A 57,671-nucleotide genomic window follows, 5' to 3' on the forward strand; every position below is an offset into this window, starting at 1 on the left:
ATCAAGCGCGTTTTACACACCGTAATTTTATCAGGCATCGTATTTTCTTCCTTTGCTCAATCCGATTCCATCCGTCCGTTTCACATCGGACTGGTTTACCCCATCAGCTCCAATGGACTAAAAGCTGCTGATTATACCAATCGTTTTTCGCTGCATGCCATCGCTGGTCTGTCTAAATCCGAAACCTCAGTGGCTATTTCAGGTGCGGCTAATATTGTGAAGCAAGATGCAAACGGCGCAATCATTTCAGGAGCGGTGAACCTGATCGGGAATGATGCTCGTGGTGCACAAATTGCCGGCTTTGCCAACATCATTAAAAACGAAGCGAAAGGAGCTCAGGTTGCAGGGTTTGCCAATATAACTGGTAGTGCCGAATCCGTTCAGATCGCTGGTTTCAGTAACATCGTGAAGGACGACGCAAAAGGTTTGCAGGTGTCCGGATTCCTGAATAAAGGGAAAAATGTGTCTAATCAGGTTGCCGGTTTTATGAATATTGCAAAAAACGTGAAGGGTGTTCAGCTTGCCGGTTTGATCAACATTGCCGACAGCAGTAATTATCCGATAGCCCTGCTTAACTTTGTCAAGAATGGTGAAAAATCGGTCAGTCTTAGTTTGGATGAAACGCTGACAGGGATGGCTACATTTCGGTCCGGAGGCCGCGTATTATATGGAATTCTGGGCATTGGGTACAATATGGAGAACGACGGAAAATCACTTTACGCAGTGGAATCGGGCTTGGGTGCACACTTTCGGATATCAAACGGTTTCAGGATTAATACCGAAATCGTAAGTCAGCAGTTGTCCGATTTCAAGAAGGGGCATTATTCAAAACACAACATTCGTCTGTTGCCGGCGTTTAGAGTAGGTCGCCTGGAGCTTTTTGCCGGTCCTACTATTAACTATGTAAACTACACCCAGGACAAAGGTTATTCATTTATCAAAAACTACATGTGGAGTAAAAACGGGAGTAAGGATTTTCAGGGAATATATGCAGGTGTTGTTGGTGGTTTGAAAGTCATTCTTTAATGAGCTCAGGTCCGGTTACATGGGATGAGAAAAGGCAGAGCTCCCTTTCACTCCCTCAATTTAACCTGCGGTTCAGATTGCTCAGGTTTATTTGCAATAAGATTTCTGATCTGTTCTTCCTTGTTTTCGTATATGCATATCCGTACCGAAAAGAAGTAATTCTTAAAAACCTTAAAATTGCTTTTCCCGGGTTGTCAGCAGTGCGGTATAACGAACTTTTAAATGCCTATTATCGCCACATGGCCGATCTTTTGACTGAACCATTTCTTATCGGATTTTGTAAGAAACGGGACCTGAACAGGTTGGTTCGCTATGAAAACGCGGCGCTTGTAAAGGGAATTCTCGATAGCGGCAAAGATGTTGTGCTGATGGCTTCCCATTACGGAAACTGGGAGTATATGCTTTCCATGCCTATGGTGCTGAATGGCAAGGTGCTCACGGCATTCTCAACCGTGTCTAATTCCTGGCTCAATAACCGGTTGAAAAAGATGCGTGGAAAATATGGGATGGGGATGATTCCAAAACAGGATTGGTACCGTGCCAGCTTAAAATGCGATTCTTCGGAGCCAACGGTTTTTATCGCCGTTGCGGATCAGCGTCCTGTGGGCGTGAGCAAGGAAACTGTTCATTTTTTTGACCAAAAAACCTATATACAATGTGGTGCGGCGCGCCTTGCAAAACAAAGAAATGCCGTGATGGTGTACCTGGATGTGAAAAAGCAAGGCAGAAATGTGTATAGTTACCGGTTCGTTCAGCAGTCCGCTTTGCCGGGAACCACGGACGTGAACAGCATGATGATGGAGTATTACTCGCATCTGGAAAAGACCATAGCGCGTCAGCCGGAGCTGTGGCTCTGGTCACACAATCGCTGGAAGTTCAACCAGACGACTTTTCAACCTGCTGTAATCTAAAAGTGTTGTATAATTGGGCAAATGGTAGTGTTGTTACACAGCATTATTATCCGGGCTTATTTTTAACATGCTGACAGGTAGATTATTGCTTATTTCTGGTAACCCTTGGTATCATAATTTAGGAGGGAGCGGTCAAACCAATTCTTTTTAATATGAGAAAATTAGCATTGATGGGTTCGTTTATGGCAGTAATTGCAATGGGGTGTAAGGATGATGATACTGGTATAACTGACCCGCTTCCGCTGCCTGAATTAAAGGTTAGCACGACGCTGTCAGGAGCTAATGAGGTTCCGGCCAACACTTCCACAGCGACAGGTTCAGTGGAGGGTTTGCTTGATCAGGAAACAAGAATTCTAAGTTTGAACATCATGTACAGTGATTCCGCTGCGTCGGATTCTACCGCCGCAGATTCACTGTTTGTACCAACCGCGTGGCATATCCATAAAGGCGCAGCAGACACAACCGGAGCTGTTGTGATTGACTTCGGTACCAATTTTGCCTCTCCATTCGCATTCAAAGACACACTTTCAGAACAGCAGGTTGCAGATTTGAAGGCTGGTTTATACTATGTAAATATTCATACTGCTAAATTTCCCGCAGGAGAAATCCGCGGGCAGCTGAAAGCGGAAGAATAAAAGATTTATTGCTCAACGTTAGAAGGTTACAATTGCAGGCTCTCAGGAGCCTGCTTTTTTATAGGTACGATCCTGAAACTGTTTATTAAATACTGTTGACCAGATGCTTAGTACAGAAAATTGCTTTGAATGTATTTCTTGACAACTTGTCCAGAACTTTTTATATTTGTTTAAATTAACATTTGCACAGATATGAAAACGATGACGGTAGGTGAGTTTAAGGCTAAATTTTCTGATGTGATTGCGCAGGTAAAAGCAGGGCAGGAGATCGCCGTGACTTTTGGTAAGAAGAAAGAAATTATAGGTTACTTTACACCGGAGAATTCCGAATCGAAAGAGCCAAAAAAAGAACGTCCGTTAGGCCCGTTGAAACATTTGGGCTACTACATGGCCAATGATTTTTGTGAAACTACGGAAGATGAATTCCCAGTCAACGATTCTTCTTTATGAAATATTTGTTGGACACACATGTGCTACTCTGGTATCTGTTTGAAGAGGAGAGATTGTCAACTGATGTGTCAAATTTGCTGAAAGATGCGGAGGTAGAGGTTTACATAAGTGCCGTCACCTTTTGGGAAATATCTGTTAAACACGGTATTGGAAAATTGAATCTGAAATCAGTTACGCCAACGCAGCTTCCGGAACGATGTGTATCTTATGGTTTTAAAACACTACCACTGTCACCTTTCGAAGCAGCTTCATATTTCCAGTTAACATCAACACACCATAAAGATCCGTTCGATAGAATGCTTATCTGGCAGGCCATTCATAACAATTTCACCTTGATCAGTAATGATGGAAATATGCCTCCCTACGTTTCAGATGGCCTGAAACTCTTATGGTAGCGATGGGAAATTAGTTTTATAAAACAAAAAAGCTGTCCCTTGTGAGAACAGCTCTTTCGATCAATACTTTATACTAAGTTTTAAAACTGCTCCTTCGCTTTTGCAAGAGCACTTTCCAAGCCTGTCGCATCGGAGCCTCCCGCTGTGGCGAAAAATGGCTGTCCGCCGCCGCCGCCACGAATTTCCTTTGCCAGTTCTTTTACGATTTTACCCGCGTTAAGCTCTGTTTCCAGAACAATATTTTCGGCAATGAAAACCGACAACTGAGGTTTGCCTGCAATGTCCGCACCCAACACAACGATCAGATTTTCAACCTGATCTTTCAATTCGTAAGACAGTTGCTTCAAGGAATCGGCTGCCGGAACATTCACCTTCTCAACGATCAGGTTAAATGTTTTGTGCTTCTCCATTCCTGCTATCAGGCCGGCTTTTATGTCCTGCAACTTTTCATTTTCCAAGGCAGATATTTTCTTTTGAAGCGCATTACGCTCCTCCACCAGATTCTCAACTGCCTTGATCAGATCCGTCGGACTTTTCAGAAGTTCTTTCAGCTTGGTAAGGGTTTCTTCCTGCTGACGCATCAGTTCCAATGCTTTTTCGCCCGTAACGGCTTCTACACGGCGTACTCCGGCAGATACTGAACCTTCAGAGGTAAATTTGAATAGTCCGATTTCCCCGGTAGAAGGAACGTGTGTACCTCCACAGAGCTCGAACGAGAATTTAGGATCGAAAATAATCAGTCTTACAAAATCACCGTATTTTTCACCAAAAGTTGCCGTTGCTCCCAAATCCAGTGCTTGCTGAATAGGTACATTACGGCGTTCGTCCAGTGTTATGTTTTCACGGATTTTGGCATTGACAATATCTTCTATTTTTTTCAGCTCTTCATCGGTCACTTTCGAGAAATGTGAAAAGTCAAAACGCAGCACTTCGTCGTTCAGGTAAGATCCTTTCTGACCGATGTGCGTTCCCAATACTTCTCTCATCGATGAAAGCATTAAATGCGTTGCCGTATGGTTAGCTTTAATTTTCGCGCGGCGTTGTGTATCAATTTTAGCTACAACGTGGTCCGCCTGCTGCAATGCTTCATCCAGATTTTTATCCGTGGATATGTGAACAAAAAGGTCATTCTCCTTTTTGGTATCCGAAATTGCGATGGTCCTGCCATTCAATTCCAGCACACCGGTATCACCAACCTGTCCACCCATTTCTGCATAGAAAGGTGTGCGATCAAGAACAATGTGATATTCTTCACCTGCCTTGGTTTTCACCTTGCGGTATTTCACAACATTGCTGTGCGTTTCCTCAAAGTCATATCCAAGAAACTCAACGCCTTCCGATTCGCGTAATTCGATCCAGTCGGTAGCTTCTTTGGCAGCATCCTGGCGCGAGCGTTTTTTCTGCTCCTGCAACGCGGCCTGAAAACCAGTCTCATCAATCTGGAATCCTTTTTCGCGGGCGATCAGTGCAGTTAAGTCAACAGGGAAACCGAAAGTGTCGCTCAGTTCAAAAACTTCGTCTCCGGCAATGGTATTTACACCTTTGTCCTTTTGAGAATTAATGATCACGTCCAGGCGTTTCAGTCCGGATTCAAGTGTTCTTAAAAAGCTTTTTTCTTCTTCCAGAATAACTCTGGTTACAAACTCTTCCTGCGCTTTCAATTCCGTGAAAACGTCTTTAAACTGGTCGGCCAGAACGGGAACCAGTTTATGGAAAAACGGCTCCTGTAATCCCAAATAGGAATATCCGTAACGAACTGCACGGCGCAAAATCCTACGGATTACGTATCCAGCTTTTACATTAGAAGGTAATTGTCCGTCGGTAATGGCGAAGGAAACAGCACGAATGTGATCGGCAATTACGCGCATAGCGATATCAGCGAAAGGTTCGTCGTTGCCGCCATATACTTTACCCGAAAGCGTTTCCAACACACCAATTGTGTTTTGAAAAACATCTGTGTCATAATTTGACATTTTGCTTTGAACGGCCATACAAAGACGTTCAAAACCCATTCCGGTATCTACGTGTGTTGCAGGAAGCGGAATCAGCGAGCTGTCTGCTTTCCGCTCAAACTGCATAAATACCAAATTCCATATTTCAACCACCTGTGGATGGTCGTTATTCACCAAAGATTTTCCGGATACCAATGCAAGATCAGCTTCCGGTCTCAGGTCGATGTGAATTTCAGAGCAAGGTCCGCAGGGGCCGGTATCACCCATTTCCCAGAAGTTGTCTTTTTTATTTCCAAGAATGATGCGGTCTTCGCCGACGATCGGCTTCCACAGATCCCATGCTTCCTGATCGAACGGCACGCCATCTTTGGAATCACCTTCGAAAACTGAAACGTACATTCTTTCCTTTGGAAGCTTGTATACTTCCGTTAGCAATTCCCACGCCCAGGTAATGGCTTCTTTTTTGAAATAATCACCAAAAGACCAGTTTCCAAGCATCTCGAACATGGTGTGGTGATAGGTATCAAAACCTACATCTTCCAGATCGTTGTGCTTTCCAGATACACGAAGACATTTCTGAGTATCGGCAATCCTTATTGAAGGCGGTGTGCCATTACCAAGGAAAAAGTCCTTAAACTGCGCCATTCCCGAATTGTTAAACATCAGGGTAGGGTCGTTTTTAGCTACCAGCGGGGCAGAAGGAACTATTAAATGTCCTTTGCTACGGAAAAAATCAAGAAAAGCCTGTCGTATTTGATGCGAGGTCATAAAATTGTTTGCGTGTTGGTGTGCAAATCCTGATTTTTCGGTCAGATCTACACCTAATTTTTTCGCAAATGTAGTGAAAAAATACAGCAGACTTTTCAAGTTGGTACACCTGAAAAGTCTGCCGGATTAAAGTTCATGGCCAAAAGATTAAAATGAATCGGGTAATTCGCTTTTTATGAGCGAATTACAACGGTCATTATGAAGCTAAAAATCAAGCTTCCGCACCTTCGAAATGATTGATTTCCAGGTTCCTTACTACATCGTTACAATTGGCACAGGCTTCCATTCCCTTTTGGGCAAACCATCGGCACCTGCCGCGGATGGGGCAATGAACAGGGGCGTTGGACAGAGCGCTGTTCATCCGTTCAATGATTGCACCGACAAGTCCGCATTGATGTGTTCCGTCATTCCATTGGTGACAGCCCTTCTCAATACATTTGCCAGCAAAACGAAATCTTTCTTCCGCCGGTCTGCCTTTTCGGGCAGCTTCTACAAAAGTCTGGTCAATAGTGATGGATGTTTTGAGATAATCGATCTGACCTTCGCCATTCTGTATACCAAACAATTGTGCACCCGGCTTGCTTACATAACTTGGACAGAGGAGAGAGTCTGCCCCCACGTTTTCAGTTTTAGAACGGTCCATAACAATTCACTTTTAGTGACCGAACTATATGTTGAAAATATCCTTGTGAATGCGGGCATAAATACCATCAATGATCGGTCCGGGAATCCGGATTTTTTCCAGTTTGATTTTTCTGCTCATTGCAAGATCACCCCGGTTGTCGAGCGAAGCCAGTTCTTTCATTACCACCTGGGCAATGCCGGAAGATATGCGGGCATGTTGTTCTTTTGTGAGCTCAACTCCTTCCAGAGCAGCGAGAAATTGTGTTGAGGTTGTTTCGGCTTTCATAACTTTTTGGGATTGAATGGTTAATTAATAACCCAAAGTTATGTTGCTGTCAATCATTATTTTAGAGTACAATTACGTCAATTTATGTTTGGGGATTTGCTTAGGAACCACGTAGTTTTCCTGTTATCGCCATTGCATCAGTGCGGCATTGAGCACGTCTTCCACACGGCGCCTGGGTTTATGGAAGTAGGGCATGCCATGTCCCGGAAGCATGATGTCGGAATCCAGTCTTGCTAATTTCCGTAACGAGTTGATATAATGTTTTTTATTAAAATCGATGGAACCACTCCATCCGAAATCTCCTGACAACAAAGTGCCGATAAGATCACCACATACAATAACACGTTTTTCGTCCCACACAAAGGCATAAGCTGTACAACCCATGCTGTGTCCCGGAACAGAAATTACCTCGATTTGTAAGCCATCTATATCAAGTGTTTCTCCTTCACCAACGATCCTGTCGACCTCAAAAGGAACGAACTCCTTGTGATATAAAAAACCGCAGCAGCGTTCGTCACCTTTACTGACTGCATCGGCTGTTTCGGCCAAAGCAATCAGTTGTACACCCATTTTTTTCAGGATTGATCCGGCTCCGGCATGGTCGAAGTGGGGGTGTGTGAGAATACAATGGTGTATGTCGTCGGGATTTAAGCCCCAGTACTTCAAATTGCTGAAAATCTGATCAATCGTATTGCCACATCCGCAATCGAAAAGGATAATACCCATTTCCGTTTTCAGGGCATAGCAGTTCCCGTCGTTCCAAAAAGCACCAGGTTCGTCAAACGTAATGCCGTGCAGGTCGCCGCCCACGAGATAAAGGTTTTTCAGTAGTTGCATTGTCAGCGGTTATTCGGTTACTCTGGATACCGGATCTTGTATGTAAAGGACTAGTTCTTCAGCGCTTTTTTGCAGATTTTCTTCACGTGTTTAACCATTGATTTAGGACGCCAAGGCATTCATTATAATCCGGACGTTCCGTTTTTTACATCTGTTTGCTCCTAAAACAGCTCAAAATACATTGAGTATAAAATACAGTTCAGCTACTTTTTTTAATGTTCAGCCAACAATTTAAGAATGGTAAACTGAACGAAAATCACGGAGCTCACGAAGAGATTGCCGGAGACATTTGACACCGAAAGTTATAACGTGCTATACATGAAACCGTATTCGGATTATTCAGCCGAAGAGTTAGCGATGGAAAATCTTTTTATAAGATGGGTCCGGTTTCCGGATGATCCTTCCATACGCACTTTTTGGGAAAACTGGATCATCAAATACCCTTACATGAAAGCCAACGTCGATAAGGCACGGGAGCTCGTCCTTACCGCCTCGGACTGGAAGCCGGATAGCCTTTCCAATCAGGAGGTGAATTCGATCTGGGGAAGAATCCGCAGCTCGCTGGATATGATCGGGGAGAGGGAGGCTGACAACCCGACCCCAGGTTATCTTAAAACCAGCAGCCTTGCCAACCGTGTCGCGATTATACTTATTTCAGTCACACTTCTTATTTTTCTTGGTTATTTCTTAATTAGGTAAGTGCCAATCTTGCGTGCTGTACCCGTATTTATATTCATCATTCCCGCATACAACGCGGCTACCCTCCCAATCTGAAAACATTGTAAGAGCCATACAATGGCGCTTTTTAGTTTTAATTTTCAAAGAATAAAAATAATTATTAGGGGTAATTTCAGCATAGTGCGTCAAGGATTTCAGGGGCATACTCTCAGGTCTAAAAACAGATTTGGCGCGAAAAACTAAACTCATCGAAATGGAATTCAAGGTTGTTTTACCTGAGGAGAATCTCTTGCTCAGAGAGTTACCTGAAGATGTTGTCGTAGCCAGGGATCCATTGTGGGATTCGCTCAGGGGAGGTGATTATAGTGCTTTCGAGACTGTCTTCAAAAAACATTATACTTTTCTATTCAATTACGGTTTAAAGCTCAACCGGGATGAGGAAGAAGTGAAAGATTGTATCCAAACACTTTTTTTGACGATCTGGGAGAGGAGGGCATTTCTGGGTGCTTCCGATTCTATACGAAATTACTTGTTGGCTTCGCTCCGCCGCCTGATTCTGAAACGAATGAAGATGGCATTTTCTCATGTCGAACTCGATGACGATAATTCAGAGTTCTTTATTGAGCTTTCTGCTGAATCGCACATGATCTATGACCAGACCCTAGCCGAAAATGTTGCCATGGTGCAAGCGGCGGTTTCCTGTCTGCCCGACCGTCAGAAAGAGGCTCTGTATCTGAAATTTTACAGTGAGCAGTCTTTTGGAGATATTGCCAAAATCATGAATATTTCTACCAGAGCAGTTTATAAGCTGATTTACAAAGCACTCGATTCGCTGAATGCTGAATTATCGCCACGATTAGGCGCCAAACCCTCTTTTAGCTCCTTGCTGATAACCCTCATGTCGTCAGGACTTCCCCTTCTTGAAACGATTTTTTTTGCCTGAAAAATGCAAACGTTTGCATTTTATGTTGAAGATATTCTTCGTTGTAATTCATTGTTATTCAGGTATTTAATTCTGCTTTATTGAAAATATAAAAATTTTGTGAAAAAAAATGATTTAGCGAGGGTCACTCCGGCGTCTGTGCAGCTTTATTGTAGTAGAGCTTAAATCTGATCCTATTGAAAGACATCTACAAACAATTTTCTTGTAACGATTTTATCCTCGACGATGATTTCAGAGCATGGTTGAATGGAAATGACCATGAACTTGATCGCGCGTGGGAGACATGGCTCCATGCCAATCCGGCTGCAAGAGAAGAGGTTAAAAAAGCCCGTGTGTTGTTACGTGCTCTGCATATCCGCGAGCGTGATGCCAGCCAGCATGAGGTGAATGCGCAGTGGCGGCAATTGGATAGTCTTATTTCCGGTAAAATTGCTGCGAAGCAGGAGAAAAAATCTAATAACCGGAGCGGATTATTTTCCTTTTGGTACATACTTGGTGCCGCATCCATCATCCTTATAGGCGTATTCGCCGCGCCATTCTTTCTTAAATCAAAATCCAGACCTGCACTCGCTTCAATTGCCGAAAAAACAATCAACGGGCAGCAGCGCGACCTTATTCTTCATGACGGAACGATTGTGAAGCTGAACGCCGGATCGAGCCTTACTTATCCTCAGATTTTTTCGGATACGATCCGCGAAGTAGTCCTGGTGGGAGAAGCTTTTTTTCAGGTTGCCAAAAACGCGGATGCTCCATTCATCATACATACCGGGGAGGTGACAACCAAGGTATTGGGGACAGAATTTAACGTGAGTGCTTACCCGGAAAATGAATCGGTGCAGATTGCTGTGGTAAGTGGAAAAGTGAAGGTTAAAGCGAACGTGAACGCGGGCTCTGACCACAGCAGTGTATGTATCACAAAGAGCGAAATGGTAACCTTTGAAAAATCAGTTAAGGAGCTGGTTGTGAGTAAGTACGACGATCGCGAACAACTGGGATGGAAAGACGGGATTCTATATTTCGAGAAGTCTGATTTCTCAGCAGCGCTGAAAAAGCTGGAACGCTGGTATGGCGTCACAATTCAGGTGGCAGATGCAAAAGTCATGTCCGGCGAAAGCAGCTGGAGATTCAGCGGAAAGTTTCAAAATAAACCCCTTGATTATATTCTGACTACAATGAGCTACCCTAACAGGTTCTCTTACACAATAAAAAACAAAACAGTAATCCTAAACCCCTGAAACAACCCTATGAGAATGAATACGAGCTAAAAAAAACCGGTAATCCAGATGGAGTTACCGGTTTGAAATGGCGACTTAACCGTGTACCAGAGTTGGCGCTCAATAAGATAACGGTTTAAGTCGGTGTAATGAATTATAGAATTCAAACCATCAAAAATATGGAATATAAACTACTACAACAAATTGCAGCGATGTCCAGGTTTGCAGTTGTCGGAATGGTTTTACAATGCATTTTTGTAGGCTTATTGTCCGCATCGGAGGGCAACGCGCAGCAGCAAAGCATTGAAAAGATCATGATTTCGATTGATCTCAAAAACGTCTCGGTCGAAGACGCTTTTGTAGCTATTAATGATAAAACAGATTTTAACTTTCAATATGACCAGAAGCTGGTTCAGAATAAAAAAGTAAATCTCAGTTTTGCATCTGGCAGTATCGGTAAAATACTGCGCCACATCTCAAAGGAAGCCAATATCAGCTTCAACAGGGTTAACGAAACCATCTATGTATCCGGTGCTAAAAAGAACGCCGTTACAGAAGTGCTCAGTAAAACCAAACCCACGTCTGCGCTGCCATCTGCGGCCAAAGGAATAGTGATTTCGACGGAACAGTATCATGCCAACAGACTAACCCAGGTTTTGAACAACAGCCTGAATGCAATGGCTGTGACGATATCCGGTGTGGTGAAGGGAGATAACGGAGAAGTGTTGCCGGGAGTGAACGTGGTAGAAAAGGGAACCGTAAATGGCCTCTCCACGGATGCAGATGGTAAGTTTAAAATCACAGTTGCCAACAACAACTCCGTACTGGTTTTTAGTTACATCGGTTACATTGGTCAGGAACACCAGGTAGGTGCCAGAAGAACCATGGATGTGAAGCTGGTTTCGGAGAATAAGTCGTTGGAAGAGGTAGTTGTGGTTGGTTATGGCGTGCAGCGCAAAGAAAGCGTGGTGGGGGCCATTACCCAGGTTGACAACAAGGCGCTGATGCGTTCGGGGACTTCCAATATCACCAACGCGATTGCCGGAAAATTATCGGGTGTGCTTACAATGCAAGCCAGCGGTGAGCCGGGAAACGACCATTCCGAAATTATAATCCGCGGACTTTCCAGCTGGAACGGATCGCAGCCGTTAATTATGGTGGATGGAGTTGAACGCGATTTTAAAGATATGGATCCCAATGAAATCGCGACCATATCGGTATTGAAAGATGCTTCGGCTACGGCTGTGTTTGGAGCAAAAGGAGCCAACGGTGTAGTGATCGTAACCACAAAAAGGGGAACAATAGGGAAACCTAAACTGGACTTTACTGCTCAGTATGGTTTGGCAAAGGCAACCCGCATTCCCGATCACATCAGTTCGTATACCACCATGACGATGTATAATCAGGCTTTAATGAACGGACAACAGTTCACAGACCTGATTCCGCAGAATGCGCTCAATGAATATCGGAATCCCACTACGGCACTTAATGCGTTGCGTTATCCCGATGTGAACTGGTTCGATACCATGACCAAACCTTTCGCCACCAACGCCAATGCCAACTTTAATGTGAGCGGCGGAACGAACTTTATTAAATATTTCGCTTCGGTAGGGTATACCTATCAGGGAGATTTTTTCAAAGCGTACAAAGAGGGTTATGATGATACCCGCTACTGGTATAACCGGTTTAATTACCGTACCAACATCGATTTCAACCTGAGCAAAAGTACAACCTTGTCTCTTAATGTGGGGGGGGAAACCGGTGTTAAAAACCAGCCGAGCAGTACGCCCTGGCGTAACCTGTATTCCACCGGTCCATCCCGCTACCCTGCCTATTTCCCGGCCTGGGTGTTAGAGCAGGTGCCTGATCCTGATTATCCAAATGATAAGGGAGATCGTCTGGCAATGAACTTTGGTGAATTTACAGGTAACCCTTATACTTCCATGAACCAAGGTTCATTTAACCGTTATATTGATTCTCAGTTATTTACAGACCTGATCCTGGACCAGAAACTGGATGGGATTACACAGGGGCTTTCTGCACGTGGTAAGGTTTCTTTGAGTACTTTTTATAGAAATCGCTCGCTTACTGCTTCTTATAACTTTCCCGAATATCAACTGAACTACGACAAGATCGGGTCCGAAGAAAATCCATGGTTCCGAAACGGACAGGGAAATGAAATGTTTCAGCAGGGGCCACTGGATATCAATGTAGGATCGCTGGAAGATGATCCTCCGTATTACATGGATCTGTATTACGAAGCTTCGCTTAACTATCTCCGCAGTTTTGGCAAACACAACGTATCGGGTCTGGCTTTGGTGAACCGCCAGCAAAAAGATAAAAAGACCGATTTTCCTTATTACAACCAGGGATTGGTAGGAAGAGGAACTTACGACTATGCAGGTAAATACATTGTAGAGGTAAACGTTGGCTTAACAGGGTCTGAACGCTTTGCACCAGGTAACCGCTACGGTTTTTTTCCATCGGGTGCGGTGGGTTATATGATATCGGAGGAAGAATTTTTCAAGAATGCTTTACCGTGGGTCAGCAAACTTAAACTACGCTACTCAGATGGAAAAGTGGGTAGCGACATCGCTGCTAACCGCTGGCTATATCTGAGCGATTATTTCAAAGATAACGCCGGCTACATTCATGAAGATCTGGGAGCCAACAGGGTGTCGCAATGGGAAGAAGCCAGAAAACGTGATTTCGGCGTTGAGCTGGGTTTATGGAATGACAGCTTCACTTTTGGTGTCGATCTGTTCGATGAAAAAAGAGAGAAAATGCTGCTTGTTCCCCGAAGCGTAACGATGATGGTGGGCAACTCCTTTAAAGAACTTAACCTTGGTCGTCTCAAAAAACACGGTATCGAACTTGAAGCAGAGTATCGTAAAACAATAAGCAGCGGACTAAACTTTTTCGTCAAAGGTATTTTTGGATTCAACGAGAACAGGATAATCTTTAAAGATGACCTGCCATATGCCAATGACTACCAGAAAGACGCCGGCAAGCCGCTTGGCGCTCAGCTCAGCGGGGTTGAACTAACAGGAAGTGGCTACTACACTTCTGTGGATGATATTCATAACAATACAGCCGCAATTGATCTTTACAAGCTTAACGTAGGTGATTACAAATACCTGGATTACAACGGAGACGGAAAGATCACCAATCTTGATAAGTATCCGATTCCCGGCTCTGATTTCGCTCCGGTAACCTATTCGTTCTCCGCCGGATTCACATGGAAAAAGTTTGATTTTAATTTCATGTTTCAGGGCAACGTAGGCAAATACGTGGAGTTCAACCAGCCTTACGAAGTTGAGTTTATCAAAGGAGACTGGCGCGTGCATGCATCACAACTGGACTACTGGACACCAACCAATCCGGGAGCAAACCATGCCACACTGCACTATTCGGGCGGAGGAAGCACCGACAACCTTTTCTGGGGTGGAGGAGAAGCTGACCGTGGATTCGACATCATGGTGAAGGATCGGTTCTGGAGAAATGCGAACTACCTCAGATTGAGAGAGGTGTATGCTTCCTATACTTTCAATTCCAAGGTGTTGAAGCGGGTACTAGGTACTTCTAATCTGGTGTTTTTTGTAACAGGAAATAATCTTTTCACCATAACCAAACTTATAGAAGGTGATCCGGAAAGGAAAGATTTTAACCAGGGATTCTATCCTCAGATGACTACTTTAAAATTTGCGATCAGAGCAGCATTCTAAGATAAACTGTATCAACATGAAAAAATTTACCACCATACTATTGGCGCCCGTTCTGCTGATCGTGCTTCTTGCCGGATGTGTTGAGGATTATCTGGACCAGGCACCGGAGTCGGGACTTGGTACCGAGGATGTGTTCTCCAAGTACGAAAACTTCAAAAAGTTTTTTGATTCCATTTATGAGGGAAATAAGTTGGACGATAAGACCTGGCGCGGGTATAACATCAAAAACGCATACTCGCTATACTTCGACTTTTGGGACCAGAAATACACAATGGAGTCGCTCACGGATATGAGTGACATGGGACGCGTAATGGACGCTCAGATTATTAAAAGTGGCTCTGTTTCTGCTATCATTAACAAAATGACCTACGATCAGGCGCGGCGTCCGATACTGGGATCCATGTTTAAGATCATCCGGGTTTGCAACATATCCTTGCAGAACATCAATCTGCTTAAAGATGTGAATGCGGTTGATATCAACGATTTTAAAGGACAATCGCACTTTATTCGCGCTTTTGCCCACTTTGAATTATTTCGCTTGTGGGGACCTATGCCTTATCTCAATAAGGTTATCGGCCCTGACGACGAGTGGGATATTCCGCGGCTCTCAAAACATGAAACGCTTGTAAGAATTGCAGCTGATATGGACACGGCGGCTTCCTACTTCAAACAAGCCGACCTCATGCGACGGGATCCGCCTCCGGGTGTAGCGGGTCACCTCAATAATCCGGAGCAAAAACGCCCTAATGGCGTAGCTGCTATTGCGATGAAAGCCCGTGCGCTGCTCTATGCTGCAAGTCCTTTAAACAATGAGTTGGGAAATAAAGATTGGGAAAATGCCGCGGTGGCCAACTGGGAAGCGATTAAACTGGCTGAACAACATGGTTACGAACTGTTGCCTTTGTCGGATTACAAAAGGAATTACATAGGTAACCAGTACTCTAATGAGCAGCTCTGGGCTTGGTCTGCCGGAACGAAAGCATACAATGCGGGCGATCTTCAGGGACAGGTAAATGGTGTATTTGGTGGAGGCAAAACAGGGTGGTCGGGTGAATGTCCTACCCAGAATACCGTGGATAAATTTGAAACCAAATGGGGTGAACCACTCAATACGGAAGCCGATCGTGCTGCTGCAACTGCTGCCGGACATTACAATGAGCAGAACCCATATGCTAACCGTGATCCCCGTTTTGAGATCGATATCATTTACAACCAGGCACAGATCCCGGGATACGGAGCGGCAAAAATTTACTATGAAACCAACAATGGTGCAGCGGTTTACGCAGAATTGCTTGATCAGACGTATGCGGGAATTACCAGAACAGGCTATTACGAAAGAAAAACCTGGGGTGAGCAAAGTGTGAAAAACAAAACCACGCCACAGTATACCGATCCACTTATTCGACTGGGAGAGCTGTATCTGAACTATGCGGAGGCGGCAAATGAAGCTTATGGTCCCAATGGTATGGCTCCTGGTGCCACCATGACCGCCCTTCAGGCCGTAAACAAGATCAGAAACCGTGCCGGCATGCCTGATGTACTTCCGGCATATACAGGTTCCAAGGACAAACTTCGCGATCGGATCAAGAATGAGCGGACTATTGAACTTTGCTTTGAAGGCGGCCACTATTTCCACGACATACGCCGCTGGAAAGATGCCCCCAAAGTGATGGGAGGAACACTCTACAGGGTTGATATCGAAAAGGTACCGGTAAGTACTACATATCCTACCGGCTTCAAATACACCCGAATGCCCATGTCTGCCGACCGCCAGGTACGCTGGAAAGATGCTATGTACTATTTCCCGTTCAATACGGAGGATATGTACAAGATGAAAAATTTTGTTTCCAACGAAGTTTGGTAGCCTAACCCATTAAACTGATAATCATGAGATTAGATAGATATTACAAAAAGCATAGTCTGCTCGGCTTGCTTTTACTGATTCTGTTTGTAGCAGGTTCGGCAATTGCTCAGGACAAAAGCGCAAAAAAAGCGCAGGCAGTGAAAGTGAATCTGAAAGTGACCGATGAGCAGGGTAACCCTATTCCAAAAGCCACAGTGGTGGTGGGGGAAGGGTTGATTCATACAGAAACCAACGACAACGGAAGCATTGATTTTAACGCCCTGCCCGAAGATTTTATCACGGTGACGTCTTACGGGTACAGCAAAAAGGTTTCGCTGATCGGTGATTTGATCGAAGACAACATTGTTTTGAAAAAGGCAAAGTTGTACATGACACCCGATGATGAAATTCCGATGCCCTACATGAATCTTTTGAAAAGAAAGACAACAGGGAGCTATAATGTTTTCAGAACCAGTGACCTTGAAAAATATCCTACCAACGACCTTAGAAACGCTTTCGCAGGCATAGCAACTGGTATTGAGGTTACGGAAAGGGATGGATCTACCGGTCTGAATGCGGAGGAAGAGCTCGGATTTTTCAGAGTAACCGAAAAGGTGGGCATCACTTCTAGAGGATTTAGTCCCATTTTTATGATCGATGACATACCTACTGAAATCACAGAAATGAACCTCGATCCGCAGGAAATTGAAAGTGTAACGGTGATCAAGGATATTGTAGGTAAAGCGATGCTTGGGCCAAGAGGTGCAAACGGGATTATTTACATCAAGACAAAACGTGGCAGGGCACATGAACGTGTAATGAATGTAAACGTGGAAGAAGGTGTGAGTATCGTTGACAGGTTTCCTGGCTGGGCATCCGGTGCCGATTATGCAAGACTTAACAACACCGCCAGAACCAACAGCGGAATGAATCCCCTGTACAGCGACGCGGCCATAAACGGTTACGCACAAAACGATCCATACAATATGTACACGCCAAGTGTGGACTTTCGTGGTATGATGCTTAAAAATTCCAAATCGTTCAGACGGGCTAATTTGTCTTCGGGTGGCGGTAATGAAACCATTCAGTACAATGCATATTTGGGATACAACGGCGAAGGAGATATTTATAAAATTGGATCGACTTCCGACTATCATCGGATCAATGTGAGATCCAATATTGATGTAAAGATCAATGAGCTGATCAAGGTGAAGGTTGACTTTTTTGGGGGACTAACGATCCGTCGCTCGCCCAACTATGGTTACAACTCCGATTTTACCAATGAAGACGGCAATACCAATACCGCACTTGATCTTGTGGAGTTTAATACGGCCATCAACGATATTACTAACACGCCACCCATTGCTTTTCCTGTCTATGCTGCTTTCGGAGACAATGCTGTTGCTCCATGGTATGGTGTAAGTTCCAATTTCAAGACCAATCCCATCGGGAACCTGATGCATAACGGTTATTATTCGGAAAAGGGCCGGACAGGAGCGTCCAATGTTACTTTTGAATACGATATGAAGGAAATACTGCCAGGTCTGAAATCAAGAACTTATGCAGGTTTCAACGTATTCAACAGCTTGCGCATCGGAAAGGCGGAAGACTATATTGCCTACATTGCTACACCGGGAACAACTTCTTCCGGACAGGATACGATCAGGCTTTCAAAGGTACACGACGGGGTCGATATGTCGGGACTGGCCAAACTGCACGATTATTATTCTCAGCGTTTCGTGATTTACGAAAATCTTAGTTATGAGAAAGCCTGGAAAAAAAGTGACCTTCAGATGGGACTGACCTATTTTCTTTCCAGAATTTCCAGGAATGGAATAGAAGAACCTCAGCGCCAGCAAAATGCTATACTGACTGGCATTTATTCTTTTAAAGATAAATATGTTTTTCAGGGTGTATTAAATTATGCGGGTACTTATAGCTTCGCCAAGGACAAAAGGTATGCAATGTTTCCTTCTGCCGGCCTTGGGTGGGTAGTTTCGGAGGAGAATTTCATGAAAGGTGTAAAGGCTGTAAACTATCTTAAACTGCGTGTGGAAGGTGGTGTGTTAGGTTATGAAAGTTTTTTGCCTCCATTTTATGACCTGGATCGCTGGGGTGTGAACTCAACCGGTGTCGCCTTTGGTCCGTTTACAACCAACCAGTGGTTTGGCAGCAATACAGACAACTCCGTATATCGTACAACGCCCGCACGCATCGGAAATCCTGACCTCACCTGGGAAAAACGTAAGGAGCTGAGTATTGGTCTTGACGCCTTACTGTTTAACAGAAAACTATCTGTGGAGGTTAACTATTTCAATAATCTGCGCGATGGGATGGTTTCTCAGTTAGCCAATACAGTTCCGTTGATTGCCGGTATTTCCGGATCCAGACCATGGTTCAACTACAACAGGATGAAGTTTTTTGGTGTAGAAACCGGTATTCAGTATTCTGATAAAATCGGTGCTCTGAGGTTCTCAGTTGGTGGTAATGCTTCGGTTCAGGATAGTAAGATTCTGAAATACGATGAACCTGCTTTCCGGTTTGATTATCAGACACGCCTGGGAACTCCTACCGACGGATACTGGGGCCAGACCTATATCGGAAAATTTGCAACCGACGAGGAAACCAAACTTGTGCCGCAGATTTACGATGAGGTGCTGAAACAGGGCGATCTTAAATATCAGGACAAGAACGGCGACGGTATTGTGGATGACAATGACCAGAGTCAGATCGGACATTCTTCGCCACGCCTGATCTACGCGCTGAACCTTCGTCTTGGTTTCAAAAACTTTGAGTTCACGGCTGTTGGTAACGGAAGGGCTTTTTATGACATAGGAATGACAAACAAGTATTTCTGGAACGGCTGGAATGATAACAATTACTCCAACTTCGTGAAAGAAAATGTAGGCGGAGATTACCCCCGACTGACCTATCAGAAAGTTAACAACAACTTTGTCGGGTCTAATTTCTGGCTTCGTGACGGAGGCTATTTCAAAGTTCAGAACATTGAGATCGCATACAACGTCCCCGTGAATGCTGCCCGTGTGATTGGTGCAAGGGGTTTGCGTCTTTATGTACGCGGAGCTAATCTGCTCACCGTTTCCAAGATCAAGGATGTTGATCCTGAATCAATTAATTCAGGAGTGACTGTCAATCCTTTGTTCAGAACGTTTACCGGCGGAGTTAAGCTAACATTTTAATCAGGAACTGTTATGGATTTGAAAAATATAAAAATAAAAGGCATTCTCTGCTTTTGTCTGCTGAGCTTCGCACTGGTATCCTGCGTGGATTATCTGGAACCATATCCAAATGGAAACAGGACTACCGAGGATATCTGGAAATATCAGGATATGGTGCAGGGGTTGGTTGGGCAGTGTTATGACAACATGCCCCGGAATTACAACGACAATGAAGGCGTTTACATGGACGGAGCCTCCGACGATGTTGTGATTACCTCCACCACCAATGCCATGGTCAGGCTGGCTACGGGAGCTTTGCCAACCAGTCAGGATCCTTTCCGTACCTATTGGGACCGCGCCTATAGATCCATTTATCTGGTCAATCTTTTTTTGAAAGACCGTAAAGGATACAACACCAGGTTTCTGGTTAACGCGCATCTTGACAGTCTGGTTAAGAATCGTTTGCAGGGAGAAGCCTTTGCGTTGAGAGCCTGGTTTCAGTGGGATTTGCTGCAAAAATTTGGTGGCAAAGGTATGGATGGCCAGCTATTGGGTTTCCCGATCGTGCTAGAACCGGTCGACATTAAAGAGGAAACAAACCGTACACGCAATACCTATGATCAATGTGTTCAGCAGATCATTGCGGATTGCGACTCGGCCTACAAATACCTGCCCATTGCGCACCGCGATTTTCTTGTACCGAATGTGAACGACCGCGCATACGCCGGAGGACGTTATTGGGGACGCTTCGACGGGATTACTACCCGTGCGCTTAAAGCACTGGTATATCTCACTTGGGCAAGTCCGAGATTTAATCCTTCCAACAATGTGGCGCGTTGGGATTCTGCTGCTAAAAATGCCAAACTGGTAATGGATTTCAAGCAAAAAACCGATGCGGTTTCCAATGGTTTCGGCGTAACGAAGGCAATGGACTGGTTCAATCCAAACTTTGGAGGCATTGTATTCTCGGCCAGATATAACAACGGAAACGATGCCATGGAAAGGATGTTCTATCCGGGCGGGTTTCAGGGTAATGGCCAGGTGGGGGCAACGCAGGAATTGGTAGATGCCTTTCCGATGAAAAACGGGTATCCCATTACTGATTCGCGAAGCCTTTATGATCCGGCAAAACCTTATGAAAACCGTGATCCGAGATTTTACGCGACGATTTTTCATAATAATGCCAAAGCCATGCGGCTGAACAGTTCGAGCACAACACCCATGTATACCTTCGAAAACTGGACCGGAGCCAAGGATTCACCAGGCCCGCCGGCCAACAGCAGAACCAATTACCATATCAAAAAAATGGTTTTTATGGGACTGAACTGGGGAGATAATGCGATCAACCGGCAACCGCATACGAAAGTATTCATCCGCTGGGAAAACATGGTGTTTGCATTTGCCGAAGCCGCCAATCAGGTAGAAGGACCAAACGGAGCAAAATATGGCTTGTCGGCGAAAGAAGCAATGGCTTACATCCGCGCCAAAAACAATACAGACGGAGGGAAAGGATTTACGACCGACCCTTATCTGACTGAAATTGCAGCGGCTGGAAAAGTGGCTTTTTATGATTTTATTAAAAACGAACGCAGGCTGGAGTTCTGCTTCGAAGGTCAGAGATTTTACGACATTCGCCGGTGGACCACCACGCTTGCAGAGCTCAACAAAGCGGTGCACCGCCCTGTCATTACCAGAAATACAGACGGATCTTTTAGCTATAAAATGGACGAAATCGTAGAGTCGCGTTCATATCCTTCCGCATTTCTTCCCATACCTTTCGACGAGATGCTTCGCATGAGCAACCTCGTGCAGAATGAGGGCTGGGACGCCTGGAAGTGATTTTGGAACAGGTAATTGTCAGATAATCAAATAATTAATAATGGATGTCAGCAAAACGCTGGCATCCGATAGCCAAAAAATGGTATGAAAAAAATTATAATGGCAGCTTTATTCCTTTCCGTGGCGATGAGCTCTTGCTATAAGGATTATATTGAGGATTTCGATTACAGCTCGATCTACTTTATGTACCAAACCAATGTCCGTACTTTCGTGGTTGGCGAGGGAATGAAAATTGAGGTTGGAGCAGCACTCGGAGGCTTACGGGAAAACAGACAGGATCGTGTTGTGAATTTTAACATGGACAATACGCTCATCAACGCCAATATTCTTGCTGCGATGAAAGCAGGTGCCAACTACATAAAGGAAGCAATTGCTCCTGTTGATACTTTGAAACTGATGCCGACGTCTTACTACACAATTTCCGACAACAGCAAAATGATCATCAAATCCGGTCAGCACATGGGTTCGGTGGTGATCAAAGCCGATTCTGCACGATTTTTGCAGGACGTGGCAACGATCAGGCCGGGTTACGCAATTCCGTTTAATATTACCACCGCCGACGCTGATTCCATACACAAGGCTAAAAGGTATACCGTAGTTGCCCTAAAATATGAGAACATGTTGTTTGGAAATTACTGGCATGGTGGGGTAACCACGGTAAAAGATGCGACAGGCAAAGTAGTAAATACAGTAAAATATTATACGACCATACCATCACCAGAAGTTAAAATTCTGAACCTGAAAACGGTGGCGCCAAATGCCCTGGTGACCAACAAGATCAGCGATCAGACAGGTTCGATGAAGATCACCCTTGAAGGATCGAAAGTGATTGTAAGTAAAGCGCCGGGCTCGTCAGTGGAAGTGCTGCCGGACGGGGAGAGCGTGTTCAATCGCTCTAAACTTTTACAGGACCGCCGCATCATTCTTAAATACAAATATGCCAATGCCGATGGTACCACTTCATTTGCACAGGATACACTCACTTTCCGCAACCGGATCCGCGACGGTGTAAACGAATGGCAGGATGAAAATCCCGATAATTATAAATGACAGCCCATTACTGATATTGGCGTAACTCCCCTCACCAAAAGCTCCGAATTTTCCCAAACGGGATTATTTGGGGCTTTTAATATAAAGACTTATATATCAGTATTTTATCATTTTTTTTTCCACTCAACAACTTGTAAATACCTGATTTTTCTGGTCGGGGTTTTGGTTTAAAATATTCGTCAGATAAGAAATAATGTTGCCTTTTAAAGATAGTGCGCTAACTTAGAAACTGATGTGCACGAGAATCCTCAGCTATTCCTTTACTCACCTACATAACTTTAAAAATGAAAAACATCCTAACCCTTGCTTTTTTCCTAATTGTTTCGTGCGCGTCATTTGCGCAGCAGATATCGGAATCTGTGTCAACGGCAATGCAATCCATTAAAAAGGATCATCCAAGGCTTTTGCTGCTTAAAGGTGAAGAAAGCCAGATCGTGAAACAGACAAAAAAGTATAAGGAATGGAACAACATCCATCAGTCTATCTTGACTGAATGTGATAAACTTTTGCAGGAAATTCCGGTGGATCGTATACAAACAGGAAGGAGATTACTCGGCAAATCGCGCGAATGTTTGCGACGGGTGTTTCAGCTTAGTTATGCCTATCGGACTACGAAGGAAGATAAATATCTGAAACGTGCGGAAAAAGAATTGCTGGCTGTTTCAGGATTTACAGATTGGAATCCTTCACATTTTCTTGACGTTGCCGAAATGACCATGGCCGTCGCGATTGGTTACGACTGGCTCCACGATGATCTTTCAGAAGAATCCCGAAAAATAATTCGTGAAGCCATTCTTAAAAAAGGAATTGAGCCATCTTACGATAAAAAATACAATGGATTTTTAAGGTCGACCAATAACTGGAACCAGGTTTGCAACGCGGGAATGGTGTTTGGCGTGCTTGCTATTGCCGAGCATGAGCCCGAATTGGCAGCAAAGACGATCAGCCGCGCAGTTGAAAGTCTACCGATATCAGTCACTCCTGCCTACAAGCCGGATGGTGCCTATCCGGAAGGATATGGTTACTGGGAATACGGGACCAGTTTTAACGTCTTATACATCAGTGCGGTTCAAAAAGCGCTTGGCACCGATTTCGGACTTTCTCAGTCACCGGGTTTTTTGAAAACGGCAGGTTTTTTACAGCATTTGGTAGGCCCGAACGGTTTGGCTCACAATTGGGGTGACAGTGGATTGAAAGACGGTATTAGTCCTGCAATGTTCTGGTTTGCGGACAAAAATAACGACCCAAGCTTGCTGTGGAGTCAAAAGAAACTCATGTCTCAAAGCAACGTGAAATACGTAAATAACAGAATTTTACCAGCGTTGCTGATTTGGGGAATGAATGCGGATTTGGACCAGATCAAGGCACCTGAGACGAAAATGTGGGTGGGGCAGGGTGACTCGCCGGTGGGCCTCATGCGCACCTCATGGACGGACCCGAACGCCATTTTTGTTGGTGTAAAAGCGGGTTCGCCTTCGGTGAGCCATGCACACATGGATATAGGCTCGTTTGTAATTGATGCACAGGGGGAGCGGTGGGCAGCCGACTTTGGTATGCAGGATTATAATTCGCTGGAATCAAAAGGGGTGGACCTCTGGAATCGTTCCCAGAACTCGCAGCGTTGGCAGGTATTCAGGCTCAATAATTTTGCACACAACACGCTCACTTTCGATGGTCAGCTGCAAAATGTAAAAGGATATGCGAAGATAGATGCCCGGTCTGCCGATCCGTCCAATCCTGCCGTTGTTACAGATATTTCGCAGTTATATGAAAGTCAGATCGCATCAGCAAAACGAGGCGTTTCTATCCGGAAAGGGAAAAACGTCGTTGTGCGGGACGAAGTAAAAACGCTGGATAAATCTGTTAATATGCGTTGGAATCTGCTCACGCCTGCCGAAGTGAAAATCGTGGATGGCAAAACAGTTGAACTGACAAAAAACGGAAAGAAAATGTTTTTGATTTTTGAAACAAAATCGAAAATTGAGATTAAAACCTGGCCTACAACACCAAGTCATGACTATGACGCTCCGAATCCGGATACACAGTTCGTAGGTTTTGAAGTGACAATTCCGGCTAATTCCAGCGCAGCTTTTAACGCATATTTTACGCCGGATGGCAAAACCGAAGCCGTAAATGAACTCGCGTCCTGGCAGGTGAAATAGGCTGTATGTAAGGAAAAATCCGTTTACAATTCCAATTATTAAAGCACTTGCCGAATGCGATTCTTTGTAAGTTTTATGCTGATGTCCCTGTATCCGATCATGGGTATTGGTCAATTTGTTCATCCCGGAATGCTTCATTCAAAGCAGGATTTAGCTTTTGTAAAAGCGAGAATTAGTTCAGGTGCAGAACCGTGGAAGTCGTCGTGGGTAAATCTTAAAACATCGCCCACTGCACAGCTCACCTGGACTGCCAAACCGGTAAAAGTGATTGAGGTAGGGTTTTACAGCAAACCTGATATTGGCGGAACCGATTTCAGGAATGATGGTTTGGCGGCCTATTCCTGTGCACTCAGATACGCACTGGGCGGAGACAAAGCCTACGCCGAAAAAGCGATTGAAATTATAAATGCCTGGTCGTATACACTGGATTCGGTGACTAATGGTAATAAAAAGTTGCTTGTAGGTATGGTTGGTATTAAATTTCTGAATGCAGCCGAAATCTTGAAACATCAATACACAGGATGGAAAAAACAGGATCAGGAAGCATTTAAGAAAATGGTAATGAATGTATGGTTTCCGTTATTGAAGGATTTTATGCCGGGCTATAATGGAAACTGGGATGCGGCCATTGCGCAAACGGTCATTGGTATTGGCGTGTTCATGGATCGGAGAGATATTTTTGACCTTGCCTGTAATCAGATTTTGAAGGGTGAGTCCAACGGAGCTATCAATCACTATTTTAATGAATGGGGACAATGCCAGGAAAGCGGGCGCGATCAGGGACATACGCAAATGGGACTGGGTTTTCTAAGCATAGTTTGTGAAATAGCCTGGAAACAGAAAAAGGATCTGTATTCGGCATATGAAAACAGATTGGCGTTGGGATATGAATACACAGCCAGATACATGCTTGGAGAAGACGTAAAGTATGTAAGGTATAAGACTTTTCAGGGAAAGACCGTTTTCGGTGATTCCATTTCGGCAATAGGTCGGGGCAAATTTTCGCCTATCTATGAAAGGGCCTATCATCATTACCACAATCGTTTGAAACTACCCATGCCATTTACAAAAAGAGCGCTCGACAAAACCCGTCCGGAAGAAGAAAGCACCGGCTACCTGCCCTGGGCAACACTGATGACGACTGCGTTTTAAACCTGATTCCTTGATGAAAACATATGTAATTTACACGCTGTTCATCCTTTTAATATGATGTTCATCATTTCGCATGGACATTCCCGACATTGATGTCCGTACAACTTTTACCTTTTAAATAATACCATTGCCACCATGAAAACGATACTTATCCTGCTGTTGCTCTGTTGTTTTCAGGCGTCCGGACAAATCATTCGCAAACCTGGTGAAAACTACTCCATTCCTGTAATGCCCGGAACCGGCCAGCCTGACTCGGATCTTGAAACGATTCGCAACAGGGTTATTGCAGATTTGCTGGCTCCCGCAGTTGATCCGGAAGAGATAACCCGACTGATCAGGACACAGCAGAAGGACGGAACCTGGCCTGAGATCAATTACAAGGATGTGTCACGAACAGGATTTCAGCACAGCCGGCATTTGAATAACATGCTTGTTCTGGGAAGAGCTTTCAAAAAGGAAGGTACTTCATTTCAGGGAGATCCAGCTGTCAGGAATGCCGTATCTACGGCGCTGGATTATTGGATAACCAACGATTTTATATGTGAAAACTGGTGGTGGAATGAGATGGGAACACCTCATCTGATGGTAAACATTTTGCTTGTCATGGATTCGGATCTTAGTAGCAGACAAAAAACCGAGGGTGTTCGTATCGCAGGCAGGGCCAACCTGGAAGCGTCGGGAGCGCGGCCCGGGGGTGATCTGATCCAAATTGCAGGCATGCTGGGCAAACAGGCCCTTTTTCAGCGTAATCCGGAGGTTTTGTCCAAAGTTGTACTGGTAATGGCTTCGGAAATTAAAATATCGGGGGGCAGGGGATTAAAGCCGGATCTCAGTTTTCATCATCGCACAGATAACGTCATTTCAACCCTGGCATATGGTACCGGTTATGCGGCGTCGTTCGCTTACTGGGCTGTAAAAATTGCAGGTACAAAATACACACTGCCCGAACCTGCATTACACCTGCTGGTCGATTATTATCTGGACGGAATTTGCCAGTCGCTGGTTCACGGAAAGTATCCTGATCCCGGTGCAGAAAACCGCGGCATTACAAGAAAAGAGGCTTTGAAGGAAGTAAGTGCTGATCTGCCAGAAAATTTATTAGCAGCCACATCGTACCGCAAAGCCGAGCTGGAAAATATTGTGAGAATCAGGAAAGGTGAAACTGCTTCCAATCTCACAAGAGACTACTATTTCTGGCATTCGCACTACTACACGCACCAACGTCCGGATTATTATACTTCTGTGCGCATGCACAGCAACCGCGCCAGCAATATGGAGCAGCCACACAATGAGGAAGGCTTAAAAAACCATCACTATGGGGACGGGAGTAATTTTATTTCACGAACCGGGCAAGAATACGAGCAGATTTTTCCTGTGTGGGACTGGCAAAAAATACCCGGGACAACCGTAGTGCAAAAGCCGGAGGTTGCGCATTGGAAACACCTTGCCCGGCAAGGCAGGAAAGACTTTACCGGTGGCGTTACCGACCAGCGATATGGTGCAGCTGCATTTGACTTCGAGAGCGTGCACGATCCTTTAAGTGCTAAAAAGGCGTGGTTCTTTTTTGATAAAGAAGTTGTAAGTCTGGGTGCAGGAATTCGCTCCACAGCGGATTATCCCGTTGCTACAACATTGAACCAATGTCTGTTAAAGAGTAAAGTGGTGGTGAAATCAGAGGGCAGAAAACAGGAACTTGAAGCTGGTAAACACGATCTTGGTCAGGTGAACTGGGTAATTCATGATGAAGTAGGATATGTATTCCTGAACCCCACGGAGCTTAAACTGAGTAATCAGATTCAAGCAGGGAATTGGCGAATGATCAATCATCAGGCCTGGGCCACAGAAGAGATCGTCGAAAAGCAGGTATTTACACTTTGGTTGGATCATGGGGTAAAACCCCAAAATGAAACATATCAGTACGTGGTTGTGCCGGGAATAAATGAGACGGATTTGGAAATGTATGCCCAGAGCAAGCCTGTAAATGTCATTTCTAATACCACTGACCTGCAGGCTGTGGAACATGCCGGACTTGGGATTGCGCAGGCGGTGCTGTACAAGCCGGGAAAGGTTCAGTTCAGTAACGGGCTGATCGTTTCCGCTGATAATCCATGTCTTATTATGCTAAGCAGAAGTGGCGATAAAATCAAAAGCATTACGGTATCGGACCCTACGGGAAAATTGAAGAAGTTGAAAATTGAAGTCAATTCAAAACTTGCTGGAACAGGAGCCCATTGGCAGACAACTTATGACAGTTCCCTGCAAATCAGTACGATCAGTTTCAGTTTACCAGAAGAAGGCATGGCGGGCAAGAGCATCACCGCAGATGTGGTAAATGACTAAGTCAGAAATCATTCTCGGTATTTTAACAGGCAAGTCGCCCGTTTCGGTCGAAAATCCCACTATTTTCGTAATCATGCAGAATAACACAGTACGGCGTGTAGCCAGTAGTCTGTTGCTTGTTCAGCTGTTAGGAACAATTTTTGTATACTTAGAGGTTACATTCCAAACATTTTATGTTGAAGTGTTAAAGCCATAACATTACATTTGCAACCAAATACATTTAGACCTGAATATTAAGCTGGTCCAAACTGACTGTGAAAACAAAAGACGAGATACTTAGAGAAAAGATATTGCTTGGCGCCGACAAGCTCTTTCAGAAATATGGTTTGTCGAAGACTACCATGGAAGACATTGCCCGTGAAGCCGGAAAGGGGAAAAGTACGCTTTATTATTACTTCAAAAGCAAAGAGGAAATATTTGACGCGATCGTACAGCAGGAAAAAGGAAGGCTTTTCAACCAAATACAGGAAGAGATATCAAAGGTGCCAACGGCAGTTGAGAAGCTAAGAACTTTTGTTACAATTCGTTTTCTGAGGTTAAAGGATATTTCCAACCTTTACAACGTCATGATAGAGGAAGTAAGGGACGTGCTCAATCAACAGCCTGGCGATTTTGCCTGCCCATATCGCAAGCAGTACGATCAGAAAGAAGCCAATATTGTGAAGAGTATATTGCAGTATGGCATTGTAACCGGTGAATTCAGGGTATTTTCTGAAAGTGATCTGGATATGATGGTTTTCGTTTTTATGAGTGCTCAGCACGGTTTGGAACTGGATCTGATCATATACGACAAACTTGACGAATTACTCACCCGACTGAATTTCCTGCATGAAATTATGCTTAGCGGGATAAAAAAATAATTTCTGATTGCACTACAAAAAGCAGGCGGTCTTCATTGGCTGCCTGCTTTTTCCATTGGAAAGTAAATTAAGATCTTTTATTTGGGTAAAATTTTTTAATCCTGTTCGATCTGGATTACCGTGTGATGTAGATCATCGCGCTTACGCGTATTCACAGGGTTTCGAGCAGATGTGTTTCTTTGGTTCGGGGAAAAACTTAGGCAAAAAGTCTCAAATAGAAGATAGTTTTATCCTTTATTGATCTTCGTTGCTGCTTTTCTGGCGGATCAACAATTTTTGCCCGTTTTAAGAATAAACTCCATCTCAATTCAGTTAAAATAGAGCAGGAGAAAAATATATAATTTTGCAGTTTATCAATTCCAATTACCCCGATCAGTGATTTTTTTGTAATGTGCAGTTTTTCAACGTTTTGGTTAAAATTTCTTAAAAAAGTATCATTCTTTGCTGTTGTAAGTCTTTTTCAGAATGACACACCTGTTTATTCTCAAAATTTGCACGACGTCAGTAAGATCATCGATTTCTCAAACAGTTTGAACGCTGCCCGCCTGAAAGTCCCGGGCGATACAAGCTGGCATAAGGTTGAACTAGGTGCGAATTTTAACCAGGGATCGTTTAGTGGAAACTGGACCGGCGGAGGAGTGAGTTCTGTTGGGATAGGTACTTTTTTTAATGCGCTTTTCGAGAATAAGGTTGGAAAAAATGCCTGGCGAACAGATTTTCAGTCTCAGTTTGGTTTTTTGAAAAACAGTGGACAGCAGAACAGAAAGAACCAGGACCGTATTTTTTTTGACACCAAATACACCAGAGAGATTGACAAGAAGTGGACGCTGTTTGCCAACATCAATTTCCAGTCACAGTTTTCGGCAGGATATGATTACGATCTGATTATTGATTCTGTAAAAGTTAAAAAGAAGGTGTCCGGTTTTTTGACTCCGGCCTATTTCACACAGTCAATCGGATTTGAATATAAACCTGATCCATATTTCTTTGTCAATTTTGCGCCAGGCGCATTCAGGCAAACCATTGTCTGGGATAAAAATGTTTATCCTTTCACACCTGACCAAAAGAACTACGGCGTTCCGATCAACGACCGGATCAGATATGAACTTGCTCTGATGCAGGTTGTAGCTAATTACAACCGCGATATAACGAAACAGATGAATTTGAAATTCAGGTATCAGCTCTATTCAAGCATTCTTGATCCGTCCAACATCGACAACCGGCTTGATGCCTCTTTAACAGCGAAAGTAAACAAGTTCATCAATGTCAATCTCAGTGCTATCATGGCTTATGACGACGATCAGAGCAGTCGTGTTCAGCTTGCACAGGGTTTAAATGTAGGATTTCTGTATTCATTTTAGAACGGTAGCGAGTGCGGGTTTTTGTAGTAGTAAAAATTCTAACCATGTTAGATAATGCGTTTCAGGCAAATGGAGCAAGGTCATGATTGAAAAAATAGCTACGAAGTACTTATCCGTAATCGGTCTGATATGGTTTATTTCCACCGTACAGATTGGATGTAGAAAGGATGACGAACCATCCCCTGCAACGCTCAGGGATTCCACAGCGGTTCATGATATTTTGGATAATGGCGCGCTGGCAACCACATCGGTTTCGGATCCCATACCGGGTACTGTGCTTCGTTACGGGCATGTCTGGGTCAAAAGCTCAGAAAGTGCAGGTGCGCCAACTACATCGGATTCAAAAAATGTGATTTCGGGCGCTTTACCAGCCACATTAAACTTTACCGGTCGGATTTTCGGATTGACAGTCAATACAGAATACAAGCTTCGGGCATTTGTAGAAACCAATAACGGCTTGATTTATGGAGAGTTAAAAACTTTTACAACCGCTCCCGACTACGTCGCGAGACTGGTACGAAATCTCAATGACTCGCTTAAAAACAAAGGTTTTGGGTACAGCTTTGTTGTAACCAGAAATAACGAAATTGTGGGAGAGGGGTTTGGCGGACATCAGGCACGTGATATTGAGGAAGGCGGGGAGCGGTTTGTTACGGTTGATACAAAAATGCAGATCGCGAGCATGACCAAGACATTGACAGCGGCTGCTTTTCTGAAACTCGCTTCTGAAAAGGGTATTAAAACAACTGACAAAATATTGCCCTATTTGCCGAAAAACTGGACTGTCGGGCCAAATATCGACCAGATTTCGTTTCGCGATCTTTTGCTCCACCAGAGCGGCATCACTGGTTTTAATGATATTTGTCAGAACGGAGCAGTGGGTGAAAACGGATGGTACGGTCTCCAATTATTGATTGAAAAAGGAATACGGCTGGAAAACCGTGGACGGCAGTGTTATCAGAATGCCAATTATGGTCTGTTTCGCGTGCTTATTCCTGCTATGCTTGGATTCCAGTTTTCCGATGATAATTACGCCGACGACCACGGAACAAGGCAATCTTATGAGAAATATTTGAAGGAAGAAATTCTGGGCAAACTTGGCGTGTCATCTTCGGGGATATTGGTCAACTCGGCCACCAGTCCCACATTTGGTTATGATTTCCCCTATTCACAAGGTACAAAAGGATTTGATCCGGGAGATTTTAGAAATGCTGCGGGAGGATATGGAGTTTATCTGTCTGCCCGGGAAGCGGCAAAGGTTTATTCAGGTTTGTTTTCAACCACCGATGCTTCCATATTATCGGCTGCCTTAAAAGATTCTATAATTACCCGCGGTATGGGCAGTTACAGCAGCGTCACACCGCAAGGCAAGTTTAGTTATCACGATGGTTGGTGGCAATCCGGTTTAAGCACCGGGAAAGCCAAAGGTTTCAGAAGTCTATGGATGAAATGCCCCGACGATATTACAGTGGTTATTTTTACAAATGCGCTACGCCATGGAGACGGTCTTTTCCCAATTCGCTCCGATTTCTATTCTGATATTACATCCTACGTTCTATGGGCTTTTTCGGACATAAGAACATCAGAAAACGGCAGAAGTCAGGCAGTCAACTTCCACCAATATTTGCAGGATCCACAGCCTCACTGATCGCATAACAAAAGACACTTCATAAATAAACCTATTGTCGCTGATTGGGTAAGCTAAGAGCTAACAGCCAACAGCTCAAAAAAAACGGGTACCCGCCAAAGCAAGTACCCGTCTCTTATGTAACAATCTCCTATGAATTACAAACCATTCGGAGCGGCACCAGCCGTAAGCGGCCATCCCGGATTTTGGTAGATCGGTGAAGTTGTAACATCACCACCAGTAGCTGTGATAATAAAATGCTGCGCAGCAATCGGGTTCAGGTAGTGAGCCATTGTCCAGCGAGATCCTTTGTAAGAATCTGCATTGCTACGGATCTGATGTGGTCTCAGGTACTGGCTCAACGCCGGGTCAGAAACTACGGCAGCGTTGTTTGTCGCACCGAAAGTCAGCTGAGCAGGTGTATACCAGTCTTTCATTGGTCCCCAAAGTTTGAATCCTTCTACATGGTAAGGCGTATTGATCATCTGATCCATCGCTCTCCATCTTTTCAAATCCATGTAACGAAGCCCTTCTGCCATCAACTCATTACGACGCTCACGACGGATGTTGTACAATGTTGGAGAAATCAACTGGTTGGCCGAGTAAGCACCCCAGTCAGCGGTTTCTTTACTCATTTGCGTAGCAGCAATGGTTTTGTCAAAATCTGCATTCACGCCGGCACGGGTACGGATCTGTTGCCAGTAAGTTCTTGCATCACCATCAAGCGTTCCGTTTTTCTCGTAACATGCTTCGATGTAGTTCAGATATGCTTCCACACCCCTGAAAGTGATAGAACCTGTGTAACCTGATCCATTTGCGGCATGAGCCGCGTCATATGTCAAACCTTTCCGGATGGTGTAGCCGGTAGAGTATTTTTTCTCATAACTCGATTCCCAAATTTGTGGATTGGGTTCGATCTCAGTTGCGTGCGTTCCCTGAGCCAGGTTGATCAATACGTTTTTCTGACCAGGTTCTTTCAGGAATAAGTTCAACCGACCGTCACGACCTTGTCTTACATCTGTAAGGTAATCGTCACCTTTGTAGCCACTGCCAGCTGCGTAAATCGGAAGACCGTTGCTCATCAGGAAACTTTCCACCATGCTGCGGGTAAGTCCCACCGCGTAGTTGCCTGCCATTGCGTTCACGGGTACATTGTGTGTAACCAGTGTTCTGTTGTATTGTCTCCAAAGCAAAACTTCACTGTAGCTGTTCATATTCTCAGCACTGAACATGGTGAAGTATGGGTTTTCATTGGTCAGAGCCTGGATTATACCAGTGTTGTTAACCAAAGCAGTTGTAGATGCAACCTCTTTTGCTGAAGCCATAGCCTGCGTAAGGAAGTACTCTATTTCGCCGTCGATACTTCCTGACGGGAATTGGTAAGAAGCATTGTAAGCCTTCGCTTTACCCGGCCAGTCTGGTCCGTTAGGAACCATCGCTGTTCCTTTGAAATATTTCAACCAAGTTCCTTCGTACAAAGCAACGCGTGATTTTAGTAATTGAGCTACTTTTTTAGAAATGCGGTTTTTTGCACCAGTTGGAGCAGTGTTTTGCATCATCAAAGCGGCCGAATCAAGGTCTGAGATGATAAAACGTGCTACCTCATTCCGTGGCTGACGAACACTGGCGGCAGTAAGCATTTCCTGATTGTCGGGGAATGTGTTACGAATAATAGGGAAATCACCCAAAGCCTGCAGTTTTGTGAAGTATTCATGAGCTCTTAGAAAATACATTTCTCCTATGTAGTGTCTAATATTGTTGTCAGCTCCTGTTATGCTTCCGTTTTTATAACGTGGCAGCACAGTTTCAAGAAAATAGTTTGCCTGGAAAATGTTGTTAAAACCCCAATCTCCTTCAATTGCAGCGACCCTCCATAAGCCTGGTATGTATTTATTATCCAAGGCCGGTACAGCCATGTTATCGGTGTTGCCATCAGTACCAAAAGTACCAAAGTTCCAGTTTGGGTGAGATGGTAAGATATCCGGATACCTTCTTACAGCAAAGGCGGCAAGATGGGATTCGTCTGTGAGGTAATCCTCTGGTGCGATCGCGGAAAGCGGAGCCTGATCAAGATAATCGTTACAGGATACCGCCAAGATGGCCATGGCACCTATAAGCAGGGTGTTTTTTATTTTATATTTAAAAAAACTCATTTTTTTTATATTAAAAAGTAAGACTTAAACCTGCTGCATACACTTTTGATAATGGATAGACACTTCCGCCAGATCCGCCATCAACTGTTTCAGGATCAAACATTTTGGCCATTTTTGAGCTGGTAAAGACATTCTCTCCTGATACATAAAAGCGCAGTTTCTGAATAGCCAGTTTTTTTGTGATAGATACAGGAAGTGTATAACCCAGCTGTATATTTTTCAGACGGATATAAGAAGCATCCTGTAGATAGCGTGTTTGTGTCTTTTGATTTTTATCGGTACTAAAATTAGGGCGTGGATAATAGGAATCCAGATTTTGTCCAAGAGGATGATTAGCATCCGCACGGAAATAATCTACGTGATCAACCAATCCGGAAGACCACCACATGTTGTTGGTTGCTCCCCAGAAGAAGTAACTTCCCTGCCAGTAGTCTCTTTTTAAAACACCTTGTAAAAATCCGCGGAAATCGAACCCCTTATAATCCAGATTGATATCGGCTCCAATGGTGTACCGAGGCGTGTTGTTACCGATCAGTTTTTTATCACCTGGGTTAGTCAATGTGTTAGCCCCCTCGGAAATACGTCCATCGCCATTCAAATCGGCATACATAATATCGCCCGCAGCCCACTGTGAACCAAACGCACTTTGTCCGCCATTGCCAAGTGTAGCTAAATGCGCATCCATTTCCTCCTGAGATTTTGCAATGCCGATTGTTTGATATCCCCAGATATCTCCTAATTTTTGTCCGGCTCTGTATTTAGCAAGATCTCCTGTTTCGTTAGGATATCTGGTAATAGTTGTTTGATAGTCTGAAAGAAGCAGACGCACGTTATAGCCCAATCCATTCTTCAATTTGTCATTCCATGCCACTTCAAACTCGAAGCCCCGCGTTCTCATATCGGTGTTATTTGTCTGAGGAACAGGTGTTCCCACGATTGCTGGCAAAGTAGGGGCAGGGCCCATCATGTTGGTGGTTGAACGCTGGAACCAGTCGAATGAACCTGTTAATTTGTTGTTGAACATACCAAAATCCAAACCGACATCATAACTTTTAATCGTTTCCCATGTAAGGGTTGAACTTATTAAATCTGGTGCGCTCGCAGTGTTTGGACGTGCTCCATCCACGAGCCAGGCGCCATTTGAGGCTCCTGGAATTATCGTTTGATAAGTAGGATAGTACTGTGGATTCGTATCAGATGGTTTCTGGTTTCCGAGTTGTCCATAAGATCCACGAATCTTAAATGTATTTATCATTGCTAAATTATCCTCCCAGAACTTTTCTCTGGCCACATTCCAGCCTACTGATACAGAAGGGAAAAGGGACCATCGAACATCTGAACGGAAACGTGAGGACCCATCGTAGCGCAGGTTCGCTTCAAACAGGTATTTGCCATCATAGTCATAGTTGAGCCTGCCAAAGAAACCTGCCGTAGCCCAGCGGTTATATTGACCGGCAACCACCGGCGCAACAGGAAGGCCATTAATATCCATACCCGAAGCGGTATTCAAAGTTGGCAAACTTGGTACAATAATTCCGTTACGTGTAGCATTGAAATCTCTGAACTTGTTTTGTTCGGTCTGAAATCCCCCCATTACTTTGAAGAAATGTTTTAAACCAATTGTTCTGCTGTATTCTGAATACAAATTCGCATTGAAATAATTCTCTTTGTAAGCGTACTCATATACCTCCGAATTTCTGCTATACAAAATTGGGTTGCCGGCAACGTCATAATTGTAAGTTTGTTGCACATCCCAATGACGGAAATCGTTACGTGTACGATAATTAATCTCACCAAATGTTTTCCAGCCTTTTACTGGTTCAAATACCAATTGCAGTTGCTGAAAAAGATAATCTTTTTGATTACGGTCTTTGCCTCCGTCTCTCATGCCCAACGCAGGTGAGGGCGAGCTGAACATATTTCCATTTGGGTCATACAACGGTAGTGTAGGCCATCCTTGTCTTCCAAGACCCTCATAAAAGCCATTCGTCAAATTGGAAGGACGATTGTAATCTTCACGGATAAAACGAGTACTGTAATTTACAGAAACTGCTTCTGAAAGTTGTGAGTTTATTTTTGCAGTAAATCCATAACGCGTGAAGTCATCCTGATTGAATTTCATCAACCCTTGCTGACCCATGTAGTTACCAGAAAGGTAAACCTGCGTTTTATCGTTACCGCCGCTCAGGCTGAAATTATGCTCTTGTGAAAGCGTCTTGGCCCGAAACATTGCTTTATACCAATCAACATTAGCATTTCCTTGCGCATATCCATCTGCCCATCGGCTTGGATTATTAGGATCCGGAATGGTTGTGCCGGTAAATGTTCCATTCTGATAATCTTTGATGCGCTGCAAATGTGCTGCATTAAAGTGAGGAGCACTTCCGCCGTTTTGACCCGCATCATTAAAATAAAGGGCAAAGGTGTATGAATCCATCATTTTTGGCATCAGAACGGGAGAAGTTGAGCGCAAGCTATTGTTGTAATTCAGCTGCAACTTGCCAGACTTCCCTCTTTTCGTCGTGATCAAAATTACTCCGAATGCTGCACGTGATCCGTAAACAGCAGCTGCGGCAGCATCCTTCAACACCGAGATGCTTTCGATATCCTGCGGGTTGATTGCGTTGAGAGAACCTTCCATTCCATCAACCATAACCAAAGGCGCAGAAGATGAATTACCAATTGTTCCTGTTCCACGTATGTTGATTATAGGACTGCTTTCAAGTGAACCATTATTTTGTGCAATGTTCAATCCTGTCACAAGACCTTGTAGCGCTTGCGCTGCATTTTGCACCGGACGGTTTTCAATCGCTTTTGCGTCTACTGTTGCAACCGCACCGGTTAGGTTGACTTTTTTCTGTGTACCAAAGCCGACAACCACAACTTCGTCGAGATTATTGTCATTGTTGGCCAAAGTAACATCTACTTTATAAACGCCGCCCGCGGAAGGTTGGCGACCTGCAAGTGTCACTTCATTCGCAGTGTAACCAATGAAGGTAAACATCAGAACCGCATCCGATGGCACTTCAAGTTTGTAGGCACCATCTGCATCGGATATGGTACCGGTAGTAGTTCCTTTGGCAATAATACTAACGCCCGGCAAGGTGCCCTGGGCGTCTCTAACTACACCTTCAACCTTGACAGTTTGTGCAAAACCGCTCGTAAAGGATAGTAAAGTCATCATCAAACCGAGCACAAAGCCTGATCTTCTGAAGAACATGGGTAATAATTTTTTAGTCATAGAATAATTGGGTTAGAACTTTAATCCTGTTGAGATTTATGGGTTTCAACAAGAGTTTTACAGAACATGAGAAAATTACCGGGAGCTTTTAAGCAAACTTATTTCCCGGGGAAAGGGCACTGAGGGTTTTTCCTGTAGAGTTTATCTTGTCATATGTACACGTATTTGTTGGTGAATAATTGGTGCCTGGTTGATTAATCGTTTACATCGGTCCGGTAGTATAATTAAGATTTGTGGTGTGTGTGGAAATGGACTTTCGAAAGAAATGTCGCGTTGTGACTGAGTTTCAAGGCAGACCAGGAATTAGAATTTCTTATAACTGTTTACTGCTGTGAATAGAGGTTTAAGGGTAAGGAATGAGTCGTTTGGAGTTGTATTTTAAGCATTTCCCTTATGTGTCAAATAATAATATGAATAGTTCAAAATTAGGCACCCATTTCGATAAAAAGAGGGTGTAATTCGTTAATAAAGGGGTAAAATTCGTTTTGAATAAATACAATGTATTATTTATATTTGTAGTATTATTCCAAGTTTGTAGTCAATTTAAGTGACAGGAGATATCCGTTTTGTAGAACAGAAAGTGAGACAGAGGAAGCTGGTAAAGTGGCGTATTTTGACAACCCTTTTTTGGGTACTGTTTTGCAGTAATTTCAGCTGGGGGCAAGATGAAAACGGATTCAGATTCGAGCAAATCACGGTGGACGAAGGTCTTGCGCACAGTGACGCTATGGCCGTAATTCAGGATAATGATGGTTTCGTCTGGATTGGGACTAATAATGGCATCAACCGATACGACGGGTATGAGTTAAAAAAATACGACCTCGTCAACAATCACCAGCGCGGATTGTCGAGCAACCGGATAAGGGCGATGCACATTGCCAGGTCGGGGAGGATGTGGGTTGGTACAGAGCACACCGGCCTGTTTTACTACGACCCTTATGCAGATTCTTTTAAAAATGTAGAAGAACTTGCCACCGACCTTTCTTTAAAACCCCTCTTAGCTCTCATCAACAGAACTTCGGTCAGGACCATCGTTTCTGATCACGAGGGTAGAATTTGGATTGGAACGCAGGATTACTGTGTTTTTGTCATCAGTATGAATGGCGAGGGCAAGGTAACCGCAATCGAAAGAATACGACTCGGCGTTTCTGGTGTAACAGATCCGGATATTATGAGTTTGCAGGCTGATGGCAATGGGCGTATGTGGATTGGTACACTTGGAAGTGGTTTGTGGCGATTCGATATCAAAAACCTCGGACAGAAAAGTAAATCGTATCGGGCTTCCCGGGTAAATGTTTTTCCTGAGCAGGATGTTCGGGCATTGTACGAAGATCGCAACGGAGATTTTTGGGTGGGCTCCGACACAAAGGTCTACTATGCTTCCAAAGATAATTTCAGTCGGATCGTACCTGTGTTTAAAGAGTTGAACCACAGCTTCCACGGACTGCAGTGTTTCTACATGGACTCTGCCGGAAGGCTTTGGATGGGAACCAATTTCGGTGTCGTCATGATGCCAGATCCCGGGACTTATCTGTCACAACCTGAAAAAAATAAACTTCAGAATTTTTTACCAGTTGACGGCGACGAACACAGCATCAATTCCGGGCGTATCCATCAGATCGTTGAAGACTCGTTTAACAATCTCTGGCTGGCAGCTTCGGCAGGTGGTGTGAATAAAGTACATCTGCATCCCAGACGTTTCGGGAAAATACAGAGACGGTCATCGGGAGGCAGAACATTGCCCAACAACTACGTGAACGCCATTCATTCTGACGAGGGGAATAAGCGTCTTTACATTGGCACAAGAAATGGCTTCTCACAATATGATCTGATCAGCAAATCCTTTCAAAATTTTCTCAACAGGGCTGCTTCCGGCAATGTGACGGGTACCGATGTATCTGCTTTTTTGGTTACAGGTGAGAAGGTCTGGATCGGAACACGTTACAACGGATTGTTCCGGATGGACAGAAACACCGGTCGGTCGCCGGAAAGATATTCCGAGCTTAAAGGGAACAGAAGCTGGAATTACATCAGTATTGAAAGTATTGTCGCTGATAAATCGGAAAGGGTTTGGGTTGGTTCCAATGAAGGCCTTATGCTGTTTGACAAGAACGGTGGATACATTAAAACTTACCAGATCGCCAATTCAGACCTCCCTTCCAATCAGATCACATTTTTGCTCTATGATAAAACCAAAGACGTGATCTGGGCCAGTACTGTGGATAAGGGCGTTGTGCAGTTGCAAGAAAAAGACGGCCGAATTGTTGTTCTCAACCATTTTAAGCATGAGCCAGGCAATAGTAACAGCCTGAAAGTCAATTATGCCTGGCCGCTTTTGCTGGACAAGAAAGGTGATATATGGATTGGAACCATTGGTGGCGGGCTGCACCGTCTGGTCTATGCCAATGGCAAATATACCATGGAGCGTTATCAGCGCTGGCTACCCGAAAATGACATTGAAAGTATTCTGACCGATGATGCAGGCAATCTGTGGATTGGCGGAGCGGGTCTATTTAAATTTTCGCCGGTTACCAAAAAATACCTGCATTATGATGTCAGCGACGGGCTTCAGAGTAACTCTTTTAAAGTTGGGTCCGCATATCGGGCAGCCGACGGAACCATGTATTTTGGAGGAACAAACGGGCTGAATTATTTTCATCCCGATCGCATACCATCCAATCCTTATGCGCCCGTGGTACGCATTACGAGGTTAAGGGTGCTCAACCGGAATCCTTCTCCGAATGACAATGAAATCGGCAGCTCTATGGTTACAAGGGCTTTTTCGGAAGAGGAAGGGGTAACCATCCGAGCAGTAGAAAATGATTTTTCGTTTGAATTTGTCGGACTCAACTACGTCAATCCCGAGAAACAGAAGTATGCCTATCACATGGAAGGTTACAGCAGCGACTGGGTGGAGCTTCCTCAGGGACAACGCGTTGCAAGTTTTGCAAACCTGCCCGCTGGAAATTATACGTTTAAAGTGAAGGTCAACAATGGTGAAGGCGTTTGGTCTGACAGTCCTGCGGAGGTGAAAGTGGTGATACTTCCGCCATGGTATAAAACGTGGTGGGCGTACACGGCGTATGTACTGCTTGTGGGAGCAGCTTTGACATGGTACCGTCGTATGATGCTGGCTAAGTTGGAGTTAAAAAACAGGGTCGAAATTGAAAAACTTCATGCTGAGAAGGAAAAGGAAATAGCGGAAGTTAAAATCAATTTTTTTACCAATGTTTCACATGAATTCAGGACGCCGCTCACGCTGATCCTGGGACCGATGGAAGAATTTATGGCATCTATGGGTGAATCCGGCGAGATCAGGGACAAGGTGACCATGATGCACAGGCAAACGCAGAAATTGCTCAGTCTGGTAAACAAGCTCCTGAGTTTCAGGAAGATTGAAAGCGGCAATGCATCCATCTCTGCCAGCAGAAGAAATGTGATCAGTTTTGTGAATGAGATCTTCGTGATCTTCAAGGTGAAAGCCGACGAACGTGATCTGGAGTACAATATGGAGGCTCCTCCGGAAGCGGTAATGTTATATTTCGATCCCGAAAAACTGGAAGTAATACTGACTAACTTGCTTTCCAATGCTTTTAAATATACACCTGATGGTGGGAAAATTGATGTTTCAGTAAATTGGAAGGGTGATTCGGAAATGGACGCCGTATGGAACGCGGGTAAGCTGGCAGATAACTATCTCACCATCGCGGTGCAGGATTACGGGTTTGGTATCAGGGAGGAAGAATTGGGCAAGATATTCGATCCCTATTATCAGGCTTCCAACACAAACGCAGAGACGTGGAAAGGTACCGGGATAGGTTTGGCTTTGGTGAAGCAATTGGTTCAAAGTCATTCGGGAGAGGTTGACGTGAAAAGTAAAATAGGAGAGGGTACTATTTTTGAAGTGAAGATGCCGTTCGGCAAAGCACACCTGTCCGCAATTGATCTTAAAGAAGATGTGGTGGGTAAAAGGCCTGTTTTATTGATCCCGGATAAGGAAGTTTCTGCCGCTCCTGTGGAAAGTCCGGTTTCCGTTCGACGGCTCAAAATGCTGATCGTGGAAGACAATGCCGATCTTCAGGAATATCTCAAAAGTCTCTTTGAAAATACGTTCGAGGTAATTTTGTCACCCGATGGCCTTGATGGCTGGAACCGTATCGGGAATCTTATGCCTGATTTTGTGTTGAGTGACGTGATGATGCCGGGTATGAATGGGTTGGATCTTTGTAAAAAAATAAAACAGAATCCTAAAACATCTCATATACCAGTGATATTGCTGACGGCCAGGGCAGCGGCTGTACAAGAGCTCGAAGGCCTGGAAACGGGTGCGGATGACTACATTGCGAAGCCATTTAATCCGCAGATATTACGGGCCAAAGTGGCTGCTATTTTGCAAAACCGTAACAAACTCCATGCTTACTATCAGCGGAGGATACTACTGGAACCTACGGAAATTACCATTCCGGATGAGGATAAAATATTTCTTGAAAACGCGATGCGTACGGTGGAGGAAAATCTCACAAACACCGATTTTAATGTCCAGACCCTCGTTGGCATGATGGGAATGAGCCAGTCGGTTTTTTACAAACGTGTTAAGAATATGACGGGGCAGTCTGTCATAGAATTCATAAAGGATATACGCCTGAAACGGGCTGCGCAGTTGCTGGCAAACGGCAATGCCCGTATTTCGGAAATTGCCCTGATGGTAGGTATAGAAGACCCCAAGAATTTCAGAGTGTCGTTTCAGAAAGTTTATAACATGTCCCCGTCACAGTACGCCCGATTCCATCGCGAAGGTGTGAAAGACAATGACGAAAGATAGATACATGCGGATCCGTTGAGATTTGAAATGATTTTTGCTCCGGAAGGTCTTTGGTACGATTGTTTCAGGTGTATTTTTTAAATAAACCAATAGACTAAAAGACATGAAAAAGTTAATAATGATTGCCGCACTTGTAGCTGCATCTACGTTTGTATACGCACAGGAAACAACAGGTGAAAAAGTAAAAGAAAAGACCAAGCAAACTGCGAAAAAGGTAGGTGAAGGAGTTGAAAATGGTGCTGAAAAAGTAGGAGAGACTGCCGAAAAGGGGTATGACGCCACTAAAAAGGGAGTGAAAAAAGGTGCTAAGAAAACAGGAGAATTAGCTGAGGATGGCTATGATGCTACCAAAAAAGGTGTGAAAAAGGGTGCTAAAAAAGTTGGCGAGGTGGCCGAGGACGGTTATGACGCTACTAAAAAAGGCGTTAATAAAGCTGCCAAAAAAGTTGAGAAGAAAACTGACGATCAATAGTGAGTCTATTTCTAACAATAAAAAATCTACCTCCGCAAAGGCAGATTTTTTATTGTTAGTCCGTCGCTACACGGTAATCGGGGTCTTCCATAACATTCACATGAATTACTGATGATGCGTTTCTTAAAAGCCTGCGGCAGTCTTCACTCAAATAACGCAATTGTAGTTTTTTACCCGCTTTTGCGTAGCGTTCGGTCAGTTTGTTCAGGGCCTCAATCCCCGACATATCGGCAATACGGCTGTCTTTGAAGTCAATAACAACAACTCCCGGGTCGGTTGCCACATCGAATTTTTCCTGAAATGCACTTACAGAACCGAAGAATAGCGGTCCGTATATCTCATAATATTTTACGCCATTTTCATCGGTATACTTACGTGCACGGATCCTTTTTGCACTTTCCCAGGCAAATACCAGCGCGGAGATAATTACCCCGATCAATACAGCAAGGGCAAGGTTGTGCAAAAATATGGTGATCAGCGCTACAACTACGCCTACGAATATATCCTGTTTAGGCATTTTGTTTATGATCCTGAAACTCGCCCATTCGAAAGTGCTGATCGCAACCATGATCATCACACCGGTAAGTGCAGCCATAGGAACCAGTTCAATCACAGGAGAAGCAAACAGAATGATGCTCAAAATGGTAAGCGAAGCTATTATACCAGACAAACGAGCGCGTGCACCGGCAGCCAGGTTCACCATTGTTTGTGCGATCATAGGGCAACCTCCCATGCCAAAGAAAAAACCATTCAAAATATTGGCAGCACCCTGCGCCAGGCTTTCCCGGTTTCCATTGCCTTTGGTTCCCGTGATTTCATCTACCAGGCTCAGCGTTAACAATCCTTCCGTCAGTCCTACTCCGGCCATTATGAGCCCGTATGGGAAAATAATCCGGAGTGTCTCAAAAGTGAGCGGAACGCGGGGTATATGAAAGGGCGGAAATCCTCCGCCAACTGATGCGATATCCTTAACAAGACGTGTATCGATCTGGAAACCAAGTACAACGAAGAACACTACTATAATGGCAACCAGAGAGGGAGGAACTGCCTTCGTAAAACGGGGAAGAATGGTCGTGATCGCGATCGTCAGACCAACCAAACCAGCCATGATCATCAGCGGGGCGCCTTCAAGCCACGCGTCGGAACCGGGCTCGCGGGACTTGAACTGATCCAGTTGTGCCATAAAAATGATGACAGCAAGTCCGTTGACAAAACCATACATAACAGGCTGGGGCACGAGCCGGATAAATTTGCCCAGCTTGAACAATCCTACCGCAATCTGAAAAAGACCTGCCAGCGCTACTGCGGCAAACACATATTCCATTCCGTGGGAGTTCATCAGAGCGATAAGTACCACAACTGTCGCGCCTGCTCCGCCGGAGATAAGTCCCGGTCTGCCGCCGAAAACGGAGGTGACCAGCCCCATAATAAACGCAGCGTAAAGGCCAACAAGCGGAGGCAAACCTGCAAGAATGGCAAATGACAACGATTCGGGAATCATTGTCATTGCCACGGTAAGTCCAGCAAGTATTTCGTTTTTGTAATTTATCTTTTGCCTGAAATCGAAAAGATTTAAGTATGACTGCATATGCGGGTGAAAGCTCAATTATTCAGCGAAAATAGTCGTTTTTCTGCTTGCAGTAGAAATTACCTTTCTTTATGAGTCTGTTTAAAAGTGGGATGTTAAGTTTTTCATATGCCTTGAATTTAGGTACGAGGGGTAATTTTTCTACGTAAAGTTTAAATTTGTAAATTATCAATCTATTGATTTACAGCTGTTTAATGTTATTTTTTACTAAGTCGTAAGTTGAAGTTCTGAAATCGGTTTCAGCGGAGGGTTGCAGGCTTGTTGCAGGCACAATATTTTTTATGTTCCGAGAAATCACTTTTACTCAAAACAGAACTACCAAACACATGATGACAGCACAACAGCCAGAGTCAACGATCCTCTCAGGGGTGGACATGAACGAAGTACTGATACACGCTGCGAGGCTGGGAGACACAGCGGTAATCGCAGAACTATTGGATCGAAAGATAGATGTGGATGCCAGAGATTCGAAAGGTTACACACCACTTATTATTGCATGTTACAACAATCATTATGATGCGGCAAAGTTGCTGCTGGATGCCGGTGCTGATGTCAATGCGCAGGATACGGGTGGTAATACCGCATTGATGGGCGTTGCTTTTAAAGGATATTTGGATATTGGCAAGCTCCTGATTGAGCGAGGTGCGGACCTGAACCTGCAACACGGCAACCGTGGCACCGCCCTTATGTTCGCAGCCATGTTTGGTCGTAATGATCTGCTCCGATTGTTACTTGAAAAAGGAGCTGATCACACTCTAACAGACACCAGAGGGCTTTCCGCCAGCGATCTGGCTGCACAGCAAGGCAACGAAGAAGGCATCCGGATTTTGGAAAAAATGTAATTTCAGAATATTGTTTGTACTCAGAATTCCAGCATTCTGGTACGCAGTTCAACTACATTTTTTACACCTAACTTGGCGAAAATTGTAGCTTTAACAGTGCTTACCGTTGAGGATTTAAGACCGAGCATTAATGCGATACCGGAAGTTTTCTCACCTTCGCTTACCAGCCGTGCTATCTCTGATTCCCGCAGGGATAAGATTCCGGGTGTTTTAAGGGAAATTTTCCTTTGAATCACCTGCTCAATAATGTGTTGCTGTATGATTGAGCAAAGGTAGTTTTTGCCGGAAAACACCATATTAATGCATTTTATGATTTCCTCCTCTTCGCAGGACTTATCGAGATAACCGCTCACTTTGGCACGCAACGCTTTCAGTGCCTTGTTGTAATTCACATTATCCTCGTAAATAATGAGAGGTGCCGAAGGAAATGAGGACCTCATTTTGGATGCCTGGTTAAATCCTTCCCGCTCATGAATATTATTGAGGTGCATAATGATCAGATCGGGCTGAAAGGGCAGCAAATCTCTTTCAATGTTGATGTGCGTTTTTGTTTCCTGTGTCTGAAGTCCGGGGAAGTTCTTTTGGAGCAGATATACCAGCCCTTTTCTAAAAATAAACTGATTGTCAAGTATGGCTATACGTAGCATAGTAACTGGAGGTTCAATGTTGAATTGGCTGTGGGTTAGAACAAAAAAGGCAACAAGCCAGCATTCACTGTGTCGGCAGCGTGCGTTGTGAGTTTCTGAATATGCTGATGAATAAAGAAAAATCCTTTTAAGATTAGTTCTTTGCGTATGGGTCCCGGTGTTTTCTGAGATTTAAAACTTGTCGGGGGGAAGAGATAAATTGTTGAAGGCCCAAACGGACCCGGCAAATCGACTGGAAACTGGATTTCGGAAATTTTTAATATTACGTTTCATATTCTACTGATTCATATTGAGGGAAGACCTGGTAATTTACACAATACGCTCCGGCCTTGATGTTGTCCATGGTGGAGATAGACGAACGTATACTGTCAAATGTAGCATCTTTATGTGAGTTTTACTAACAATATCTTCGCAAATTTCCATTTTTTTATTCAAAGTAATTCTATATGTATGACGAATAATGGGAGGCGAGTTAGCTGTGGTTCAACAACGGGATGTTCCGTTTTGTAGACTGGCCCGTGTTTCCGCATTGTGCTAAGACGTTTTATGAAATTTATGGAAAACAGGGACTCATTATTTCATTCCTGCCTCAACCCGCTTCACACGCCAGGCCACGATCTCCGCAATGAGGTCTAAGGGTATGGGTTGGCTATACGGGAATTGAATTGAACCCTTACCGGTTTTGTAAGCAGATAGATCACGCTCAAATACATCGTTCGCAGTAGGTGCAGGATAAAAACCAATGTGGTTATTGAATGCAGCAAAGTGAACCAGATTACTCCTGAAAATAAAAGTTGGCATGTTGTACTTAATGGCTTCGGTAGCCTCGGGAACCGTGTTTTGGATCGCGGTCCGGATATCCTGTAAAATCTTTTGGATATCGGATGGAAATCCGGCAATATACTCGTCGATATTGGAAGATTTAGCGGCAGCCATCGGCAGATTATATCAGATAAGAAAGGAATGTATTGGAGCCTTTCATGAACTCAATTTCCGGTGAAAATTACAAGGATATCCGGGTCAGTTGTTTGGTACTATGTTGTGTAAATTTATTGCTATTCTGACTAAAAATTACTTTTGGATTGAATATATCGGTTTTTGTTACGTTTTCGGGCGCTGTTTTCAGTTTCCTACACGCAAGTTTTGTAATTTTGGTACACTATGTTATCAAGTGCTACTCAGAAATATTCAATTCCGGTAATTAAAAAGGATCAGCCGGACGACAATCACAAGTTTCAGAACTTACCAGAACCTACCGGTCCATACCCATATCGTCTATCGCTCGAAAACGCTAATATTTTTCCGGCGGCGGACAAAATGGTGTTCCATATGGTGGGTGACACAGGTAGTCTTCGCAGTCCCGATTTTCAAAAGCTCGTTGCCGGACAAATGGAAGAGCAGTTTTCAGGAGTTGCGGAGCGCGACCAGCCTGCATTCTTGTATCATTTGGGTGACGTTGTTTATAACCACGGCGAGGTGGAACGTTACCAAAGACAGTTTTTTGAACCTTACCAAAATTACCCAAGACCAATATTTGCCATTCCTGGGAATCATGATAGCGACGTTAATCCGGACAACCCCGTTTCATACCGCAGTCTGGATGCGTTTACAAAAGTTTTTTGTACTCCAAATGCCGGAAGTATTGCTTTCAGTGGAGGCAACAGACGGCAAAGCATGACGCAGCCCAATGTCTATTGGACTTTGGAAACGCCGCTGGTCAATTTCATAGGCTTGCATGGCAATGTGACTAAATTTGGTAGTATCACTGCCGAACAAAAGGAATGGTTTATCAACGAGCTAAAATGGGCAGGAAAGCAAAGGCCGGAAAAGGCTCTGATCGTTTGCATACATCACGCACCGTTTTCTGCCGACATCAATCATGGAGCAAGCATTCCCATGATCGAATTTTTTGAAAGCGCTTACAAGGAAACCGGCGTTAAGCCTGATATCGTTTTTAGTGGCCATGTGCATAATTATCAGCGTTTTGCGAAGAAATACGACGACGGGACAGTGGTTCCTTTTATAGTGGCAGGAGCCGGTGGATACGATGAACTGCATCCGGTGGCACTCCTGAGCGACGATCGGTTTACCCCAGACAGCCCGTTATTTGAGGGAGTAACCCTTGAAAATTTTTGCGATACAAAACATGGTTTTTTAAAGGTAAGTGTCGAAAAGAAAACAGAAGGAGTGGAAATAGCGGTGGAGTATTATACCATTCCTCACGAAAAAATCATGGAAACATTTGATCCTGCACCTTTGGCAGATGCCTATCGGTTTATAGTGAAATAGAATCTTATTGTCGATTTCATTAAGAAATAAAAATCCGCCCGAGGTAATTCAGGCGGATTTTTATTTGCTTTGGATTGGCTCATATACGAACCAGAAACTGTATAACAAATTTCTAGTAAACCATCACGGATCCGCTTCCTCCCTGTGTTGAGTAATATAGTCGGACACGTATCACATATTCCCTGCCTTTGAGAAGCCGAAGGTGAATTTTTGAATTAAAATCCGTTCCACTGTCATCGTCTCCTGACATGTAGACATCCTGTCCGTTGATCCGTTCAAAAAGAACCATGAGCGTGTCCATCGTGCCAAAAGTTTCAATTTTGTATTTGCGGGACATGGTTGGTTTAAAAATAAAATTCTTCTGTTCTCCCGGTTTGATATCCATGAGTTCAGATTTTGATAACTTTAACTGAACGTAATCTGTCTGGGTAAGGGGTGGATATATTTTTTTAATAAATTCCTTGTCTTTTGCAGATAAACCACCAGCGGGATCAATCCCGTTTCGGAAAGCCGCCGGTTCCAGAATCATTCCAGGTCCAAATGGATAATGCATCACAGAATTGGGATCATGAACGGTACCTTCAACCTGATTCGCCGGTATTTTTCGGATGATGTTATGATAAGTGGTTTCTCTCGACCAGCTGTTTGGTGGTTGTGCCAAGGCATTGTATACAGCTTCTTCATCCCAAACGATCCCCGCAAACGGATTTTGGTGTTCATGTGGTGCACCAAGCGTGTGACCAATTTCGTGGATGGCGGTATCTATTTCGTCGCTAATATCCCAGCCAAAATTCATAGTGCGTTCGTCAAAGCTTGGCACTGCATCAATAATGTCACGTCCCACATACGACCAGGAACCATCACCTCTTAGAAAGCCAATGCGGATTTCCGCGTCCGTTCTGTCATTGGTTTCCTCAAATTCCAGCCCTATTCCCTGGCTTTTCCAGGCAGTAAATGCTTGTTTTACCACATTAATCTCAGCAGCATTTCCCCGCCAGGTAGCAGGCGATCCATCGTTTGCGTTAAAAAAATAGTATTTCAGTTTTGTACCATTCACCCATTTTTTGACCATCAGAATGATCATCCTTTGCCTTCCCTCCGCTACTCCGGGAGAGAAAGTGACAGGTAGCGGTGTAACTAGCGTGCAATAGTGCGGAGTGGCAGTTGCGCCGGCGGTAGCTTTGTTTGTTGGCATGTTGTTGCTGCGTTTAAGTGTGGAAGAGTGTTTTGAAGAGTATTTTTTTTTGTTGAATCAAACTTAGTCATTCAACTAGCGGTCTGCATTACCCTTAAATAGTTTTATATCAGATACTTATTTAATGGTGGAAAGCGGAATTTATGATTGATGATTCAGTTAAATTGAATTGAACCAAGCTGTTTGGCATCATCATGAAAACCTTCCGGATATTGATATTTTGATTGCAGGAAATCATTTGCGGGTATACCGAATGGACTATCACCAATGATTTCGAGTATATATGATGTTTTGTATAATTTAAATATATTATAAAACTATATTTTTGTTATGTAGAATTCCTATCCCTTGAATTGATGTCTTTTTTAAAATACATTTCACTGTTTTACATCCTGTTTTGCATCTTCGCCTGCGGTCCCGACTTGCCCGAAGATGTAGCGCTAGCATATGCGGAACTTCCTGATAAACTGGATTATAATCAACATGTGAAGCCGGTTTTGTCCGACAAATGTTTTGCATGCCATGGACCCGATAAAGCGAAGCAAAAGGCAGGTTTGAGATTAGATGTAGCCGAGGCCGCATTCGCTGCATTGCCTGAGAATAAGGGGAAAGTGGCTATTGATCCCGGAAATCTGAAAGGCAGCGAATTCTATCATCGTATCATGTCAGCAGATCCTGAGTATATGATGCCTTCACCGGATTCTCACCTGAGTCTTTCCGCCAAAGAAAAGGCTATTCTGGTAAAATGGATAGAAAACGGAGCAGAATACAAACCACATTGGGCATTTGTCAAGCCTGAAAAACCGGAAGTTCCTGACATAAAACAAAGCGATTGGCCGGTAAATACAATTGATCATTTTGTATTAAATCGGCTGGAAACCGAAAAGTTAAAACCATCCCGGGAAGCTGAAAAAGAACTGCTGTTACGAAGAGTATCACTTGATTTGACAGGATTGCCACCCACGATCCCGGAAATTGATGCGTTTCTGAATGACAAGTCTGCTAATGCTTATGAGAAACAGGTGGATCGGCTTTTAAAATCTGTTCATTATGGTGAGAAAATGGCTGTTGACTGGCTGGATCTGGCGCGTTTTGCCGATTCACATGGCTATACAGTTGACCGGCTCCGTGATATGTCGCCTTACCGGGACTGGGTTATTAAGTCTTTTAATTCCAACCTGCCTTATGACCGATTTTTGCACTGGCAGCTTGCCGGAGACCTGATGCCGAAGCCCACGAAGGACATGTTAATTGCGACGGCATTTAATAGAAATCATCAGCAAAACATGGAAGGTGGTGTAGTGGAGGAAGAATTTCAGACAGAATATGTGGTGGACCGCACCAACACTTTCGGCGATGCCATGCTTGGGTTGTCGGTAGGTTGCGCCAAATGCCATGACCATAAGTATGATCCGGTTTCACAGAAAAACTATTACGAGCTTTTTAGCTTTTTTAATAATGTAAAAGAAGCCGGGCAAATATCCTGGAACGATGCGATGCCAACACCAACAATGATGTTGCCTACTGCCGCTCAGGAAAAAATGCTGAGGTACATCAATGCCAATATTCAGCAACAGGAAAAGGAACTTGAAGGTTTGAAAATGGCAGAAGTCAAGGCGTTTGAAAACTGGTTATCCCAGGGATTCTATAAAAAGCTTGGGAACGAGAAAATTCCCAGCCAAGGGTTGCAGGCATATTTTGCAATGGATGGATCGCTCAGAAATGAAGTTAACAAACGCCAGTCCGGATTGATGAAAAGGGAATCAGGGCAGGCCGGAGATGCACCGGTATTTGTTTCTCATGGAGACAGAAAGGCATTGCAAACCAATGGCGATGTGTACCTGGATTTGAATGAAACCGGCGTATTTCGAAAATCAGATCCATTCAGTATTGGAATTTGGGTCAATATTCCAAAAGAACTACATGAAGGTGTGATCCTGCACAAAAGCCAGGCTGAAAGACTTTACAATTTCAGAGGTTACCATTTGTATCTTAAAAATGACAAACTGGAACTGAGCATGGCGCACACGGCACCGTCCAATGCCATTACGAAATTATCGGAAATGACTGTTCCGAAGGACAAATGGATACAGATCACAATTACTTACGACGGCTCGTCAAGAGCGGTTGGTTATCGCTTGTTTCTGGATGGAAAGGAATTGAAAATGAAAACAGAAATGGATCAGCTCACCAAGGATATTTTGTTTTCGTCGGGCACACAGCCAGGTTTGCAGATTGGAGGCTGGTGGCGGGGACTTGGTTTTAAAGATGGTTTGGTAGACGATATCGTGGTATACAATCGGGAGCTTACTCCATTTGAAACCGGGATTCTTGCCAAAAATAAAACCTGGAATGCCATCTCGACAAAGGAGAAAACGAGCCTGAATTCGGCCGAATTGAATGTGCTGAAAGCCTATTACACAGAAGCCGTTTCGCCAGTTGTCAAAATCAAAAAAAATGACTTGCAAAAAGCAAGAACCATGCTTGCTGATTCGGCAGAACACATTCGTGAATTGATGGTGATGCAGGAATTGCCCGTGAGGAAGAAAGCGCATATTCTGCTGCGGGGGAATTACGATGCTTTGGGGCCTGAGGTTTTTCCGGGCACTCCGTCATCCATCATGCCTTTTCCTGAAAATTTACCTAAAAACAGATATGGTCTTGCGCAATGGCTTACGCATCAGGATAATCCGTTAACGGCGCGGGTAGCTGTTAATCGTTTGTGGCAGAATTTTTTTGGAACCGGATTGGTGAAAACCACAGAAGATTTTGGTAATCAGGGAGAAATGCCAAGCCATCCTGAATTACTCGACTGGCTTGCTGTGACCTTCCGGGAGTCGGGTTGGGATGTGAAAAAGATGAACAAATTATTGGTAATGTCTGCAACTTACCGGCAGAGCTCTATTGCTGGAAACGATTTGCGGGAAAAAGATCCGGAAAACAGGTTGCTTGTACATGGACCTGTAAGCAGGCTGTCGGCAGAAATGATCCGAGACAACGCGCTTATGGCAAGTGGGTTGATAAACAGGAAAGTGGGAGGGCAAAGTGTGAAACCGTACCAACCGGACGGTTTGTGGGAAATTAATAATACCAGTTATCAGCGTGATTCCGGAGATGCCGTGTATAGGAGAAGTTTGTATGTGATTGTGAAACGGTCGGTTCCAAATCCAACACTCTCCACGTTTGATGCAACTTCAAGAAGTTTTTGCGTAGTTCGGAGGCAGAAAACCAATACACCTTTGCAGGCTCTTGTCACGCTCAACGATCCGACATTTACCGAGGCGGCGAGAGCACTAGGCGTGCAAATGTGTGCAAATAGAGATGTTGGCACGGCTATTCAAACGACTTACCGGAAACTTACGGGCAGAAAGCCTTCTGCAAAAGAAGTTGTGTTATTAACCAAAATGCAACAATCAGAGTACCGGAAGTTTACCGATTTTCCTGCCAAAGCTCAGGGCTGGATTACGCAGGGACAATATAAGCCAGGCGACAAACATAATCTCGCACTGGTGGCAGCCAATGCTGTGGTGGCGAGTACGATTTTAAATTCAGATGCAGCGTTAACCAAAAGATAATTCATGTCAGATCATCACAATGAAGTATTCAGGTTACACAGCCCTGATTTTAACACGTTGAATGAAAAGCTGGACCGGCGCAATTTCCTGACGAAAACATCACTGGGGCTGGGAGCACTTGCGATGGGTTCATTGTTTGGATGCAGCAAAACGCCGGATGCAAAAGGCGCATCTGAGGTAGCGGGGGATGTGCAGCAACAGATCTTGAATTCACTTCCTCATCTTGCACCAAAAGCAAAACGGGTTGTTTATTTATTCATGAGCGGAGGTCCTTCTCAGTTTGAAACCTTTGACTACAAACCGAAACTGGTTGATCTGGCTGGTCAAAATCTTCCGGATTCCGTAAGGCAGGGACAAAGATTGACGGGCATGAGCGCCAATCAAAGTGCATTACCCATGGTGCCATCGATCTATAAATTCAATCGCCATGGTAAAAGTGAAACCTGGGTTTCTGAATTGCTTCCTCACACAGCAAAGGTGGTAGATGAGCTCTGCATCATTAAATCCATTCATTCGGAAGCCATCAATCATGATCCGGCTATAACCTTTTTTCAAACAGGAAATCAGCTTCCCGGAAGGCCTTCGATAGGTTCCTGGATTAGTTATGGACTGGGATCGTCGAATCAGAATCTGCCCACTTTCATTGTACTGGTCTCCAAAAATGGCTCACGTGATCAGCCGTTGTATGCACGTCTCTGGGGAAATGGCTTTCTACCTTCGCGGCATCAGGGAGTTCAGTTTGGTTCGGGTAAGGATCCGGTTCTCTTTTTGAACAACCCGGAAGGTTACGATGGAACAGACAGGAAAGAAATGCTGAATTATTTATCGGAACTGAACCGCTTGCAAAACGGAACCTATGGTGACCCGGAAGTTGAAGCCCGCATAGCACAATACGAAATGGCTTACCGAATGCAAACTTCCGTACCCGAAGTGATGGATACCAGTGACGAACCCGATGAGGTTTTTGACCTCTATGGTCCCGACAGCCGTGATGCGGGAACGTATGCAGCCAATTGTCTGCTTGCCCGTAAACTTCTGGAAAAGGATGTGAAATTTGTTCAGTTGTATCACCAGGGTTGGGACAATCATGGAGGTTTGCCTAAAGGAATTGCGCACCAATGTAAAAACACCGATCAGGCGACTGCTGCTTTGATCATGGATCTTAAAAGACGTGGTTTGCTGGACGATACGCTTGTTGTTTGGGGAGGAGAATTTGGTCGCACGGTATACTCACAGGGGAAACTCACCGCCGACGATTATGGGCGGGATCATCATCCGAGATGTTTTACCATGTGGATGGCGGGAGCAGGCGTGAAGCCGGGAATGAGCTTCGGGGAAACCGATGATTTTAGTTATAATATTGTTAAAGATCCTGTCCATGTCCACGATTTTCAGGCAACGCTGATGCACCTCATGGGGGTTGACCACGAAAAACTTACATATAAATTTCAGGGAAGGCGTTTCAGACTTACCGATGTGCATGGTAAAGTAGTGAAAAGCATTCTTTCTTAAATCAGGTTTAGTTTTTTAATTGAGATGAAAATGATGCTAATTGAACAAGGGTTTTAAAAACACATTGGATTCATAAAATGGAAAAACATGAAATGCCTGAAAATGGCGCGGTGGTAAGATTCAGACGAAGTGATGGAGCTGAGTGGGTGGATGGAGAGTTTGATGAGGAAAATCAACTTTTTATTGAAATATACTCGGCAGAGCCCATCACACACCACCGCCAGGATATAGTGGAATGGGAATACCTTGACGGAATGAATTAATGTTAAACCATGATGCTGTTTTAGCAAGAATCGGGTTTTAGAATTGGCTCTATACCGATATGTTTGCCCAAAATTCTTAAATCAATCATTACATTATGATTCGTCATCTGGAATTGGATAGTGATCCCATAGAAAGACAGCGAAGACTTCAAGGGTTAATCAGAAGAGGTGAGGTTTGTTTGGGTGGTTATGCCAGAGGCAAAATATATGGTTTACTTTCCTGCTCCGCCGGTAAAAGGATGAAGATTGAAAACCGGGTTTTCTTCAAAAATGAGGACGAGGCTATTCAATTCGGATACCGACCTTGCGGACGATGTTTACCGGAAAAGTATAGATTGTGGAAGTTGAAAACGCATGGAAATTAACAGCAATATCAAATATTCTCCCGGGAATAATCTACTTCCCGTAGATGGAGAAGCATATTTTTATCCCAATGAGTTTTCCGCTACTGAACGTCACGAGCTATTTTTTGGCTTACAGACCAAGGTTGAGTGGAGGCAGGAACCAATCAAAATTATGGGTCGGGAAATCATGCAGCCGCGACTTACGGCCTGGCACGGAGATGCAGGGAAATCTTACCGTTATTCCGGTATTACAATGGATCCCGCTCCCTGGACTCCGGAACTACTAATTATCAGGGAGAGAATACAAGAAGTTTCCGGACAAACGTTCAATAGTGTGCTGCTCAATTTTTATAGAAACGGTCAGGATAGTATGGGTTGGCATCGCGACAATGAAAAATCGCTTGGCGCCGATCCGGTTATAGGATCCGTAAGTTTTGGCACTTCAAGAACTTTCCAGTTCAAACACCGGGAACAACCCGAACTTCAGGAAAGTATCTCACTGACCGATGGAAGTTTTCTTTTGATGAAAGGCTCCACACAGCATCATTGGTATCACCGCATTCCAAAAGAAACAAAAGTCTCAGGAGGTAGAATCAATCTGACTTTCAGAACTATAATCTGATTTGAATCTGTTTTGAAATTTAGAAATTCAATAGGCACAACTGAGCAAGAATCGGGTTTTAAGTCGCTGTTGCAGACAATACCTTTGTAAGGTAATAATATCAATCATAATGGAAACACAACAGGAAATTGATTACAACAGAATTGCCGAAGCAATAGCTTTTCTAAAATCCAACTTTAAGAATCAGCCCAGTCTGGAAGAAGCTGCTGATCACGTTCATTTGAGCCAGTTTCATTTTCAACGCATGTTTCAGGATTGGGCAGGTGTTACGCCCAAGCAGTTTTTGCAATACTTAAGTGTTGAACATGCTCGTTACATTCTAAAAAATACCGAGGCGACACTTTCAGAAACGGCGGAAGAAACGGGCTTATCGGGTACTGGTCGCCTTCATGATCTGTTCGTAAAAGTGGAAGGAATGACACCCGGAGAATACAAAAATGGCGGAGCGTCACTGAGCATCAATTACAGTTTTGCCGAAAGCCCTTTTGGCAACATTCTTGTGGCTTCAACCTCAAAGGGAATTTGTTACATGGCCTTCGTAAATGAGAGCCAAACCGAGGCCCTTCAAGCTTTGCAAAACCAATTTCCGAATGCACATTACACGCAATTGGTAGACGGTATTCAGCAAAACGGACTCTTTATTTTTAATCAGGATTGGAGTAAACTGAGCCAGATTAAACTGCACCTTAAAGGAACACCGTTTCAACTGCGGGTTTGGGAAACACTTTTGCGTGTTCCTGTTGGCGGGCTCACTACCTACGCTTCGCTTGCGCAACAAGCCGGACATACGGGAGCTTCCCGTGCGGTTGGTACCGCAGTGGGTTCCAATCCCGTTGCATTTCTAATCCCATGCCATCGTGTGATCAAGTCTACCGGTGAAACAGGGCAATACCATTGGGGCGCTACACGAAAAAGTGCTATCATCGGCTGGGAATCTGGATTGTTGCAAAACGCTGTTTAACCCGATAAACCCTAAGCAATGAACAGTATAAATGAAAAGCTGGATGCACAAAACTGGCCCGAAATAAGGAGGCAGCTTCATGCAAATGGTTATGCCGTGGTCAAAAACATCCTGAAACCGGAGGTCTGCAAGGAATTAATAAGCGACTATGACGTCACCGGCAAGTATAGAAAAACAATTAGTATGGAACGCTATCGTTTCGGGCTTGGCGAATACAAATACTTCCGTTATCCTTTGCCTGATCAGATCACCAAAATAAGAGAAACGGTTTATGCTCATATTGCACCGGTTGCAAACAGGTGGATGGAGGAGCTGAGGATAGAAAAAACTTTTCCTGAAACGCATTCAGACATGATCGCGCTTTGTGCTAAAAATGAACAAACCAAACCGACTGTGTTGATCCTTAAATATGGCAAAGGAGGGTTCAATACTTTACATCAGGATTTATATGGAGATGTGTTTTTTCCGATGCAGGTAGTACTGTTTTTGAACGAGCCTGGAAAGGATTATACAGGTGGTGAGTTTGTGCTTACCGAACAAATTCCCCGTGCGCAATCCAAAGCCAATGTGCTTATGCCGGGCGTTGGAGATATGCTCATTTTTACAACCAATTTTCGACCTGTCAAGGGATCCAGAGGTTTTTACAGGGTAAATATGAAACATGGAGTAAGTCCGGTGCATGCTGGTGAGCGCCATACATTAGACATTATTTTTCACGATGCCCTGAGCTGATCTCTTTTTCCGAGACAGTAGGTGCGAGGCTGCGCCAGAGGTAAAAAACCAGGTAGTTTTCCCAGCCTTTGAAGGCACTGAAAAAATTCACAATAAGCATATTATCAGTCTTTTGTTCAATAATATTATGTCGAATGAGCGCATTGAGTAATCCTGCGTCTCCATGCGGGATGCTTGATGGCTCTTTGAGCGATTTCATGAGCGCATAATTGGCCGTCCAGATACCAATTCCCCGAACAGCTGTGAGCGCCTTCTGCCGTGCCTCCAAGTCAGGAAGACTTTGAAGATATGCCTTACTCATTTCTCCTCCTTCAAAAATCTTCGCCAGTCCAATCACATATTCAGCCTTTTTTTGCGAAAACTGCAATTCTCTCAGGTCCATAACCGTGGCATTAGCGAGGGCCTTATAGGAAGGAAAGATGTGGTAATCTTTTCCATCGTAACTTACTGCCTTTCCGTATTTGTCAACAAGCCGTCTTTTTAGTTTGTAAGCAAAGGTGAGATTAATTTGCTGTCCGATGATGCTCCATGTCAGTGCCTCAAAAAGATCGGGTAT

Annotated in this window: 41 protein-coding genes (2 of these 41 cut by a window edge); 30 read left to right on the plus strand and 11 right to left on the minus strand. The window is 44.2% G+C overall.

From position 1 onward, the window contains the following. The 5 genes from LZG71_RS22610 to LZG71_RS22630 all read left to right on the plus strand — a co-directional run. Positions 1-1,026, plus strand: partial view of a hypothetical protein gene (locus LZG71_RS22610; protein ID WP_233824242.1) — the 3' portion only. The gene continues 21 nt to the left of window position 1, outside the view; only the last 1,026 of its 1,047 coding nucleotides appear in the window; its start codon lies beyond the left edge, outside the window; the stop codon is at positions 1,024-1,026. Continuing rightward, positions 1,026-1,937, plus strand: a complete 912-nt coding sequence (locus LZG71_RS22615; protein ID WP_233824244.1) for a lysophospholipid acyltransferase family protein — start codon at positions 1,026-1,028, stop codon at positions 1,935-1,937. Before LZG71_RS22610 ends, LZG71_RS22615 begins: the two co-directional genes overlap by 1 nt. Before the next feature lie 152 nt (positions 1,938-2,089). Further along, positions 2,090-2,572 carry a CHRD domain-containing protein gene (locus LZG71_RS22620; RefSeq protein WP_233824246.1) on the plus strand — a complete coding sequence of 161 codons (483 nt, stop codon included), beginning with the start codon at positions 2,090-2,092 and terminating at the stop codon, positions 2,570-2,572. A 192-nt stretch (positions 2,573-2,764) separates the two neighbouring features. Beyond that, positions 2,765-3,022 carry a type II toxin-antitoxin system Phd/YefM family antitoxin gene (locus tag LZG71_RS22625; protein WP_233824248.1) on the plus strand — a complete coding sequence of 86 codons (258 nt, stop codon included), beginning with the start codon at positions 2,765-2,767 and terminating at the stop codon, positions 3,020-3,022. Beyond that, complete coding sequence (locus LZG71_RS22630; protein WP_233824250.1) at positions 3,019-3,417, plus strand: type II toxin-antitoxin system VapC family toxin; 399 nt, start codon at positions 3,019-3,021, stop codon at positions 3,415-3,417. Before LZG71_RS22625 ends, LZG71_RS22630 begins: the two co-directional genes overlap by 4 nt. A gap of 80 nt (positions 3,418-3,497) precedes the next feature. Here LZG71_RS22630 and alaS read toward each other — a convergent pair whose 3' ends face one another. From alaS to LZG71_RS22650, 4 genes are all read right to left on the minus strand, one after another. Then, entirely contained in the window at positions 3,498-6,137 is a 2,640-nt protein-coding gene (gene alaS / locus LZG71_RS22635; RefSeq protein ID WP_233824252.1) for an alanine--tRNA ligase, read from the minus strand. 211 nt (positions 6,138-6,348) lie between these two features. Then, positions 6,349-6,780 carry a hypothetical protein gene (locus LZG71_RS22640; protein ID WP_233824254.1) on the minus strand — a complete coding sequence of 144 codons (432 nt, stop codon included), beginning with the start codon at positions 6,778-6,780 and terminating at the stop codon, positions 6,349-6,351. 24 nt (positions 6,781-6,804) lie between these two features. Beyond that, entirely contained in the window at positions 6,805-7,047 is a 243-nt protein-coding gene (locus tag LZG71_RS22645; protein ID WP_233824256.1) for a hypothetical protein, read from the minus strand. 123 nt (positions 7,048-7,170) lie between these two features. Further along, positions 7,171-7,884, minus strand: coding sequence for an MBL fold metallo-hydrolase (locus LZG71_RS22650; protein ID WP_233824258.1), 714 nt, complete (start codon positions 7,882-7,884; stop codon positions 7,171-7,173). A gap of 318 nt (positions 7,885-8,202) precedes the next feature. Here LZG71_RS22650 and LZG71_RS22655 point away from each other — a divergent pair, with 318 nt between their 5' ends. From LZG71_RS22655 to LZG71_RS22720, 14 genes are all read left to right on the plus strand, one after another. Beyond that, the gene (locus LZG71_RS22655) at positions 8,203-8,583 is read left to right on the plus strand and encodes a hypothetical protein (RefSeq protein WP_233824260.1); all 381 of its coding nucleotides are present in this window, start codon (positions 8,203-8,205) and stop codon (positions 8,581-8,583) included. Positions 8,584-8,815: 232 nt separating this feature from the next. Beyond that, positions 8,816-9,505 (plus strand): RNA polymerase sigma factor, encoded by a 690-nt coding sequence (locus tag LZG71_RS22660; RefSeq protein ID WP_233824262.1) that lies wholly within the window; start codon positions 8,816-8,818, stop codon positions 9,503-9,505. Between the two features lie 176 nt (positions 9,506-9,681). Next, positions 9,682-10,740: a FecR family protein gene (locus LZG71_RS22665; RefSeq protein ID WP_233824264.1), complete on the plus strand. Its 1,059-nt coding sequence runs from the start codon at positions 9,682-9,684 to the stop codon at positions 10,738-10,740. Positions 10,741-10,898: 158 nt separating this feature from the next. Further along, on the plus strand, positions 10,899-14,444 hold the full coding sequence (locus LZG71_RS22670) for a TonB-dependent receptor (RefSeq protein ID WP_233824266.1): 3,546 nt from the start codon (positions 10,899-10,901) through the stop codon (positions 14,442-14,444). A 16-nt stretch (positions 14,445-14,460) separates the two neighbouring features. Then, positions 14,461-16,308, plus strand: coding sequence for a RagB/SusD family nutrient uptake outer membrane protein (locus tag LZG71_RS22675; RefSeq protein WP_233824268.1), 1,848 nt, complete (start codon positions 14,461-14,463; stop codon positions 16,306-16,308). A gap of 23 nt (positions 16,309-16,331) precedes the next feature. Beyond that, positions 16,332-19,487: a SusC/RagA family TonB-linked outer membrane protein gene (locus tag LZG71_RS22680; RefSeq protein WP_233824270.1), complete on the plus strand. Its 3,156-nt coding sequence runs from the start codon at positions 16,332-16,334 to the stop codon at positions 19,485-19,487. 12 nt (positions 19,488-19,499) lie between these two features. After that, a complete protein-coding gene (locus LZG71_RS22685; RefSeq protein WP_233824272.1) occupies positions 19,500-21,305 on the plus strand; it encodes a RagB/SusD family nutrient uptake outer membrane protein in 1,806 nt (601 codons plus the stop codon). Between the two features lie 84 nt (positions 21,306-21,389). Continuing rightward, on the plus strand, positions 21,390-22,355 hold the full coding sequence (locus LZG71_RS22690; protein WP_233824274.1) for a DUF1735 domain-containing protein: 966 nt from the start codon (positions 21,390-21,392) through the stop codon (positions 22,353-22,355). A gap of 284 nt (positions 22,356-22,639) precedes the next feature. Further along, complete coding sequence (locus LZG71_RS22695) at positions 22,640-24,517, plus strand: heparinase II/III family protein (RefSeq protein WP_233824276.1); 1,878 nt, start codon at positions 22,640-22,642, stop codon at positions 24,515-24,517. A 54-nt stretch (positions 24,518-24,571) separates the two neighbouring features. Beyond that, positions 24,572-25,669, plus strand: coding sequence for an alginate lyase family protein (locus LZG71_RS22700; RefSeq protein ID WP_233824278.1), 1,098 nt, complete (start codon positions 24,572-24,574; stop codon positions 25,667-25,669). Between the two features lie 135 nt (positions 25,670-25,804). Then, a complete protein-coding gene (locus LZG71_RS22705; RefSeq protein WP_233824280.1) occupies positions 25,805-28,009 on the plus strand; it encodes a polysaccharide lyase family 8 super-sandwich domain-containing protein in 2,205 nt (734 codons plus the stop codon). Positions 28,010-28,263: 254 nt separating this feature from the next. Beyond that, positions 28,264-28,869 (plus strand): TetR/AcrR family transcriptional regulator, encoded by a 606-nt coding sequence (locus LZG71_RS22710; RefSeq protein ID WP_233824282.1) that lies wholly within the window; start codon positions 28,264-28,266, stop codon positions 28,867-28,869. Positions 28,870-29,360: 491 nt separating this feature from the next. Then, positions 29,361-30,230, plus strand: a complete 870-nt coding sequence (locus tag LZG71_RS22715; protein WP_233824284.1) for a DUF3078 domain-containing protein — start codon at positions 29,361-29,363, stop codon at positions 30,228-30,230. A gap of 82 nt (positions 30,231-30,312) precedes the next feature. Further along, positions 30,313-31,878, plus strand: a complete 1,566-nt coding sequence (locus LZG71_RS22720) for a serine hydrolase (RefSeq protein WP_233824286.1) — start codon at positions 30,313-30,315, stop codon at positions 31,876-31,878. A 137-nt stretch (positions 31,879-32,015) separates the two neighbouring features. Here LZG71_RS22720 and LZG71_RS22725 read toward each other — a convergent pair whose 3' ends face one another. After that, positions 32,016-34,010 (minus strand): RagB/SusD family nutrient uptake outer membrane protein, encoded by a 1,995-nt coding sequence (locus tag LZG71_RS22725; RefSeq protein WP_233824288.1) that lies wholly within the window; start codon positions 34,008-34,010, stop codon positions 32,016-32,018. 10 nt (positions 34,011-34,020) lie between these two features. Next, positions 34,021-37,251 carry a TonB-dependent receptor gene (locus LZG71_RS22730; protein ID WP_233824289.1) on the minus strand — a complete coding sequence of 1,077 codons (3,231 nt, stop codon included), beginning with the start codon at positions 37,249-37,251 and terminating at the stop codon, positions 34,021-34,023. A gap of 613 nt (positions 37,252-37,864) precedes the next feature. Here LZG71_RS22730 and LZG71_RS22735 point away from each other — a divergent pair. Both LZG71_RS22735 and LZG71_RS22740 read left to right on the plus strand, forming a co-directional pair. Next, positions 37,865-42,073 (plus strand): hybrid sensor histidine kinase/response regulator transcription factor, encoded by a 4,209-nt coding sequence (locus LZG71_RS22735; RefSeq protein ID WP_233824291.1) that lies wholly within the window; start codon positions 37,865-37,867, stop codon positions 42,071-42,073. Between the two features lie 103 nt (positions 42,074-42,176). Beyond that, on the plus strand, positions 42,177-42,545 hold the full coding sequence (locus tag LZG71_RS22740; protein ID WP_233824292.1) for a hypothetical protein: 369 nt from the start codon (positions 42,177-42,179) through the stop codon (positions 42,543-42,545). A 55-nt stretch (positions 42,546-42,600) separates the two neighbouring features. Here the strand turns inward: LZG71_RS22740 and LZG71_RS22745 are convergent, their stop codons facing one another. Next, positions 42,601-44,133, minus strand: a complete 1,533-nt coding sequence (locus LZG71_RS22745) for a SulP family inorganic anion transporter (RefSeq protein ID WP_233824294.1) — start codon at positions 44,131-44,133, stop codon at positions 42,601-42,603. Positions 44,134-44,459: 326 nt separating this feature from the next. Here LZG71_RS22745 and LZG71_RS22750 point away from each other — a divergent pair, with 326 nt between their 5' ends. Then, positions 44,460-44,975 (plus strand): ankyrin repeat domain-containing protein, encoded by a 516-nt coding sequence (locus LZG71_RS22750; RefSeq protein WP_233824296.1) that lies wholly within the window; start codon positions 44,460-44,462, stop codon positions 44,973-44,975. Positions 44,976-44,995: 20 nt separating this feature from the next. Here LZG71_RS22750 and LZG71_RS22755 read toward each other — a convergent pair whose 3' ends face one another. Both LZG71_RS22755 and LZG71_RS22760 read right to left on the minus strand, forming a co-directional pair. Next, a complete protein-coding gene (locus LZG71_RS22755) occupies positions 44,996-45,622 on the minus strand; it encodes a response regulator transcription factor (protein WP_233824297.1) in 627 nt (208 codons plus the stop codon). A gap of 573 nt (positions 45,623-46,195) precedes the next feature. After that, positions 46,196-46,558 carry an iron chaperone gene (locus tag LZG71_RS22760; protein ID WP_233824298.1) on the minus strand — a complete coding sequence of 121 codons (363 nt, stop codon included), beginning with the start codon at positions 46,556-46,558 and terminating at the stop codon, positions 46,196-46,198. Positions 46,559-46,783: 225 nt separating this feature from the next. On the opposite strand from LZG71_RS22760, the gene LZG71_RS22765 reads away from it, so the two are divergent. Beyond that, positions 46,784-47,911, plus strand: a complete 1,128-nt coding sequence (locus LZG71_RS22765) for a metallophosphoesterase (RefSeq protein ID WP_233824300.1) — start codon at positions 46,784-46,786, stop codon at positions 47,909-47,911. A gap of 112 nt (positions 47,912-48,023) precedes the next feature. Here the strand turns inward: LZG71_RS22765 and LZG71_RS22770 are convergent, their stop codons facing one another. Continuing rightward, the gene (locus LZG71_RS22770) at positions 48,024-49,106 is read right to left on the minus strand and encodes a M12 family metallopeptidase (protein WP_233824302.1); all 1,083 of its coding nucleotides are present in this window, start codon (positions 49,104-49,106) and stop codon (positions 48,024-48,026) included. Positions 49,107-49,462: 356 nt separating this feature from the next. Here LZG71_RS22770 and LZG71_RS22775 point away from each other — a divergent pair, with 356 nt between their 5' ends. The 7 genes from LZG71_RS22775 (at position 49,463) to LZG71_RS22805 (ending at position 57,115) form a co-directional block, all read left to right on the plus strand. Then, on the plus strand, positions 49,463-52,681 hold the full coding sequence (locus LZG71_RS22775) for a DUF1553 domain-containing protein (protein WP_233824304.1): 3,219 nt from the start codon (positions 49,463-49,465) through the stop codon (positions 52,679-52,681). 3 nt (positions 52,682-52,684) lie between these two features. Further along, positions 52,685-54,193 carry a DUF1501 domain-containing protein gene (locus LZG71_RS22780; RefSeq protein ID WP_233824306.1) on the plus strand — a complete coding sequence of 503 codons (1,509 nt, stop codon included), beginning with the start codon at positions 52,685-52,687 and terminating at the stop codon, positions 54,191-54,193. Between the two features lie 77 nt (positions 54,194-54,270). Further along, complete coding sequence (locus LZG71_RS22785; protein ID WP_233824308.1) at positions 54,271-54,456, plus strand: hypothetical protein; 186 nt, start codon at positions 54,271-54,273, stop codon at positions 54,454-54,456. Positions 54,457-54,551: 95 nt separating this feature from the next. Beyond that, entirely contained in the window at positions 54,552-54,821 is a 270-nt protein-coding gene (locus tag LZG71_RS22790) for an Ada metal-binding domain-containing protein (RefSeq protein ID WP_233824310.1), read from the plus strand. Further along, a complete protein-coding gene (locus LZG71_RS22795) occupies positions 54,811-55,422 on the plus strand; it encodes an alpha-ketoglutarate-dependent dioxygenase AlkB (protein WP_233824312.1) in 612 nt (203 codons plus the stop codon). The genes LZG71_RS22790 and LZG71_RS22795 overlap by 11 nt, the downstream gene beginning before the upstream one ends. A gap of 109 nt (positions 55,423-55,531) precedes the next feature. Next, positions 55,532-56,383: a methylated-DNA--[protein]-cysteine S-methyltransferase gene (locus tag LZG71_RS22800; RefSeq protein WP_233824314.1), complete on the plus strand. Its 852-nt coding sequence runs from the start codon at positions 55,532-55,534 to the stop codon at positions 56,381-56,383. A gap of 18 nt (positions 56,384-56,401) precedes the next feature. After that, complete coding sequence (locus LZG71_RS22805) at positions 56,402-57,115, plus strand: 2OG-Fe(II) oxygenase (protein WP_233824316.1); 714 nt, start codon at positions 56,402-56,404, stop codon at positions 57,113-57,115. Here the strand turns inward: LZG71_RS22805 and LZG71_RS22810 are convergent. Next, positions 57,090-57,671 carry the 3' portion of a DNA-3-methyladenine glycosylase gene (locus LZG71_RS22810; protein ID WP_233824318.1) on the minus strand. The gene runs 357 nt beyond the window's last position, so only the last 582 of its 939 coding nucleotides appear in the window; the start codon falls outside the window, past its right edge; it ends in the stop codon at positions 57,090-57,092. The genes LZG71_RS22805 and LZG71_RS22810 overlap by 26 nt on opposite strands.

The sequence above is a fragment of the Dyadobacter sp. CY312 genome, assembly GCF_021390535.1.
Taxonomy (GTDB): Bacteria; Bacteroidota; Bacteroidia; order Cytophagales; family Spirosomataceae; genus Dyadobacter.

Bases quoted from the DNA above. Each gene is read 5' to 3' on its own strand.
- LZG71_RS22760 (WP_233824298.1), bottom strand. From the start codon at position 46,558: ATGGCTGCCGCTAAATCTTCCAATATCGACGAGTATATTGCCGGATTT.
- LZG71_RS22690 (WP_233824274.1), top strand. From the start codon at position 21,390: ATGAAAAAAATTATAATGGCAGCTTTATTCCTTTCCGTGGCGATGAGC.
- LZG71_RS22650 (WP_233824258.1), bottom strand. From the start codon at position 7,884: ATGCAACTACTGAAAAACCTTTATCTCGTGGGCGGCGACCTGCACGGC.
- LZG71_RS22780 (WP_233824306.1), top strand. From the start codon at position 52,685: ATGTCAGATCATCACAATGAAGTATTCAGGTTACACAGCCCTGATTTT.
- LZG71_RS22790 (WP_233824310.1), top strand. From the start codon at position 54,552: ATGATTCGTCATCTGGAATTGGATAGTGATCCCATAGAAAGACAGCGA.
- LZG71_RS22750 (WP_233824296.1), top strand. From the start codon at position 44,460: ATGATGACAGCACAACAGCCAGAGTCAACGATCCTCTCAGGGGTGGAC.
- LZG71_RS22800 (WP_233824314.1), top strand. From the start codon at position 55,532: ATGGAAACACAACAGGAAATTGATTACAACAGAATTGCCGAAGCAATA.
- LZG71_RS22745 (WP_233824294.1), bottom strand. From the start codon at position 44,133: ATGCAGTCATACTTAAATCTTTTCGATTTCAGGCAAAAGATAAATTAC.
- LZG71_RS22725 (WP_233824288.1), bottom strand. From the start codon at position 34,010: ATGAGTTTTTTTAAATATAAAATAAAAAACACCCTGCTTATAGGTGCC.
- LZG71_RS22640 (WP_233824254.1), bottom strand. From the start codon at position 6,780: ATGGACCGTTCTAAAACTGAAAACGTGGGGGCAGACTCTCTCCTCTGT.
- LZG71_RS22625 (WP_233824248.1), top strand. From the start codon at position 2,765: ATGAAAACGATGACGGTAGGTGAGTTTAAGGCTAAATTTTCTGATGTG.
- LZG71_RS22805 (WP_233824316.1), top strand. From the start codon at position 56,402: ATGAACAGTATAAATGAAAAGCTGGATGCACAAAACTGGCCCGAAATA.
- LZG71_RS22785 (WP_233824308.1), top strand. From the start codon at position 54,271: ATGGAAAAACATGAAATGCCTGAAAATGGCGCGGTGGTAAGATTCAGA.
- LZG71_RS22660 (WP_233824262.1), top strand. From the start codon at position 8,816: ATGGAATTCAAGGTTGTTTTACCTGAGGAGAATCTCTTGCTCAGAGAG.
- LZG71_RS22645 (WP_233824256.1), bottom strand. From the start codon at position 7,047: ATGAAAGCCGAAACAACCTCAACACAATTTCTCGCTGCTCTGGAAGGA.
- LZG71_RS22620 (WP_233824246.1), top strand. From the start codon at position 2,090: ATGAGAAAATTAGCATTGATGGGTTCGTTTATGGCAGTAATTGCAATG.
- LZG71_RS22695 (WP_233824276.1), top strand. From the start codon at position 22,640: ATGAAAAACATCCTAACCCTTGCTTTTTTCCTAATTGTTTCGTGCGCG.
- LZG71_RS22795 (WP_233824312.1), top strand. From the start codon at position 54,811: ATGGAAATTAACAGCAATATCAAATATTCTCCCGGGAATAATCTACTT.
- alaS (WP_233824252.1), bottom strand. From the start codon at position 6,137: ATGACCTCGCATCAAATACGACAGGCTTTTCTTGATTTTTTCCGTAGC.
- LZG71_RS22685 (WP_233824272.1), top strand. From the start codon at position 19,500: ATGGATTTGAAAAATATAAAAATAAAAGGCATTCTCTGCTTTTGTCTG.
- LZG71_RS22655 (WP_233824260.1), top strand. From the start codon at position 8,203: ATGAAACCGTATTCGGATTATTCAGCCGAAGAGTTAGCGATGGAAAAT.
- LZG71_RS22670 (WP_233824266.1), top strand. From the start codon at position 10,899: ATGGAATATAAACTACTACAACAAATTGCAGCGATGTCCAGGTTTGCA.
- LZG71_RS22720 (WP_233824286.1), top strand. From the start codon at position 30,313: ATGATTGAAAAAATAGCTACGAAGTACTTATCCGTAATCGGTCTGATA.
- LZG71_RS22740 (WP_233824292.1), top strand. From the start codon at position 42,177: ATGAAAAAGTTAATAATGATTGCCGCACTTGTAGCTGCATCTACGTTT.
- LZG71_RS22705 (WP_233824280.1), top strand. From the start codon at position 25,805: ATGAAAACGATACTTATCCTGCTGTTGCTCTGTTGTTTTCAGGCGTCC.
- LZG71_RS22775 (WP_233824304.1), top strand. From the start codon at position 49,463: ATGTCTTTTTTAAAATACATTTCACTGTTTTACATCCTGTTTTGCATC.
- LZG71_RS22770 (WP_233824302.1), bottom strand. From the start codon at position 49,106: ATGCCAACAAACAAAGCTACCGCCGGCGCAACTGCCACTCCGCACTAT.
- LZG71_RS22675 (WP_233824268.1), top strand. From the start codon at position 14,461: ATGAAAAAATTTACCACCATACTATTGGCGCCCGTTCTGCTGATCGTG.
- LZG71_RS22730 (WP_233824289.1), bottom strand. From the start codon at position 37,251: ATGACTAAAAAATTATTACCCATGTTCTTCAGAAGATCAGGCTTTGTG.
- LZG71_RS22755 (WP_233824297.1), bottom strand. From the start codon at position 45,622: ATGCTACGTATAGCCATACTTGACAATCAGTTTATTTTTAGAAAAGGG.
- LZG71_RS22630 (WP_233824250.1), top strand. From the start codon at position 3,019: ATGAAATATTTGTTGGACACACATGTGCTACTCTGGTATCTGTTTGAA.
- LZG71_RS22615 (WP_233824244.1), top strand. From the start codon at position 1,026: ATGAGCTCAGGTCCGGTTACATGGGATGAGAAAAGGCAGAGCTCCCTT.
- LZG71_RS22700 (WP_233824278.1), top strand. From the start codon at position 24,572: ATGCGATTCTTTGTAAGTTTTATGCTGATGTCCCTGTATCCGATCATG.
- LZG71_RS22680 (WP_233824270.1), top strand. From the start codon at position 16,332: ATGAGATTAGATAGATATTACAAAAAGCATAGTCTGCTCGGCTTGCTT.
- LZG71_RS22765 (WP_233824300.1), top strand. From the start codon at position 46,784: ATGTTATCAAGTGCTACTCAGAAATATTCAATTCCGGTAATTAAAAAG.